Source organism: Limnobacter thiooxidans (assembly GCF_036323495.1).
Taxonomy (GTDB): Bacteria; Pseudomonadota; Gammaproteobacteria; order Burkholderiales; family Burkholderiaceae_B; genus Limnobacter; species Limnobacter thiooxidans.
In genome coordinates this window covers 285101-342771 of sequence record NZ_AP028947.1, presented here as the reverse complement: position 1 = coordinate 342771, position 57671 = coordinate 285101, and the positions used below count along the sequence as shown (strand labels likewise).

Genomic DNA, 57671 nt, shown 5'->3' with positions numbered 1-57671 from the left:
GCGCCATCCAGATAGAAAAGTGAGGGACCGCGACCCGTCATGTCATAACTGGCACCGGCCTGCAAGGCAACTTTCTGGTTTTGAACCAGTTCACGGTTCAAACGCGCACCGGAATAACCATCCAGTACGGCGGACAGCACAGCCAAAGAATAGGCATCGCGGTCTTTCAGCACGTCATTCAACTTGGGCACCTTGAAGCCCATGATCAAGTAAGGGTTCTCGGCGGGTGCTTTCACCTGCACGCGGCGTATGCCTTCCTGCTTCGGTTCTTCCTGCGGCTTTCTTTCTTCAAGCTGTTTCGGCTTGACCTTGCCATAAGTTTTCTCGGCCATGGTTTTGACCTGCGCGGGCTGAACATCGCCCACCACAACCAGCACGGCATTTTGTGGGGCATACCAAGTGTCGTACCACTTGCGGGCGTCTTTGTAGGTCATGGCCTGAAGGTCGCTCATCCAGCCAATCACAGGGTATCGCGTGGGGTTGGCCTGAAAAGCTGTAGCCATAAAGGCTTCGTACAGCTTGCCTTGGGCCTGGTCGTCAGTGCGGTAACGGCGTTCTTCCATCACCACCTGAATTTCTTTCTTGAACTCGCTTTCGCTCAGCACCAGGTTGGCCATGCGGTCAGCTTCAAGCGCCATGACCTTGCCCAAATCCTTGGCCTGCAGTTGCTGGAAATAAGCAGTGTAGTCGCGGCTGGTAAAAGCGTTGTCACGTCCGCCCAAGGCAGCGACTGTTTGGGAAAACTCGCCCACCTTCAAGTTCTTGGTGCCCTTGAACATCATGTGTTCAAGCACGTGCGCCACGCCCGTGGTGCCATTGTATTCGTCGATTGACCCGGCCTTGTACCACACCATGTGCGCCACGGTCGGCGAACGGTGATCCTCTTTGACCACAATGCGCAAGCCGTTGTTCAGCTTGTATTCGGTCACATCCCCATCTGCGGCCTGGGCCGTTGGCATCAGCATGCTCATCGACAATGCCACACTACCCACAAACGCCACACAGTGGCGGCGCAGTTTAAAACCAGCTTTTATCATTCAGACACCTTTCACATCAAACGTCGGTTTTAACGCCAATGGTAGAATAAGTCATTCAACATGTGCGTGTGTGACAGTGGATCGCGCCGCTTAGTTTCCTTCCTTGGAGTTTTAGATGCAGATTCCTGGTCAAAGACAGGACTGGCTTGGCCGCTTGAAGTCGGGGTTGACCAAAACCCGCTCGGGCCTCACCTCCATGTTCACCGGCGAAAAGGTGGACGAGGCTTTTTTCGAAGAAATGGAAGAACGCCTGCTGCTGGCCGATTGCGGCTTGCCAGCCACTGAATTGCTGATGCAGAAAGTGCGCGACACCGTGTACCAGAAAAGCCTGACCAGGCCCGAAGACGTGCGCCTTGTGCTGCGCGACGCGGTGTTTGACCTGCTTCGTCCACTCGAAACCAGCATGGGTGTTGACCGGGCCCGCCCCCTGGTCATGATGGTAGTCGGTGTGAATGGTGCCGGCAAAACCACCAGCATTGGCAAACTGGCCAACCACTACGCAGAAATTGGTTATTCCGTTCTGTTGGCAGCCGGCGACACCTTCCGAGCAGCAGCGCGCGAGCAACTGGATGTGTGGGCCCAACGCAGCAATGTGGATGTCATTTCTGCAGAAGGAAGCGACCCGGGCGCAGTAGCCTTCGATTCCGTTCAGGCTGGCATGTCGCGCAACAAGCACATCGTGATTTGTGACACCGCAGGCCGCTTGCCTACCCAGCTTCACTTGATGGAGGAACTTAAAAAAATCAAGAAAGTCCTGGGCAAAGCCAAAATGGACGCACCCCATGAAATAGTGCTGGTGGTCGATGCCACCAACGGCCAAAACGCCTTGCAGCAAATCAAGGCCTTCAATGATGCACTGACATTGACTGCACTGGTGGTTACCAAACTGGACGGCACAGCCAAGGGCGGTATTCTGGCAGCGATGAGCATGAGTACACGTGTGCCGGTGGCGTTCATCGGCGTGGGCGAAAAGCTGGGAGACCTGCGCCCGTTCAGCCCCCGCGAGTTTGCCAACGCCTTGGTGGGCATTGATACGGACGGAAACCAGAACCCATGATCCAGTTCAAAAACGTCAGCTTGAAATACGGCACCCACGCGGCCTTGAAGGGCGTGAACTTTCAGCTGCCTCGGGGTTCGTTCACCCTGCTGGAAGGGCATTCCGGTGCTGGCAAAAGCTCCATTCTTCGCCTGTTGGCAACCTTCGAGCAACCCAGCAGTGGAGATATTCTGCTGGGAAAAAGCTCGATTGCACGGCTGAACCGCCGCGAGCGTGCCCACTACCGGCGCAGCGTCGGCTACACCGGCATGGACGTTCAACTGCTCCAGAACAGCACCTGCTTTGACAACGTGGCACTGCCACTGCGCGTGGTGGGCCTGAGCGAGAGCGACATTCAAAGCCGCGTGAAAGCTGCCCTGGCCCGCGTGGGCTTAAGCCACACCGACCGCATGCTGCCCAGCGAACTGTCGGGCGGGCAACAACTGCGTTTGCAGATTGCCCGCGCAGTGGTGAACCGCCCTGCTCTGGTGCTGGCCGATGAACCAACAGCACAGCTGGACGATGAATCAGCCGCACGCGTGGTCGGCCTGCTGGAGGAATTCAACCAGGCAGGCGTCACAGTGATTGTGGCCACCCACGAAGCGCATCGGTTCAACCGCATTACCCATCGACTGAAGCTGGGCGAAGGTGCGGTGCTGCCCGCGCCTGCCGACCTGACGCATGGCGGCGAACGGGAAACCGGTGTGCAAACCTTTTCCAAAGACTTTCTGAACAAGGCCTACGGGGCTTGATCCATTTTTAAGAGATAACACATGCGTTGGTTACGTTTGCAGTGGTTTTCCATTTCTGCGGGTTTGAAGCTTTGGCTGGACGAGCCGTTTGGGCATTTGTTCAACGCACTGGTTCTGGCCATTGCGCTGGCCATGCCCTGGACCATTGCTCAGGGCTTAAACGCGATTGTGCCCAGCATGGACCGCTGGGTCGGTGACCCCGAAATCAGCCTGTACTTCAAGCCCGACGCCACACTGGATTCCGTCAAAAGTGCAGCCGCGCAATTAAAGCGCGACTTCGACCTGGACAGCGTGAATATCGTCACCCCGGAACAGGCCATGGAACGCCTGCGCGCACAAAGCCAAACACCCGACCTGGCTGGCGCACTGCCTGAAAACCCCCTGCCCTACACCGTTGTGGTGGTGCTGGAAGTGGATGCAACAACCAACACACAAGCCATCGAACAAAAAATTGCCCAATGGAAACAATTCACCGGCGTTGAGCATGTGCAATACGATGCTCAATGGGTTCGGCGACTTCAATCAGTATTGAATGGCACGCAGATCATCGCCATTGCACTGGCGGTCTTGATCGCTGGCATGGTGTTGGTCGTCACCTTCAACACCGTGCGCTTGCAGCTGATTCGCAACCAGGCCGAGGTGCATGTGCTGAAGTCACTCGGCGCAACCGACACCGAGGTAGGCCGCCCCACGTTGTGGTGGGCTGTCAGCCTGGCACTAGTCGCTTTTGGGTTGGCTTATGCCGTGGTCAGCGGCGCCATGGGCTTGGCCGATGACGCGGCGGGGCAATTCATTCGTGAATTCGACAGCGATTTCCGCTTTGAACAACCCAGCGGCATTACCGCGCTGGGCCTGGTCCTGGTGTGGGTGGTGCTGGTGATGCTGGGGGCCTGGGCTTCAGTGAAAAGTACGGTGTTAAGGATTCACTGAACTCAATAATTCAACACAAAATTGCGCACACCCTTGGTCCATTCCGGGGGGTTAACGCGGAAAGTATCGATCAGCTTTTTGTTGTTCAAAACTGAATATGATGGCCGCTGCGCCGCAAAATTCATGTCGGCAGTCTTGGCCCGCTCAATGTTGGGCATGCGCTGAACAAGCCCTTGCTTGTGGGCATGCTCAATGGCCAAACAGGCGTAGTCGAACCAAGTGGTCACACCGGCTGCACTGGCGTGAAAAATTTCGCCGCTTGGAATTTCTGATGGAAAATCGGGCAGAAAGGAAGGTGCCAATTTGCCCTGAATTTTGTAGCGGTGCATCGCAACCACGCCAGCCACACTCAAACCCAGCTCAGCCAACCAATTGGCGGGTGTCGGGGCACTGGTTTGGTCGTCCACCACCTTCAAGGTGTCACGCTCTTGGGCCAGTTTGATCATGGTTCTGCAAAAATTGCCGCCCCGCTGCCCATACACCCAGCTGGTACGGAAAACCACCCAGTTACCACCCACTTCCTTCAGATACTTCTCGCCCTCAAGTTTCGACTTGCCGTAAACGCTCAAGGGGTTGGTCGGATCGCTTTCTGAATAAGGCTGGGTGGCTTTGCCGTCAAACACGTAATCGGTACTGTAATGCACCAGGGCAACACCCTGTTTTTTGCATTGCTCGGCCAACACGCCCACTGCCTTGGCATTGATGGCATGGGCCAGCTCAGGTTCAGTTTCAGCTTTTTCAACGTTGGTGTAAGCGGCAGCATTGATGACCACATCGGGCCGAACGTCTTTCAGCGCGTTCACCAGTGTATCGGGCTTGCTAAGGTCTGCTTTGTCGCGGCCGTAACTGACCAGTGCATCCATGGTTTCCATCAAAGCCGGTTTGGCATGTTGACCAATCGTGTGGCCAAGCTGGCCTTGTGCGCCAAGCACGAGTACGCGAATTCCCAAAGCGAAGTTCTCCTGAACACTGATGCAATAGTTTAACTGAAGCGCGATGAGCGCAAGGGTTGTGCAGTCACTGCCTGTGCTACTGGCTGGATCGGTATCTGTGCTGCCGGCCGAATCGGCGCGAATCCCAATCGATCGCCAGAAAACCTGAATTTCCCTTATTGAATACACACTGACTCACCTCGCTTGGCAAAAAAGAAGGCCAAGACTCGGTGTCGGCTTGTCGCCGACCATGGCGTGTGTACTCAAACGGGCAGGTTTTCTTAAAGGCGAAGCGATTGGGACAGCGCCACCGATTGGGCCTTGAGCCCTGCGCTGAACAAGTGTGACAGTGGCGGGTTGGTAGCAACTCTCGGGCTCCGACTCAAGCCAATGCAGCAATGGGTTTGTCCATACCGCACATTCAGGAAAACCGCCTCTTTTTGTCTCAGCCCACTGCGTGTGCCACTGGGCACCACAAAGCCTCGGCCATCTTTTTTGCCGAGGCTTTGTGAGTGGTGGATGGGATCAAAAAGGGATCAGCGGTTTTCAGTGCGGAATTGGGCAACCCTGCTGCATTGGCTACATCAGCCGAGTCGATCCACATTCAACGCCCTGCTGTCACCTCAGCCACCCATGCCTGATTGGCCAAATACCACTGCACGGTTTTCCGAATACCGGTCTCGAATGTTTCTGCTGGCTTCCAGCCTAATTCACGCTCAATTTTTCGCGCGTCAATTGCATAGCGTCTGTCGTGCCCGGGGCGGTCGGTGACAAAGGCAATCTGGGTGGCGTACGACACACCATCCGCGCGCGGGCGCAACTCGTCCAGCAACTTGCAAATCAGGTTTACCACGTCAAGATTGGCTTTCTCATTCCAGCCACCAATGTTGTAGGTTTCACCGATGGCGCCATTTTCAAGGACGCTGCGGATTCCGCGGGTGTGATCCTCGACGAACAACCAGTCACGAATTTGCTGGCCATCGCCATAAACAGGCAAAGGCTTTCCCGCCAGCGCATTCATGATGCACAAGGGAATCAGCTTTTCCGGAAAGTGGTAAGGGCCGTAATTGTTGCTGCAATTGGTCGTCAGTACAGGCATTCCGTAGGTGTGGTGCCACGCTCGAACCAGGTGATCACTTGCTGCTTTGCTGGCTGAATAGGGGCTGTTGGGCTCGTACCGGTTGGTTTCTGAAAAAGGAGCATCCCCCGCCGCCAGCGTGCCGTAAACTTCGTCCGTGCTGACATGCAAAAAACGAAAACCAGCTTTCTCGGTCCCTTGCAGCTTGTTCCAGAATTCGCGAGCACATTCCAGCAAGCGATAGGTACCGACCACATTGGTTTCAATGAATGCACTCGGTCCAAGAATTGAACGGTCTACATGGCTTTCTGCGGCGAAATTCAAAATTGCCCGGGGGGTGTGCGTCTCCAGAATTGCTCGAACCTGATCCACGTCGCCGATTGAGGCATGCACGAATGTGTGATTCGGGTTTTGCAGAACGTTGCCCAGCGTACTCAAATGGCCGGCGTAGGTCAGCGCATCCAGGCTGACAACGGGTTCATCGCTGTGTTCAAAGTGCTGCCGTACAAAGCACGAACCAATAAAACCCGCTGACCCGGTAACCAATAAAGTCATAATTGCCCTGTCAATTGCTTAGAATAAAATCTGGAAAAAAGAAAACGCAGTTCCATTTACAATGGCGTATCCAAAACTGGATACCCGACATCCAATTATTGCAGGCTTGAACTCATACTCATTTAATAAGGACAGAACATGATTGAAATCGCAAGCAAATTTAGTCGACTCACCTTGATCACGATTGCTTCAGTACTTGCAACAGCCTGCGTGGCCATCGTTCCAACACCCAGTAAAACAGAGGGGGACGGGTCACAGAACATACCCCCTGCCACATTGTGCAATATTGAAGGCAAACAGGTTCAAGACCTTTCCGATGGCACCACCAAAGCCACCATTACCCAGTCTTGCGAAGAAACAGTGGTGCTCATTCAAAACCTGCATGACAAACACCCCAAGCGCTGCAGAGTATCCACAGGAAAAAATATTACCGAGCTGTACATCATGCCCGGTGAAAGCCGAACACTGACACAGACAGGGCCAGTTGAACGTGACGCCGTGCAGCTGGGTTGTGTCAACGACTGGAACCGTACCAAGTAAGCCATCCATTTGGTGTAACCCGAACTAGGGGGAATTTACCCCCTTGTCTCGGAGTTTCCGATACGCAAATTTACTCCAGAATCGAAATCATTCAATGAATGTATTCAGGAGCTATTCCCCATGCGGCTGTTCGGAAATTCCAGTCAGAACCAGATTCTCGACCAAACCATTGACGCGGTTGTCAGCATTGACGAGAAAAACCGGGTGACTTATTACAATGCCGCCGCCGAAAAACTGTGGGGCTACACTGCTGATGAGGTCATCGGCCAGAACGTCAAAATGCTGGTCCCTCATGCCATTCAGGGCAGGCACGACGACTACGTCAACAACAATCGAAGCACCGGGCAAGACAAAATCGTGGGCACGTTTCGCGAGGTTCAGCTTGAGCGCAAGTCTGGCGAAACAATCTGGGCGTCTTTAAGCCTTTCTCGGGTCAAAACCGGTAACAAGATTTGCTACACCGCATTCGTGCGCGACATTTCAGCCGAGCGCAATGCGCGCGAGCAAATCAACCAGACACTTGAACAAACCATTGACGCGGTCGTCACCATCGACGCACGCAACAATGTCACCTTCTTCAACAAGGCCGCAGAACAGCTTTGGGGCTACAGTCGCGACGAGGTGCTGGGCAAGAACGTCAAGATGCTGGTTCCGGTTCAGCTTCAATCCAACCACGACAACCTGGTGAATGCAAACCGCACCACCGGCATGGACAAAATTGTAGGCACCAGCCGCGAGGTTCGCATTGAACGCAAAGACGGCCGCGTGGTGTGGGGTGGTTTATCGTTGTCCAAACTGCGTGTGGGCGACGACATCATGTACACCGCTTTTGTGAAAGACGTAACTGCCGAAGTGGCGCAACGGGAGCAATTCCGCCTGCTGTCACTGGTCGCCAACGAAACGGACAACTCGGTGGTGATTACCAACGCAGAGGGTTTGATTGAGTACGTCAACCCTGGGTTTGTGGCTTTGACAGGCTACAAACTTGACGAAGTTCGCGGTAAAAAGCCAGGTCACATTTTGCAGGGCAAGGAAACCTCGCCTGAAACCGTTCAAAAAATTCGGGACAAACTTCGCAGCCGCGAAGCCTTTTATGACGAAATCCTGAATTACGACCGGCACGGAAAACCCTACTGGATTTCACTCGCCATCAACCCGGTGTTTGATGCAAAAGGCGTGTTGTGCCAATTCATCTCGATCCAGGCCAACATCACCGAAACGAAAACCCGATCCGTTGAATTTGACATTCGGCTAGAGGCCATTCAGCGTTCCAACCTTGTGCTGGAATGGAATGCCAACGGTGATATTGAAATTGCGAACACCCTGCTCAGAAACTTGTTGGAAGCCAAATCGAACAACGATTTGCTTTTGCCAGAAAACAAGCTGGACAAGGCAGTCAGCACAACCGAGCTGGCAAAGCTGCGCAAAGGCGAAGCGGTCAGCACAGAACTTGCCTTCAAAACAGCAAGTGGCAGCGCAGTGTTCGTGGCCGCCACCTTGACACCCATTGCAGGCTTTGATGGCAGCATCAAGCGCATCGTGATGTATGGCGGCGACATTACCGCACGCCGCCGCACCATTGAAGAAACCAATCAAGCCATGCGGGATGTATTGAAAGTCAGTGATCAGATTGGATCCATTGTGGGAACCATTGATGGCATTGCATCGCAAACCAACTTGCTGGCCTTGAACGCAGCCATTGAGGCCGCACGTGCTGGCGAAGCTGGCCGCGGCTTCGCTGTGGTGGCCGATGAAGTGCGGGGCCTGGCACAACGAAGTGCATCCGCAGCGTATGAAATTTCCAACCTGGTGGGTGAAACTAAAAAGAAGGTGGAAGGCCTGGCCAAATCACTTTCCGAACTGGACGCCAGACAAGCCGACGAAGGTTAAACCCCGTGGGGGTCACGCTTGGTCCAACTGGTCTTTTCTCAGTTCGACGTTGCGTTCGGCCCCCATGATGTTCAACAACACAATCACGCGGTGGTCACTTTTTGCCAAAGCAATGGTGCCCATGAATCCCTCCAGTGGTCCTTCAGCCACCCTCACTTTGCCACCCACCTGCAATTCATTTGCACGCTGTAAATCAATGACATAGTCGGCGTCGGCCCGTGCATGAATAAAGTCAATCAAGTCATCGGGCACAGTGGACGCTTTTCCACCAAACTTCACCAGATCAACACAACCTTTGGTTGAACGCAATTTGGAAAAGTCATCCACACCAGTTTTCAGACGCACAAACATGTACCTTGGAAACAATGGCTCAACCACGGCAACACTGCCCTGCCCGGCTTTTCGTTTCTGAAGGCGCGCGCGTGGATACAGCACTGTGTAATTCTGCCGCTGCAAATTTTCAAGGGCCACCGCCTCCTGCCGTGGCTTGGTGTAAATCACATACCACTGAGCCATTGCTATAGCTCCGTAAATGCGATGCCATCCGCATCTTTGGCAGACACAACCGGGGCTGAAATTCCCAATTTTTTCAAAGGCCAGTCAATATTCAGAACAGGGTCATTCCAGGCCAGGCAACGCTCGTGTTCGGGGCTGTGAAAGTCGGTGACCTGGTAGTTGAGAATGGCTTGATCAGACAAGGTTAAAAAACCATGCGCAAAGCCCGCAGGTATCCACAACTGCTTCTGATTCACTGCATTCAGCTCACAGCCAAACCACTGCCCGAAGGTTTCCGAATTTGATCTCAAATCCACAACCACATCAAATACGGCCCCCGTCACCAACCGCACAAGCTTGCCCTGTGCTTTGGGCGATTCTTGCCAGTGCAATCCGCGAAGTACACCTTTTGTAGAAAGTGATTCATTGGTTTGCACGAATTCTGGCTGCAAGCCAGTCAATTGCTTGAACGTTTTCGAATTAAAACTTTCCAGAAAGTAACCGCGTGCGTCCCTGTGGACATTCGGGGTCAACACCAACAGGCCTTGCAATGGAGTTGTTTGAAGATTCATTTCAGACCCAGCCATCCATCAAACCCAAAAGGTATTCACCATAACCGCTCTTGCTCAAAGGCATGGCCAAAGCCGACAACTCCGCATTGGAAATCCATTTGTTGCGCCATGCGATCTCCTCCGGGCAAGATACCTTCAAGCCCTGCCTGCGCTCAATGGTTTGAATAAAATTGGCGGCGTCCAACAGGCTATCCGCCGTTCCGGTATCAAGCCAGGCCTGCCCTCGCCCCATATGTTCCACAGCCAATTGACCCGCTTCCAGATAAGTACGAATCACGTCTGTAATTTCCAGCTCCCCACGGGCTGAAGGTTTCAACTCCTTCGCAATTTGAGGCGCCTGTTCATCAAAAAAATACAAGCCTGTCACTGCCTTTTTACTTTTGGGTTTCAGAGGTTTTTCTTCAATACCCACCACCAGCCCTTGCCCATCAATTTCCAACACGCCATAGGCCTCTGGTTTTGCCACTGAATAGGCAAAAATAGTGGCCCCACGTTTTTGTCCGTAGGCGTATTGCATTTGGCGCACCAGGTTTTGTCCATAAAACAGGTTGTCACCCAACACCAAGGCACAGGGAAGCCCCTGAAGAAACGGCTCGGCTACCAACAGGGCCTGGGCAACTCCACCTGGTTGATCCTGAACAGCGTATTCAATTCGCATACCCCAGCGAGAACCATCGCCCAGCAACTGCTCGAAACGAGGGGTGTCATGCGGGGTGGAAATGATCAATACCTCGCGAACACCAGCAAGCATCAATGTACTTAGAGGGTAATAAATCATGGGTTTGTCATAAACCGGCAGCAATTGTTTGCTGACAGCCGAGGTGGCTGGATAAAGTCGGGTGGCTTGACCACCCGCCAAAACAATGCCTTTGCGGTTCATGGGTTGCGTCGCTGTGGTTGATTCAAGCCACAATATTGAGGCTTTCTGCAACTTGCATCAAGCCAAACTACAACAGTTGCGCAAGCCTGCCAAAAGCCGAAAGCTCTTTGGCCACTGCTTCCAGCTTTTCATACGGTGTGGGTAACCCTGAAACTTCATGTTGCAATCGTTGCACATTCAAGGCCAAAGGAATTAACTGGGTTTTTGCATCTTCAGTCAATTGGCCCAGTGTCGAATGCTCGGCATTCACCAAAGCCAGGTAGGCTGCAGAAAGCGATCTCTGGTGCAGCTTGCGCTGATCTGCATTCAAAGTGGAGATATCAATCAAATACAGGTCTGCGAACACACGTTCAATGTTTGTCCGCATGTCATTGAACTCTTGGTCATTCATGGTTGGGTGGCCGCTTGAAGGTTGGAAGCGATCTGATCCAGGCTTGCACGCATGTGCTCAAACCCGCCCTGACCCCGCAATACATCCAGCCAAGCCTGTTGCATGATCAGGCTGACCTGCCTTGCCTGTTCCAGCAATGCAATGGTGGGCGGGCGTTTGATATCGGCAATCCAGGCTTTCTTCCACGTCTCGGACAACTTCTTGTCGTCTACAAAAGGCTTCTCAACTTTCTCTCGGTACTCCACTTGCCGGGCCAGCGCCTCCCGGCGGGTAACCCATTGAATTTGCTCTTCCAAAGAAAGTTGGTTTAACAAAAGCGCCTGCGACACCGTGTCGGCATCGCGAATCAACACGGCTTTAACCTCTGCGCTGTGCTTCCAGTCCGCCACATGCCCAGCCAAACCGGCCATGGCCTCCTTGCTAACGCGGGTTATTCCACCCAGGTCGGGTGACTTGTTCAAGGCCTCGACCAGTTTCTTCAAAGACCTTGATGTGCCTGCGCTGGTGTCGCCTTTTGCCAAGGCCTCAAGTTCTGCAAAATACCGGGCCTGCGTGTCCAGGTAGCTTGCAAGTTCGCTCAGCATTTGCGCGCGCTTGCGCATGACCTCGGTTTGAGCCTGCAAAGTGTCATGTTCTCGGGGTAATTCGGGAAGCAGATCAGCCGTAAATTCCAGGGAATGATCCAGCGCAAATGAATTGACCTTCTTCAAGGTCTCAGTGTACTGCCCGCCTGTTTTGGCCACGCCCTCTAACTGCGAAAGCGTTTTGCTTGCGCAGGCTGTTGTCGTCAATACAACCAGGCAAAGTACAAGGTAGTGAAATGGTCGGTGCAAGAAAACCTCCGGATTGAGAACTCAATTTACCGGAGGTTGAAAGATGGTGAGAAGCGCTTGGATGGGTGGCTTTCGTCAAGCCCGGCCATACACATCGTCAAACCGAACGATGTCATCCTCTTCGAGGTAATCCCCGCTTTGCACTTCAATCATCACCAGGTTCAACACACCGGGGTTGACCAATCGGTGCCTGTTACCCGCAGGGATATAGGTCGATTCATTCTTGCGTACCAAAAATACATTTTCACCATTGGTTACTTCTGCCGTGCCGCTGACCACAATCCAGTGCTCGCTGCGATGGTGGTGCATTTGCAAACTGAGGGCGGCACCAGGCTTTACTTCAATACGCTTTATCTTGTATCCGCTTGAATCCTCAAGCACGGTGTAGGTACCCCAGGGGCGGTGCACAGTGGGATGAAAATTCACCAACTCACTGCCTTGTGCCTTCAGGGTTTCCACCACTTTTTTTACATCCTGGTGACGGCTTTTATCGGCCACCAACAGTGCGTCCGGTGTATCAACAATCAACAAATTCTCCACGCCCAGCATCGCCACTGCCCGGTTTCCCAAGCGAACATGGGTATTGCTGCTGTCGATCGAGATCAGTTGACCCGTCCCTTCTTGCTGAAGGGAATTGCCTTTTGAATCGGCACTGAACTGCTCAGAAAGTGCCGCCCAGCTTCCAATGTCGCTCCACTGAAAACTGGCTGCCACCACCGCTACATTGCTGGCCTTTTCCATCACCGCGTAGTCAATGCTGATGTCGGGCAGTTTTGCAAATTCGTCTTTATTGAAAGCGAATGCGCTGCCGGTTGATTTTGCGTTTTTGGTTTCCTTTGCCCCCGCCCACACGGTTTGCGCTTGCAACGCAACAGCGGGTTCATTCTGTGTCAAGGCTTGCAGTACGTCACCTGTACGCAGGGCAAACATACCGCCATTCCAAACATACTGACCACTGGCCAGATACTCCATGGCCAACTCCAGCTTGGGTTTTTCCACAAAACGCTGAACGGCGAAAGCGCCATTGAGCTCATCGACAGGCGCACCCTGCTGAATGTAGCCAAACCCCGTTTCGGGTGCTGTAGGGGCAATACCAAAGCAAGTCAGCCAACCCTTGCGCGCAGCAGCTACCGCATTTTGTGCCACTTGAACAAACGTGGGTACAGGGTTTATCAAATGGTCTGCGGGGAGAACCAGCAACACAGGGTCTTCATTCGGATATTTCGTTTGTGCCCAAAGCGCTGCCAAGGCAATAGCGGGGGCAGTATTACGGCCTTGAGGCTCGAGAAGTTGGTGAAGGGCAATATTGCCGCCCTCGCTGTTCAGCACAGGGGTGCATTCATCTTGCAGCAAGAATTGGTAGCTTTCATTGCTGACCAACAATATGTCTTCCGAGCCCACCGCCTTCACTACAGCCGCAGCACGGCGTACGGTCTGCGCAATCAGGCTTTCCGCCCCAAGTTTCAGAAATGGCTTGGGGAAGTTTTTGCGCGACAACGGCCACAAGCGCGTTCCAGCTCCACCGCACAAGATTACCGGGATGACTCGATTGTTGTTACTCATGATTGTCTTCATTCCTGAAAATAAGCTTTCGTATTCGGGTGCACCTGTGGGTCAAGTAGCAACGCATCCACAGACATCCACAAATAATTACTGTGCTGGGCTTTGGGCAATGTGGCCAAACTGGAAAAAACGGGCAGGTGCTTTGCTGAATTCAAGCGGTGGGCCAACACCACATAATGGGTACCCAAGCCTTCGACACCAGCAAAATTGTCAGTGTAGTGGTGTTCATACACCCCATCAAACAAGTCCTTGCCTCTCACCTGAATGGACTCACCCAGTTCATCAAACACCACACGTTCAAAAGCTTTTTGCAAAGTTTCACCTTTGCGCACCACGCCGCCGGGGACAAACCAGTAATGCTGCGCGGGCCTGTTGTTACGCCACCCCACCAACACTTCTTCCTGTGCATTGGTGATGATCAAGTCAATTGAAACAAGCGGTGCGCGTTGAACGACCTCAGTCCATTCCTGAGTGCTGTACCAAGTACCCACAATCTCAAACCTGCCTTAGTCCTTCAACATTGTTCAAAAACCAGGCATAAGTCTTTTTCAAACCAGTTTCAAGATCAATGCTGTATTCCCAACCCAACTTCTTCAGGCGATCCACATTCATCAGCTTGCGCGGTGTGCCATCGGGTTTGGTCGTATCGAATACCAACTTTCCTTCAAAGCCCACCACGCGTTGCATGGTTTCTGCCAGTTCACGAATGGTGCAATCCACGCCCGTACCCACATTGATGTGGCTCAGCATGGGTTGCGTGTTGGTCTGGTAAGTGTCGTCATCGAGCAGCAACACATGCACACTGGCAGCCGCCATGTCGTCGACATACAAGAATTCCCGCATGGGTGTACCTGTGCCCCACACCACAACTTCAGAATCACCCCGCACCTTGGCTTCATGAAAACGACGCATCATCGCCGGTATCACATGGCTGTTCTCGGGATGAAAGTTGTCATTTTCACCGTACAGGTTTGTGGGCATTACGCTGCGGTAATTGCGGCCGTACTGGCGGTTGTAACTTTCACACAACTTGATTCCCGCAATTTTTGCCACCGCATAGGGTTCGTTGGTGCATTCCAGCGTTCCAGTCAAGAGTGCAGTTTCCGTCATGGGCTGCTCAGCCAGTTTGGGATAGATGCAGCTTGAACCCAGAAACAGCAAATGCTGGCAATTGTTGGCGTGCGCGGCTTGCACCACATTGCACTCCATCATCAGGTTCTGGAAAATGAATTCGGCGGGGTAGGTGTTGTTGGCGTGAATACCGCCCACCTTCGCTGCAGCCAACACCACGGCATCAGGTTTCTCGTCTGCAAAAAAACCGTTCACGGCGGCCTGGTTACATAGGTCGAGTTCAGCGTGGGTACGGACCACAATGTTGAGGTAACCCAAGGCATTCAAACGGCGCACAATTGCGCTACCGACCATGCCGCGGTGGCCCGCTACATAAATCTTTGCGCTCTTGTTCATTCGCGGCTCACTGCGATGCTGTATCCATGCTGCTTCAACAACGCATGCTGGCGCGCGGCATCCAAATCAACCTGCACCATTTCCTGCACCATTTCCTGAAGGGTAATCTTAGGTGTCCAACCCAGCTTCTGTTTCGCCTTGCTTGGATCACCCAGCAGCGTTTCCACCTCCGCAGGGCGGAAATAACGGGGGTCCACCTGCACTACAACACTGCCTTCTTTCAAGGCTGGGGCCTTGTCGCCTTCCACCTTCACGACGATCCCTTTCTCATCCACGCCCGTTCCTTCCCAGCGCAGTGTTACACCCAACTCACCCGCCGTCATTTCGATGAACTGGCGAACGCTGTATTGCACCCCGGTGGCAATTACAAAATCGTCTGGTGTGTCTTGCTGCAGCATCAGCCACTGCATCTCGACGTAGTCTTTTGCATGCCCCCAATCACGCAGCGCGTCCATATTGCCCATGTACAGGCATTGCTCCAAGCCCACGGCAATGTTGCTCATTCCGCGTGTAATTTTTCGGGTTACGAAGGTTTCGCCACGGCGCGGGCTTTCATGGTTGAACAAGATACCGTTGCAGGCATACATGCCATAGCTTTCGCGGTAGTTCACCGTAATCCAGTAGGCGTACATTTTTGCCACGGCATAGGGGCTGCGCGGGTAAAAAGGTGTCGTTTCCTTTTGCGGAATTTCCTGAACCAAGCCGTACAACTCGGAAGTACTGGCCTGGTAAAAACGGGTTTTCTTTTCCAACCCCAGAAAGCGGATGGCCTCCAACAGGCGCAATGTACCCATCGCATCCACATCGGCTGTGTATTCCGGACTTTCGAAGCTCACTGCAACGTGGCTTTGTGCCCCCAGGTTGTAGACCTCATCAGGCTGAACCTGCTGAATAATTCGGGTCAAGTTGGAGCTGTCGGTCAAGTCACCATAGTGCAATTTGAAACGGGCGTTTTCAACATGCGGGTCTTCGTAAATGTGGTCCACGCGCTGGGTATTGAACAGGGAAGCACGGCGCTTAATGCCATGTACTTCGTAACCCTTGCTCAACAGGAACTCAGCCAGATACGAACCATCCTGCCCGGTTACACCGGTAATTAACGCCACTTTGCTCATTCTTTGGTGCCTTGCAATAAATTGATTCAAAGCGAAAGCATAAAGCGCTCAAGTGAAATCACAAAGTAAGCACACTCATTTTTTAGTATGATTTAAACATTACTTTTTATATTTTTAATTTTTTGATGAATATAGACGGCGCTTCAAACGAAAACCTTCTACTGAAAAATCAACTCGATCTGGCCGCACTGGTTCGCAGGCAACGTCTTCAAGCGGGTCCCAAGGGCGGAAAAATGACAGCCCAAATGCTTGCAGAACAGGCGGGGGTCAGCCGCGACACCATTTTTCGAATTGAACGCGGGGAAGATGTGTCGTTTTCTACCGCCATGGCTGTGCTGCGCGTGTTTGGCCTTGGGCTAAGCGCAGCACCCGTTCATTGGCCCACATTAAACACAGCGCAGCAATACTTCAAAACAGTGTGAATACTTCAGCCCCCATTCAGCTACTTCAAGTATTCAACGGCGGAAAGCCCTGCGGTTGGCTGGGGCAAACGCCCACCAGCTACTGGTTTCATTACAGCAGCAACAACCCACAACAACACTGGGTCAGTTTGCTGATGCCACCCACAAGCAACTTCTACCAGCAATCCGAGTTGTTTCCGGTATTTGGACAACACACGGACCGGCTGAATCAGCTACACCTGCTAAATGGCACACAGCTGGGCGCACTCAGCTTTGCCAACCCCGATAACCCTGTGGTTACTCCGCCGTTGCGCACGCCGCCCTTGCTTCGCGCCGGGCAAACCGCACTTATCGCAAATCCCGGTGGCTTTCAGGTCAGGCGGCCTTTTGCAGATACCCTTGTGCACCACCCAAGCTGCTGGCCCATGGTGCAACACCTGCAACTGTCAAAAAAACAGATTGACCCCAGCAACCGTCTTCATGCCTTGCGGTGGACACAACATGTTCAGCACACTAATGACTGGGTGCAACACCCGCGACCCGACCTGCAACCCCACCAACACCAGTTATACGGATTCGAAGCGATACATTCCGTGTTGAATATCAACCTTACACAATTCAATACCCTTGCAAAAAATAGAAGCAAATTTGCACAGGTATTGCAGGAAGTGGTGCGCACCTTCTGCAAGAACCCAAGCGCGGAAATGGCATTGCTTGCTTTGCTGCTGCGCCACCTTCAGTTGGGGTACCTAAATGCTTACCTGGTGTATGAACAAGCTACGACACAAACGGCAAAGCAACAGCCCAGGGTGCTTGGGCTAGAGTACTTGCCAGGCACTCCACTGCCTTAAAGTGTAGGGAGCAATCTGGCTTTTTGCTGTGGCATGGCAAGCCCAACTCAGGTCAGATAGCCCTGTTTTTTTTACAACTCACAATTAGTAAAAATTTTTGCGCCGCTAAAACATCTAAAAGTTCAATTAAACAACCACGATTTAGTAAACAACTCTAAAAATCTACTTCATAATAAGAGAGAGAGGGTAAGAATATACCTGACAACATAATTACACAGTTTTTAACATTCCTAAACCGGGTTATAGCCATGACTATTTTCGCGATCGCAGCGGGGCTGATCGTCGCTTTTTTTGTTGGCCGACACATCTTGCAAGGTGGCCTACTGTTAAGCAATGGTGAAAAATTTGTTACGCATAATTTGCGCTTTCAAAAACTTGCAGATGGCAATCTTCATCTAAAAGCCAAGGGTGGTTTACTTACAGACAAGTTTGACATTAAGTTGCATTGCAACGATATTGACATGCTTGCTTTTGCAGTTGGCCATAGACCCATGAACAAAAACCTGGACAAAGCCGGCTACAAAGTCTACCGCTTGGTGCACATACAACGTAAAGCCAACCCAGAACTTTTACGCACCACAATCGGTGACTTCACACTCAAACCGAGTGCACAAAACAAATTCAAGAATTTCACCAGTCAATACATTGAAACCTGAGAATCAGTGATTAAAAATGTTTAAGTTCAAACACATATAGTAAAAAGGCCCCATCTTAGTGGGGCCTTTTTCATTTATTTCTAAAAAATTATTGAGTCATTCATAAAAAGCTACTTCAAGGTTTTCTCTGCAAAATTCACCAAACTAAAATAGCAAGGATCAGGAATCCTCTTTTGGGGCTAACCAAGTTATTTGTTCTCCCAAACAGCGTTCCGGGCAATATAACGCCCAAGCAACTGGTAGGAAATTACGTAAAGCAGCGCAGTGCATACAAAACCTAAAGCATGCAAGCCGAGTTGATCAAAATACAAAGCCAGCGCCACAGATAACAAGGTGAACAACCACAAAAATGGTGAGGCTTGAGAATTCACGCAAATACCCACGGCTCCGCCACGTTTGCGGGCCACTATTTGCAGGCTGCGTTGAAAGTACTGGTGAAAATGTGAACAATCGGGCTGCCCGGGATCGGCATTCACCAATTTGCGACGCAAAATTGAATACAGCACTTCGATCACTGGGTATGCCAATACCGACAACACCGACCAAGCATTAATTTCGTTGTAATTGGCTTGCAACAGCACGGCCAGCACAGCTAGGGCGAAACCCAGAAAATACGCCCCACCATCACCAAGAAACAAGCGCCCCACAGGGAAGTTGAACACCCAAAAACCCAATACTGCCGCAGTCAGCAAAATTGCATACAAAGCCATGTCCATGGCTTGATGCTGCAAGCCTAGTAACCCAAGGCCAAGGGCCAGGATGCACACCACTCCACTGGCCAAGCCATTCAACCCGTCAATCAGGTTAATGGCATTGCTGTAACCACTCATGGCAAAAGCAGTGAAACACCAAGCCACCGGTGCAAAGGCGAGTAATTTATCGAGAGGCGCCCAACTCACAGAGGTAACTACTGCACCCAATGCGCCACAAGCCAAAAAGCCACCCAGAAAAGTGGCTTGCAAACGCAGCTTCACTGAAATTTTCTTGGTAATGTCTTCAGCAAAACCAATCATGAAAACAGGAAATCCGCACACCAACAGCAGCAAGTTAAGCTCAAACAAAGGGTGGTCGCGGAGTCCCATCCAAACCACACCAGCAGCCACCGCGATAAAAATTGGCAGCCCACCAATTCGAGGTACTGCAACTCGATGCAACTTTTGTACCCCGTTCAGGTCATTGTCAAGACTGAAGCGCGCATGCCATTGTTGTGTCAGCAGAACGGAGGCACAAGCAAAAACACTGACCCCAAACAAACCACCAAACAATAGAATGGGACTTGTCGCGGAACCGGTCAGTTTGATCTGTGATGTCATGTGAACAGTGCCATAAAGCACCAAGGCCACAAAAGCGACGAATGTGCTCCATACCCATACACGGGAAGTAAGCACTAAGCTGAGTCTGCCACGAAAACCTGGTGACTTTATTTTTATTGGGGTACTCATCGTTAAGCACCTGCCCCTGTTAATTTAGATAGATACCGCACAATCAGGGAATAAAAGTACCTCTATTCCCGGTATTGAAATTTTTATAAACCGGTAAGCTGCAACTGGATCAAAACCAATTTGCAGGAGTAAAAAATCATGCTGCTGACAGGACTACTTAATTCGCGCAAGTTTAATCTTGAGTATCTTCGCGCAAAACTTGCTCGCTGGGTTCAACCCGCTTAAGCCTAAACTTTAATAGTAAATTGGTTTTTACCACACCCCGTAAACTGGGGGTACTTACTCTATTTATCGAGTAAGCGTACCGTGAAACCTATTGCGAGAACAGAGCTTAGAGTAAATACTCCATAAAAATATTGCAATGCAGCATAAACACTCTGAATTTTTATTGGGCAGCTGGGTTTGCATATCTCAACAGGCGTGGGTCACGTGCTTGCGTGAAATCATACAGTTCAACGCTACGGCTTAATTTCGCCCCCCCATCACGCGTCAATGGGTTGAATACCAAATTGGCTGTTCCAGCCACACTTTGCGTGAAAAAGGCATCGAACGGCAATGTGACATACACACCCTTGTCGAAACTACCTTCACCAAACTGCGCTGCACTTACGTTTGTACGCGTAAAAAAGGCGCCCATCTTGACACCGTTTTCGAACACCCGACTTAAATCCATGGTGGCGCCTTTGTCACCAGCCAAATACTGACCCACACTGGTTTTCACTAATATATCTTCGAACCCGGTATCCCAATAAAGCGTGGCATGTCCGGTATTGACCTGGTAATCACGCAGGCCAAAATCTTGCTCAAAACTTCGCTGCCTCACGCTATTTACGTCTACTCCAAACGCAACTGGACTGTTCATTGGCCGGTACAGCACCTCCCCTCCCACACCAGCAAACATGTCTTCAAGCAAGCCGCCATATGTGGTGTAAAACACTTCGCTACCCAGTTTGCCGTAATGGGTTAACTGCAAGTTCGGAATTGTGAAGTCCGAGGTTGTGGCGTATTCACGCTGAAAAGTACGTACCCTCGGCAGGTTACTTGGCGCGGTGTAGGTAAACTTGTCGAAATTGTCCAAGAGTGCTGCCCGCACCCGGCCGCTGGCCACAGTGTTCTCGGTAAGCTCGTAACTGACGTTACCCAAAGCCGAGATCTGATAGAGAATAAAACCATCAGGCCCACCCAGAATTTGCCGGTAACCCGCGCTTACACTGGTTTTCCAGGGGCTTTGCGGGTTGTCAAACAGTGTTTGGTAAGGGTATTTGATTCGTTCACGCTGCTTGGTGGCAGGCATGTCGCGCCAGGCATTGGGCAACAAAGTGGTGCGCTGGCGCACCCACAAATTGCGGTCAACAATGTGCTGGCTGATTTTCTGGCCATTGGCCTGGTACTCGTAGTTAAACCAGGCGTATTCGGCAGGCGCATGCTTGTGCAGCACTGCAGTTGCACGGTCTACGGTGTATTGCCAGTAACCTGCGTCGGCTTCATCAATGAGCAGTTTCAGTTCACCGTCGTCGCCCTGCACCTTTGTGGCGACCCAACCAGTTTGCAGCTTCAGTTCCTCAAGTACAGCCGACCAACTTACCGGGCCAACGGGTGGTGCTTCATTTACTTTTGGGCTGGGTGCGTCGCTTAGTTTGGGTGTACCGAAAGTATCCAGCTTTTCATGAAAGCTTAAGGCCACCATGACCTCGGTGCCGCGTTCATAGCCCAGAGTAAAGTCCATGTAGTCATTGACACGGTGTAGCAAGCCCACGTTCACATTGGTACTTTGCTCCAGATTGTTGCCAAAGGGCTCACTTTGGTAATCATTGCCCTCTACTTCAAGCTTGAGCACCCAATCTTCCCACGGTAGTTGCACCTGGGCACCACCAAACAGAGCGGCGGGGCCCTTGAAAAAGGTGTTGGAATCTACAGTACCACCCAAGCCAAAGCTGGCATTTGGTCTTCTATCGAAGGAGTCCCCGATAACCTTGAATGGGTTGCTTATTCCACCCCCCACGCCCAAACTGCCCCAGCCGATACCCAAACTAAAGTCGACAGCACCTACGCGTTTGCTGCCAACCAAATATTCACCACTAAACAGACCCGTACCCGCCACATCCCGAAAACCTACAGACAACTCGGGCAAATAGGCGTTTTCCCGTAGCAGGCGAAATTTCACGTCAAAGTTTTTGTCTTTGAAACTTTGGTCCGGATTGGTGGCTGAGACCCCGAATTTCCTGTTGGTCAAGTTGTTATACCTGAAACCAGCCTCCATCCAGTCAAATGGTTGCAACATGAAACTGTAGCGGCTGTATGGGCTGGTTCGGCTGAATGTGGCGCTGTAGCTACCCGCTGGGCGCATGCGCGCAGTTGGCGTTTGCAACAGGCCGACCACACCCCAGTCGCTGCTGCTCAAATACCATGGCTCGCTGGATTCCAGTGTCTTGGGTTCAGCCACTTCAAACTCAGGCAACAGCGCCTTTTGTTTTAAAGGCTTGGCTGTGTTGTGATTACTATTAGTTGGGGGTACAAACTCGCCCTGGGTGGCCAGAAAACTGGCAATGGCCTCATGCTGCCACTGCTCACCTGCCACCTGGCGGCTTGGCGCCCACAGCCAACTCCCGGGTGCAGGGGCACCCTGGGGCTGCTCGTTCCAACCATTCACGGCTAGCCTTTCTACACGACCATTCGGGTTTGCAACCCAGGTCCAATCTACCTGTGTGTCTACACCCAACCAGCCTTTCCATGCGCTTTGCTGGCCAAGACATGCTTCTATGTATGCCTGTGCCGCAGCCACTGGCTGGTGCGGTACCACACAGGTTCCCAAGTCGCTAAGCACTGTTACCGTGTTGGTGCCCTGCGGCAACACCACCGTGTAGGCGCTATTCAGTACAGGATCATACTCGGGGCGTGCTTGCAAGTAGTTTGCATCGGTACTTTCCAACTGCAAGCGCCCATTTACGGGCATTGCACCCACACGCTGCAACACCTGCTGCAATGCCGTATTGTTACGGTTTGCCGTGCGCAAGGCTTGAACAGCCCTGTCCCGGATCATTTGTTGCTCAATGGCATCGGCGCTTTTGGGGGCCAGTACCAACAGGCTACTCAAGCGATATTCAGGCTCAATCAGCCCGGGCAACCATCCCTGACGCGCCAACAGCGCCGATAAACGTTCAGTGCCTTCTGGCTGAACAGTTAAAGCGGCTGCTAACAAATGGCCCGGCGCAATAGTCGCACCTATCAGTGCCGCCAAGGCGGTCAGTTTAAAAGGGGTACGAATTTTATTCATTGGCGGTGCCATTCCAGGCAATAAGTGGGGGCCAGGCATTGTTTGCCATATACAGCAAGGGGCAGCTCGCTTGCCGGGGTGCCTTCGGGCAAGGCTTGCGCAAAACCATACACTGCGGGCGGCAAACCCTTCAATGCGGCAGGCACTGTGTTGCCTGTAAATCTGTCAAATGTTTCGCTATACCAATACAAACCTTTTGCGGCACTGGCCTGTTTGGCCAAATTACTTTTAGGCGGTGCGGTAGGCTGCAATTGCAAAGTGGCCTGTACATTGAACAGGCCCAACTCAGGAACATCAAAACGCATAACGGTTTGCTGCGCTTGTGAGCCACGTGTGTACTGCACATTGGCCAGGTTCACATTCAACCCCGTTGTATCCAACAGGCGGTTGCCCTGCAAGCGAACTACTTCGCCCTTGGCGGCGTACCACACCTGTAAACTGGGGTACTGGTAACCCAATACGGTCAACGAAGCCGCCCCGGGTACCTCCACCTGCATGTACTGGTAAGCCGAGTTGCGCGGCACTGCATCAAAGTTCCGGTTCGGCCCCTGATAAGCTGCCTTCAAACTGCTAAATGCGGCCTGGTTCAGACCGGTACAAGCAGTTGTAAAAGTTGCAACTGCACACAAAATCAACGGCAAAAAAAGCCGTTGGTCGGGCCAGTACCTAAGCCAATTCCACATTCGGGTGTAGTCCAGAAAAATAAATCTTTGAAGGTGTATACGTTATCTGTGCAAACAGCACGAATAAAAAAGCCCCTTACAAGTAAGGGGCCTTCAGTACAATCAACTTCAATTAAGGAGTAACTGTACCTGTTGTACCAGTTGTGTTGTCGTCGTTAGAAATGGCAACAACAGTACCAACTGCGGCGGCAAGGCCTACAGCACCAGCCACACTCAAGCCACCAGCGGCTGCACCTGCTGCGGCACCAGCACCGGCGCCTACACCAGCACCAGCACCGGCGCCTACACCTGCACCAGCACCCGCACCACCTGCTGCGCCGCCAGAAGCAGCTGCACCAGTTTCAGACTGAGCGATCGCAACGCTCGAAAAAGCCACCATGGCCACCAATGCCAAGAAATTTTTCATAACCAATACCCCCAAGGAAAAAAAACGCTCTCGATAACTTTATAACAAAAAACTGCGCCTACGTCACCCTTTTCGGGTGAAGATCGAAAAATACATATAAAAACAAGGACTTTGTCAACAATTCTTACAACAGAGCGCGCAATTTGGGCAACCACAAATCAATATCGCCCTCCAAAACTTTCAAACATGCATCAAACTCGTTTGGACCTTTGCCAATGGGGTCAGCCACCTCGCTTTGCTGGTTCCAGTGCCCCATCAGCCACACCTTGCCAGAATAGGCTGGGTAGTTTTGTACAACCCATTGCTTGTGGCGGCTCTCCATGACCAGCATCAATTGGGTCGCGTTGGCCTGTGGCATCAGCAGTTGTTCGGCACGCTTTTCTTCCCCAATTGAATACCCAGCCCGCTCCAGGGCGCCCAAGGCTTGTTTGTCAGGCCGCTTGCCAGTCAAGGCTTGCACACCACAAGAATTTACGTTGATTTTCAGGCCAGCGGCATCTGCCTTGGCTTGCAATATGGCTTGGCCCATCGGGCTTCGGCAAATATTGGCAGTACAAATCACGGTTACTAAAGGGGTCGCCATCGCCAATTTTCCTGTCAAGCCTTCTTGTCACTGGCCTGCCCAGTTACCGGGTCACCATAAGTACCGTAGGCATTTTTGTAGCCATAACCATAGCCATAGCCGTAATAATAGCCTGAGCGGTTGGCAATAAAGCCGTTGAATATAAGGCCGTTCACACGTACACCTGCCTGGGCCAAACGCTTTTGGGAATCGCTTACCTGGCGTACATTGCTGGCACCATAACGAGCCACAATAAATGTGGCCGAGCAGTGCTGCCCCATGACCGATGCATCGCTAACCAACAATACAGGCGGGCTGTCGATGATTACATAGTCGTACTCAATGTCAGCTTTTTCAAGCAAAGCTATAAAGTTGGGGTGCAACAACAATTCGCTGGGGTTAGGCGGTACTGAACCGGAAACAAGCACGTGCAAACCTTCCAGTTCAGTTTTTACCAAGGCAGTGTCAAAGGTGACGGTGCCGGCGACAACGTCACTTAGGCCCGGGTGCTTGATGTCGCCACGCTCTTCCTGAATGAAGTAACGGCTCAGCGTGCCCTTGCGCATGTCGCCATCAATCAAAAGTACACGCTTGCCAGCCTGAGCCATAATCGCTGCAAAGTTTGCCGAAACGAATGACTTTCCAATTTCAGGTACAGGGCCAGTAATCAACACCCGCTTGTTCGGTGAATCAATGGTGGCAAACTGCAACCCAGTTCGGAAACTTCTCAAGGCCTCGATGGACGGATCATTGGGTGCAGCAACAGCAAGCAAACCAACCTTGTCGGAACGACGGCGCAACCCTTTCTCAGCCGCTGACTGCTGCTGGCTCAAAGGCACAATCGAGTACACGGACAAACCTGTGGCCTGTTCCAGCTTGCTGGGGTCGCGCACCGCACTGCGCAGCATTGCTAGGGCTTGCGCAGACAATACACCCAAAAAAACCCCCGCCAACATTGCCAAGGCAAGAAGCTGTCCCTTTTTGGGTTTGAATGGGCGTTTGGGTTGTTGGGCATAATCCACAATAGCAACATTGCCAACTGTCCCAGCTTTCGCAACCTTCAACTGTTGCGCACCATTTAAAAGAGAGGTGTAGAGGGCTTGGTTTACCTCAACATCACGCCTCAAACGCAAGTATTCCTGCTGCACTTCGGGCAACGCTTGCGCCTGACTAGCCACTCCGCCCCGAACACTGCGTAGTTGTGTAAGCTGATCGTCAATTGCTTGAATCAACGGATGCCCAGGCTGAAAACGCTGCAAAAGTTTTTCCCGCTCCAAGCCCAACTCAACCCGCTTAGTTTCCAGCTCAACGTCTTGCCCTAAAATACGTTGGGTATCCAGTGTGGGATCGATCGTTCCTTTGCTTTGAACAAAGGTATTCAAGGCATCTTCCGCCCGGCGTAACTGCTCTTTTATGCTTGGCAGTTGCTGATCCAAAAACACCAGTTGTTGTTCTGCTTCTTGGCCTTTTCGCTCTACATTCTGTCGAACATAAGCATTTGCCAATTCATTCAAAAACCGCACTGCAAACGCTGGATTTGGACTCTCATAGCTCACCCTTATCATGCTGCTGTTCCGACCAACCTCACCGGCCGATAGAGGAGCGACTAAACCATTGTGCAAACTCAACGGATGCCTACGCACTACATTGGCTCTCATTCCTGAATGCGCATCAAACTGGGATATCGTGATAGTGCCAATGCCGTAGCCGATTTTAAATGTCAACGGCTCTCCGATTACCCCTTGCCCCAACGATTCTTCGGCAGGACTTAATAAGCTAAAAGAACGTCCCTCCCCCTTCACTGCAATAAACGCTTGATCCGTAAACTCAGGAGGTACAGAAAATTGCGTCAACTTAAGCTGTTCACCACCCCAAGCATAGCCTGTTAGACCCAAAAACGGTGCTGCCAAACCAAGAGCTTCCTCATGGCGATTAGCCAACCACTGACCAATAAATGGAAAATATTGAGGTGTAATTGACTGCGCTAAACCTAAGGTCTCAGCGACACTTTCAACAACGGTGCGACTTTTAATAATCTCCAACTCACCAGTTACGTTGCTACCGCCGGCTGCCAAGACACCACTAACATCTTCAAGCGCGGCTAATCCGCCTGTTTGTTTTGTCTCAACCTGCAATAAAACATCAGCAGAGTAAATAGGAGTTGCTACTGTAGAGTACAAAAGGCCGATCACGGTAGATACCACCAAGATCGCAACCGCAACCCATTTGAAATCCACCAAGTTGTACCAGAGATCAATCAAATTGATCTCTGTGTTATTGCTGCTCTGCTCCACAGGTTGCCCCATACCAGTAAAACCTTGGGGATTAGTGCTGCGCTCGTAAGGCATATTCATTTGATTCACGCTATCGTTCCGGTTTATTCGCCTTCCAGCACGCGGATATTTGACCGCACAGCAGGCAACACTTGCAAGCTAGGTAGTATGGTACCCAACAACCTGTTAATTCGTACCAAGCGCACTGGGTCTACATACACCACGTCACGCGGGAACATCTCAAACTGGTCCGCGTAAAGCACACTGGTCGGACTCGTAGAGTCGAGATGGTAAATGTTCAGAGTGGGCGAACCTTTTGGGGACTCTGCAGACTGGCGGATTACGTACACCTGTTGAGCGTTGGCAGTGTTTTGATTGATCCCGCCAACATCACTGAGAATTTCAGCGAGAGTTAACTTACCAACAGGCATGACGAAGGATGAGGGTCTCACCACCTCTCCCATCAAAAACACCTTACGCAACCTTCTGTCCGGAATATTCAGAACATCACCATCTTGAAGTAGGATGTTTTGGCTTAAATCCCCCTCATAAAGCAAGCGATAGGCATCTAGCACAAGAGTCTGACGATCACGCTGAAGCGTAACCCCGCTTAGGTCAGCTTCCTTGCTCAACCCACCAGCCTGTGCAATAGCATCACTGAGCCGCAAAGGCACGTCGGTAATTGGAAAAAATCCGGGCTCTTCTACTTCGCCGCTAATGTAAATTTTCTGGGAGCGAAACCCGTTAGGCTGGATATATACGTCAACCTGCGGACTGCGGATAAACTTCTCAAGGTTTCGTGTCATTTCGACCCGAATGTCGTCTGTTGTTCTGCCTGCAGCCTGTACTTTATTTAAAAACGGAAAGTAAAAAGTACCATCCGGCAACACAACCTGCCCTTGAAGCTGACCGGTGGTGTTGCCTGCCGGATTTGTCAACTCTGGGTGATCCCACACTGTGATTCGGACCAAATCACCCACCCCAATTCGATATTGATAGGCAACCTTCTCGTCTTGTTGAAACAAACCGCTTCGGGGCTTATTTTCTTGCTTCCTGCTTTCCAGGGCTCCAAGTGAAACCGCATCAATAGGAGTGAGTCGGTAGTCGACACCAGTCGATTCGTGGCCGCCCTCTTTGCCTGCAGGGTCCACACCAAAATACTGCCCAGGGAAGGCGCAGGCCCCAACCAGTGAAAAAGAACATATCGCGAGTAAGCGCCACATTTTAAAAAATCTCATCAGGATGGAAGTAGGTAAGTAAAAATTTTAAACGCAGCGATTGGATGTCTTCGTGGAAAGCTACACGATGGCTGACACTATACCACTAACCAGAAACGCTGTTACTAGATGCAATCTTCGGAATTATTTCGTTCAAGATGGCAAGAGCTCAAGGAGTTGAGTCGACCACCTCAAACTTCGATTCCCAAGACTTCCCGAATCGCCACTTTGACATCACAATTGTGACGAAGAACATATTGCTTGACCTCATATACCTTGCAATCCGCTAAGTATCGGTACCAAAAGCCTTGCAGAAAGTGAAACATTGAGCCCTCCCTACCGTCCAAAAAACCTAAACGTACAAAGTATCGGTAAATAAAATAAAGTAGAGCTCTAGTACCCATAGGCAGTCTCGAATACAAAACCTCCTTAACCCACCTTTTTAGGCTAGCTTCCGAAGAGTTACTCAAAGACCCGACGGAATCTCGAGACATAAATTCGAACTCGAGGTTCAAAAGATCAACAGCCTCCCTTGAAGAATACTTGTTATGTTTTTCAATCCACCAAGTGAGGGAGTTCAAGTTATCATCAACTAACTCACCATCCAAAACAACGGTCTTACCTTCGACTTTAATATGCTCATCCATCCATCGATCTTCAATTCGACCAAACCCATTCCTGAAAAGTCTGAGCATCTCTGCTGGGAAGATGCCACCATGCTTGATCATCCTACCCAAAAAAGCCATCCGCCTAGGAAAATAAGCCCCCCTAGTATCATCGCAGCGTGAACTTAGTAAACGAACAACAGACTCTTGAAGTGCCGGGGTTAAATACTCATCTGCATCAAGTCTCATAACCCACTTACAGCTTGGATTCACCTGTGAGAGTCCAAAACCAAACTGAGAACTATAATTACGCCAAGTATTGAACTCGACGCGAGCTTTGAAATTGTTCGCAATCTCGATTGTTTTATCCGTTGAACCGCAATCTACAATCAAGATTTCATCAGCCAAGGCGCGCACACTCGACAAACATCTTTCTAAATGGATTTCCTCATTTTTTGTCAAAATAATTACAGTCAAATTCATTCGTACCCCTCTTTCATGACCCTTTTCTTGTATGACACCGCCGGATATCCTTTTGCAACAGTCCATGGATCGACGTCATTGAAGACAGTCGATCTTGCATTCACGACAGCACCCCTACCAACAGTTACACCAGGCCCAACAAAGACATCAGCAGTGATCCAAGCATAATCCTCAATGCGAATTGCTGCGGAAATCAAAGGCATTGAAGGGTATGTATAGTCATGAGACGCAGTACAGAGGTGACTATACTGACTGATAGTGACAAATCTTCCCAAGTAAACTGGGGATACGTTGTAACAAATTACGCCATGACTTAAACAGGAATGTTCTCGCATTGTTAAATTCCAGGGCGCCCAGATCTTAGAAGAAGGATAAGGATGTGCACCCTTCTCTATCACCGCGCCAAAGCAACGCAAAAGACATCGACGCCAACCATGAAACACCACGGGGCTTGGACGATAAAATATTAGCCATACCAAGCCCCACAATCCACGCAATGCTTTGTTACGAAAAGTTAGAGTTTGCTTAGTCAAACTCAAAGTACCATTTGATGCATTCATTTTGTCTTTTCATGCCCATGCTGGAGCACCGAGTTATAAAATCCCAAAGTCTGATCGGCAATAAAATTCCAGTTAAAGCTAGATGCCAAATTTTTAGCGCGTCTACCCATCTCAACGCGCTCATCATCAGAAAGAGATAGAGCCAAAGGCAACACATCAACCAAACTTTGCTCACCAACGTCCACCCACCAGCCACACTTGTGCTGAGCCAAGGCTTCCCAGGGCGCTCCTTTTGTAGTGATGACAGGTATCCCATAGGACAAAGCCTCAGCGACCACTAAACCGAAATTCTCTGAATAAGTAGGCAATACGAAGACATCCGCATTCAAATATTCGGACACACGCTCACGATCGTATCTTGGCCCTACCAGCTCAACAGACTCTGAAACCCCCAACTCCCGGATTAACTCCGATACTTCATGTGAATGTCCGCCTTCATCTGGCCCAACAATTCTCAGAACATGAGTTAGCGAAGATACCTTAGACCACGCACGTACAAGCTCAACAACTCCCTTCTTGGGATGTACCCTAGACATAAACAACAGAACTTTCTTTGACGAAAATGCAGACGGTAAGACATCGAAGTTAGGAAACTCAACACCGTTCGGGATCACAACAACATTGGTGTAACCAAGATCTCGTAAATTATTCGCCTCTTGAATAGAAGTCGCTACAAATCCAGAACAAAGGTCTAAATCTTTCTTCTGATATAGCAACAAAGCCAATCGCTTACGCCACCTTTTGTAACTAAGAGCCCATGGTTCCAGCATACCCCTTGGATGTATTACATACTTAACACCAGATCTACGAGCGGCGATAGCAGCAACATGAGTCAAAGGATGCCAAACGCCATGAAGATGGACTATGTCGGCATTGGAATCGCGCAAAAGACGAGAAAAAACGCGGTAGGCAAGAAATAAACCGAATACCCCTGAAAATTTTTCCCTGCTCAGAAACGTCACATCTATATTCTGGTTAAATTCCAATCGTGAGTCCTGATCTAGGTAAGAACAAAAATACACCTTAATACCAGATATCTCAGCAAGAGAATTCGCCAGCGATACAGCCGTACGTGAGGGACCACCGTACTGTAGAGATACGCTTGGAATGATATTTACTATTTTCAACATTATTTGACTAGCGAAGGGAAACCAAAATAAACAAATAAGTCAATTAGACCTACTGCCAAAAAGAAGACCGGATATCCTATCAGCGCCGTGAACTGAAAGATGATTTGAATCAAAAAATAGCGCTTTATCACCTTCATAACCATAGCAAAACTTTTCATCACAGAAAGCATCTGCAAGAGAGACTCTTACAAATGGAAATTTCTGTGAAAGATTTACAAATATACGATCAACTGAACGATAATCGACTAGAAAATCATCTTTTAACACCTTAGCTGAATCCAGGCCTTTAACGAGACCTATTTTCGGCACGTCAAATCCGAACTCAGGAGGTTGATCTACAACTACAACATTTAGTTTGGAGAGCTTCGATAGAACGATAGATAAAGAATTTTCTACGTTTTTTGTATGAAAATGAGAATCGGACTCTACCGAGTTTAGATTCAAATAGAAATCGGTCTCCCGAACATAGGAGACATCTTTAACATTCTGAAAGGTATTAAAGAAAGCGGAGCGATTAATAAAAGCTCTCCAGCGGCTCACGAGATAAATATCCCCGGACTCGATAGAGGACAGATAACTCAAGATAAAATCATTTTTCTCAAAACACGCTCGATCAGGCCTGACGAAACCCGGAAGCGGAGGACAACCCAAATTGGCAAAATAATGAAGCCTGTAACCATGCTGAACAGCATCATTAAGAAAATTAGTTCCCAAAGCGGCTGCATGACTGTCACCCCATAAAACTACGTCCCGAACAAGCTCACCCTTAATCTGAGCCGTTTGAAAGATACAACCAACCATCGATCCTTCACTTAACACCGGTTGAGCAACGATAGAGATCGAACTGACACATTGAACAAATCTCTTTTCTGGATTGAAATCCGTTGAATTGATATCATGAACAGATTCGACTATAGCACCACTCTTAAAATGGAGGGAAAAACCAATTAGAGCAAGTACAAACATGCCCAACAGTGAGGTAGAAAAGACAGAACGCCGATCAGCTTTGATATTTCTTAAAGGCTCTTCGACAAATAACCAAGTTAAATATGCTAAACAAAAAGAGCTAACCAGACAGATAGATAACAGAAATACACTAGGATTTCCTAGTGAAAAAATCCTTGCAGATGAAAAGACAAGGTGATGCCACAAATAAAAACTGTATGAAATAAGACCCACTAACGACAGCGGCTTATAAGTCAAAATCTTATAAACAAAAGATCCTTGCTCAGCAAAAATGATAACGAAGAATGTACCAAAAACAGGAAGCAAAGTAACGTAGCTGGGATAGGGGGTATTCTTATTCAAAACAAATATCGAGGCGATAATACACACCAAACCAAACAGGCAACCTATATCCTTCCAACGAGTTCCAATTTTACACAAAACCCTCTCAAACAAACCTACTGCTATTAAAGAGCCAAGAAGCAACTCCCACGCCCTGAAAGGTAACAAATAAAATTTGAATTTTTGTTCGATACCTAAAGGAAAATATAGTGATCCGAATGAAAATAGAGCTAAAAGAAAGATAACAGCACCAAGAAATCTTTTCGAATAATTATACAAAAAAACCAATAGAAACGGAAAGAACAGGTAAAACTGCTCTTCTAATGACAGACTCCATGTGTGGAGCAATAAAAGGCTTTCAGAATTTGGTGAAAAATAATCAACCGCAGTTGAGAAGTAAATATTAGAGGCGAAAAATATCGAAGCAACAATACTCTTACCGAAATTACTTAAGTCGTGGTCAAGCATTCCAAATAGGGAAATTGGGATCGCACAAAGCACAACAAAAGCAAAAGCCGGAAGCAATCGACGAAACCTACGTTCATAAAATCTGGAAAAACTGAAAGATCCAGACTCTAAATCTACAAGGATCAAAGAGGTAATCAAATAACCAGAAATGACAAAAAATACGTCCACTCCTGCAAAACCGCCTGGCAGGATATTCGGAAATGCATGGTAAACAACTACAGACATGACTGCAATTGCTCTTAATCCGTTAATTTCAGGCCTGTAGCGCATTTAAAAAAATAAAATTCCAATTAAATTTAAATATTCAGCAACGAATATCGGAATGTACTAATTTTTACAGAATCAGTTAAATAGCGTAGGGGGGAGGGGCATTAATCTTATGTTTGCAACATATAAATATTCATTTAAGTATAAATAAATTCATCTTACTTCACTATAACGGACTACCGGACGTCTTAGTTATAGATGCCGCAAAAATCGTGCTGGAGAACCCGCATAGACCCCTGGCTGGGTAATGTCTTTAGTCACAACTGAACAGGCACCAATCACAACATTCTGCGCTATGAAATTACATGTCGGCATAACAACAACCCGAACACCAATCCATACGTTATCACCAATTGATAAGGGGGAAAATGTAGGATGCGACCTTGGATCTAAACCGTGGGAATGTGTATATACCATTGCAGACTCAGAGATGGTCACACCATCACCAATATCGACCCCCCCACTAAAATCTATGAAAACATTACGATTTATTTGAGTATTAGAACCAATCCTCAAATACCCTTCATTAGACTCGGATGAAATAGAGACACCCACATCAATAAGACTGTTGTTTTTTATAAATACATTAGAACAGTTATTGATATGCACACCGCAATTAATTTTAACAGAATTAGCCACAGAGCCTAATATCAATCTGTACACCATAGTAATTGAATGACTACAAAGATACCTAAGGACGCGCACTGGAAAAAATACAATCTTTTCAACTAATTTTTTTATTGTTTGATGCATAAGAAGACCTTATTGCTGATGACAGTACATGGGCAATAATGTACACAATTAGCACACGTACCAGGTAAAAGGTGAAACTAAATAATCCGAAATTAACAACATAGGGTATAGACATGAAAAAACTTACATAAATTAAATTACTATAAATTGATTTAGATGCATAACATTTAAATAAAATAAAACATAAAAATATAAGAAACAATGGCGAGATAATTGAGACAGATGCAAACAACTCGCCAGTAAAGTAAGAGCTTAGACCGTTAGACGAATAAAACCCAATTGCACTAGAAGGAATAACACCGTCATCTAAAAATAGACTGGCTTTCAACTCATCACCAACAAACTGGGAAGGCACGAGAATCTGCACGGTAGAATTCCACACCCTAGACAAATTGAATACATTTTCCCCATACAGATAGTTAGCATGCTGCAAATAAGCAGCATAAGTCATCTCTGGTATTGGACCAATATATTTATCAGAACCCGCAACAATTTCATTAATTTCCTCAGTTGACAATTGATTCTTGGTGTAAAGTCTATATTCCTTAACAAACATAGAAAAAACGAAAAGCAAACAAATCGAAATTATTATGTTTGTATAAAATGTTTTTCTGCTACGCGCAGCGGAATATCCATAAAGAAAATACAGGCTCAATAAATCATATATCCCGGTTCTTTTTCCGAGGTAGAATATAAAATCAAAGTAGTAGTATGCCGGAATCAACAGCATCAGATAATCCGATCTGTTTAATTTCTCTTTTTTCGCGTAGCGAAATACAAATAGGATTGCCGCTAACTTACTAAACGAGGATAGGAAGTAAAATATTGTGATGAGACCGGTTGATTTTCCATCGACACGTAATTCGATTGGAGTTAAAGCAGTCCCCAATACACCGATGGATGCAAGACCAACAGATATGATATACGCCACCCGGAGTTGATCAGCATTTGAAAACCGAACCCCGCCAAGGGTCGCCAACCCATAGCCTGGCAATTTAATTATTGAAAGTGGTAGTAAACCAATCTGTACATAGGAAGAATAGATTGCATAGTTTCTCAATATCTCTTCTTCTACGTACGGATCAACCTGCCAATAAAATAGAATATTGGCCGAAAGTATAAATAGATTCAGACATAATGCTGGGGCAGCAAGTGATTTTTGTATGGCCAGAGATATTGATATATTCGTAACAATCAACAAAAACAATAATCCAAACCAAAACTCCATCAGGCGCCACCGATAACATTAAGGTATGTATCAATTAACTCATCTTTATAGCGGGATATAAACGGGGATTTATACGCTCGACATTGAGCTGAATGGGACTCTAGCAATGATCTGTCACCTAAATAAATGTTAATCGCATCAATTATTGAATCCACATTAGATTCATCTACAATTTGGCCCGTCACCATATGCTCAACTATTGAACCACTATTTTTTGTAGTAATCACTGGCAAACCATGCGCTAATGCTTCATAGGTAGATACTGATGAACCTTCAATCAAACTTGGCAAAATAAAGACATCAGCACTCTCATAGATCTTTGAGACTTCCGATCTAGGAATTGAACCTGTAAATGTTACATTTGAACGAAACTTGTCAAGAATTGTGTTTTCTACTGAAATCTTCCCGACACAAGTCAGAACAACATCAGACTTTTGAAATGTAGACACGGCATGCAGTAAATAGGGCACTCCTTTTCTAAGCCCGACCTCCCCAACAAACAACAACCGCAAAGGCTGCCGGCCGGAGCTGAACTTTTTAACTTTTGCAGGAAACTCATTAACTCCGTATGGAACAACTCTGATTTTCTGACGAGAAACACCACATTCGATTAATGCATCTCGCACAAAAGTAGACCCAGTAAATATATAATCACTTAAATCCCATTCAGATTGTTCTCTCTTCAGAATTCCAGAATCGAATTCAAAGCTTTCATTCCCTTGACGCCAGGCCGGCCACTTCAGTCCTTGATCCATGAGAACTTTAGAATGCATTCTCCTAGGTAAAATAGTTTGTTCGAGAATCAGAATAGCCCTGTGATTCTTTCTCCGAATTTGACTGAAAGTGTGGAAAGAATCACCATCTATACCCCAGTATACATCCCTTGAATACCCAACCTTAAATCTGACCACAAATGAAATTGCAACAGACATGAGCAAATAAAGCTTATGTTTCGCTCTTTCCGTGTTTATCAATCGTCGTGCTAATGCATAGCACAAACCAATCACATTAATTGAAGACACTAAGTCATCATTCAAATCTTCGCTTCGGCGCGTTTTTAATCGCCTGAACCAGTCTCTATTACCAAAAAAGATATCAATAATACGAATAAAGAAGCCGACTCTCTTTTTGATATAAAAATCGGTAACCAAGGAATCCAACAAACCATTTGAACTCAATATACGTGAAACCGCATAATTTCTTCTGGAACCTATCATTATCAGGTTTACTTTTTTCGCTTTCACTTTGATATTTTCTCTTTGAAATTGTAAAGTATATCGATAAACGAATCTACCGATCGCATTAAGGCACATTTCAAATATTTAAGGATTTTTGATTTTGATTTAATATTGTGATAATCACTTTGAGCAAACTGTACCACCCTGATCCACTCTTCAGTAATTACTGTATCACTGTATGCTGAAGATCTAAGAACACCGTTTCTAACAATTCGCTCATAAAACTCCTTATCGTTCAGAAGTCGATCAACAGAGGATATTAACTGATCAACCCCATCGCAAGCCAGATAATCTGCACCGTGAATTCCTAAATCTCTATATGCTATGTCCATACCAGCAATCAAAGGTACTTCCGATAGCCAAGCGTTAATCAACTTACTAGGTGGTTTGTTGATAGAATGCCTCGACGCTCGGTTTCTGTACGCCAAATATATATCTATGTCACTAGCATCATGCCAAAGTTCATTAGGGATTATTCGAAATTCTATTAATTTTCCGAACTGTTCATTAAGATAATTGACCACTTTTTCGTCTAAATTATTGGGACCAAGTCTACCCGCATATCCAATTACCCTTGGCGGCCATCTATTTACACGCTTTATTATCCTAGGCAGCGCCCAGTAGGTGATATAAAAACGTTTACGCGAATAATTGGCCTGACGGATGTTTTGAACAATTTCTACATCACAGTCATATAGACGCCTGTAGTCCGCGCGTATGACGACACAATAACAACCCTTTTTCCCGCCCAACTCACGTAACGTACGAACATGAATAATATTGATCGAACTCTCGCAAAGACTATATGACACCGTTGAATTAGGGTAGTTTTCCTTTAGGTTAACATAAGCTCTCAAAACCCAGTTGACAGCACCACCTAGCCAATACGGAAAGTCATTGAGTGAAAACTCATCCACAGACAAATCGCTAAGATGCGGATGCCTAGGTATAACAAAATTAAGATTCACAGTTGACATTTAATGACTCACCATCTGCTGAATAAATTGAATTGCATTTTCATTGGTGGCTATAAATTCGGCACCGTCTCGAGTTAAGTGCACGCGATCTACCATTAGTGGATTACCTTCCTGGTTAAATAGCCGTACAACACCGTTAACATCCGGTGGCGCCAGTAAATCTAACATTGAAATATAAGCGAAAGTAGGCAAACCTTCTTTAAATACTTGATCGGCGTTTTTTGATGTGTGAGACGGAGTCGCATAAGCAGTTCTTCTTTCAGAAATATCGGAATGCACATATGCATCAACGCTGTAACCAAAATGTTTAGGCCCCACGACATACATTTTTTCAATACCGACTTCACGAAGAGCGTTCACATCACGCTCATAGCAGTCGATTCGATAATTGTGTGAACCATAAACAAAGGTACTGACATCAAAAGAAAGTTGTAACTCCTGAATGATCTTTTTTTGTTTATCATCAATACAAGATCCAAGCCCCTTCTCCAGATAGAAGATCGAGTTTTTTGCCACACCAGCTTCTAACAGCACATTCGCGAAGTCCCTTGCAAATGAATTTCCATAAATCAACACTACAGCTTCATCAAAGGACCTATCTTTAATCTTAGAGAGCTCACGTATGCGCTCATTGTACTTTATTCCTTCTTCAGCATTCTCGTAACCATTAAATCGTCCAGGCACTCCGCCACTAAAATGAAAAAACATACCGATACAGACAAGAATTAAAGAAACAATACATAATACAAGACCAGTTTTTAGCTTTTTAAAGTTATCTTTATTCCTAAGGGGCGTTTCAATGAATTTGTAAGTTATTACAGAAACAATCACGGCAAAAACAATCAGGAAAAAATACTCAAGAGGCTTAGGCTCATCTACAGAAGCTGCTCTGTAGAAAGCAAAAATTGGTTGATGCCATAAATACAATCCATAGCTGATTAACCCTACATAAGCTAAAATACGACCAACTCTTGAATCGTTAAAATAATCATCATTACAATTTAAATATATTATTAGTGAAGTAATAATTACGATCAATGGCGTCGAAACCCATTCGTAATAACTATCAGGATTTCGGTCGAAGCTAATCACCACTACCAGCACACTAACAAGAAGAACTCTATAAATAAATAATTTCAAGACAGGATTGAATTCAAGCTTTGTCCTTCGCTCGACAAGCGCTACTAATGCTCCTGATAACAACTCCCAGAATCTGAATTGAGGAAGATAGAAACTTTTGCTGTCCAAATATGAACCAGTCAAACCTATATAAACAACAGAACATAGTACTACCGCGGTAATGAAGTACACTGCTTGCTTCAATAACCTATATTTTTTAAAAAATATTAGTAATAACGGTAGTAAAAGATAAAATTGCTCCTCAACCCCTAGGCTCCAAGTATGAACCAAAGGCTTAAAATCACTATCTAAATCCCAATATCCAGACGTCAATGCCAGTAAAATATTATTCGATAGAAGTACTGTTGCTACAAGACTTTGCCCATAGCTTTTCAACGAATTAGGACCTAACAGGTACCATGCTATTGGTGTGCAAACTATTAATACGAAAAGAAGAAGCGGTACAATCCTTCTCACTCGTCGCTGATAAAAATCCAATACTATAAATTTGTCTGATTCCATGCTTTTCAATATCATTTGAGACATTAAATAACCAGAAATCACAAAAAATATATCGACTCCCAAGAATCCAGCATCAACACCTGCAACTCCCGTGTGAAAAAGAACTACCGACACGACGGATATTGCTCTTAAAACATCAAGGTCTTTTCTGTGTTGCATAAACTGACTCATACACGACTTCCTATTTGCTTTGCTGGTGTACCGCCGTATATACAGTACGACGCATAACATCCACTTGTCACAGTACTACCAGCAGCAATCACAACTCCTTTTTCTATCGTGGTGTTATCTAGCAAATTAACACCACAACCCAACCAAACGTCCTCTCCAATTGTTATACCAAATGCTGTAGATCCTTGACCTCTAATCGGACGATCAGCTGCAAAGCGGTGATTTGCAGGGATTAGTATACAATTTGCAGCGATTAATACTCCATCTCCTATAGTCACTCCCCCTTGTCCATATATGATAGTATTGTGGTTTACTGTTACATTATTTCCTATTTTTATTTCTCCGCCATAGGTAATTAATTTCGCTCCCTTCCTCAACACAGTGTTATTCCCCAGAATTACCTTACCACCACAGCTGTCTATATAAACACCGAACTCAATGACCACATTCCGACCGACGATTACATTCTTAAAGCTAGAATAATAAAACAACCATAATTTATTAAGTATTTTTCTATTAACTTTCACAAGAAAACCAAATAAGCCATCCTGCTCAAAACGTCTATTAATCCGCGTCCACATAGTACCCGTTTTCCATTAGTTTGTTTCGATCGAAATATCCGCGAGCAACAAGCCTTTCACACTCTTCATAATAAGCATGCTGAACAGCATTTGATTCTTCTTTAGTCAGCATCCGTATATTTTTCTCTTTAAACATCAGGGAGTAAATTTTTCGAGCATGTTTCTCTATTCCCAATATGTAAAAAATCTTTTTTAACATGTGGCCTAAATATTTGTTTACCATCTCTAATATTGGAGACCAGGTTCGGATAATCATTTCATCACCCTTCTTTGTCTTGACATTTTCATAAGGAATATGATTTCGACAAGCCAACTGCCGACTATCCGGAATACCTGCAAATCTTAATATATCAAGAATAATGGCCTCTGGATTTTTTTGAAAATCTTCAAACATGTAGAAATATGTCCCTACACAGCTTAACTCTGCAATGTAGGAAGAAATCGTTTTCTCATAATCGTACATCCTGCCGATAAAACTAGACTTAATGTTAGCAGCATGAGTTCTGACATCCTCATATTTTTTCGAATTCGGATTCCCCGATCGACCAATCGATTCATAATAGAAAGATTCGATTAAACTTGACTGCCTCCTTACACAACAAATCAATTTAATTTTGTAACCCTTCAACATCTCTTTCATTAGCAGAATCGTTTTATCAACATCCACGTACTTGCCAGGCCATAAAGTAGACCAGTTAGATATAGATAAATTTTCATATGAAAATATAATCAACTTGCGTTCATCTATCGAGTTAATTAGATTGTCAAACAATATTTTTAGCTCAGACACTGAATCAGAATTATTTTCATGCGTTTGATACATCAACTTTTTCATCAGATCAAAGTATTTTCTCTTCTCATTTTCCAGCGGGCCGCAAAGTCCATAGAGACCGATCGCCTCTGCTATCCCAAGCTCCATTAGTTCAAAGAACACCGATTTTTGTAATGTCGTTGTAGCAGTTTTAGGGAGACCTATATGCAATATTATCTCTCTCATTTACGTCCTCTTATTATTTGCCGTATACCCATGTACACAATTGTCAATGAGAAAAACAATGATCCAACACCAATCCATTTTTCCCCAAGCAGATAAGGCATCACTATGCCAGTAAGTAGATATAAAACCAAACCCACTGTTGTTGCTTTTATTATCGCGGCTGAACCATATTTTAGCTGCACGAAAGAATTCATATAAAATGAAGCAAGATTTACTAACATCGCAGCAGTCAGCACGATAGTCATGGTTGAAGCACTAAGGAACTCCTCTCCAAATAAGCTAACCATTATTAATTCTATGCTGAAAATCGAAAGTACTAGTATTAGCGCGCCAAGCCCTAAAGTTACATATGTAGCTTTTAGCAGGCTTTCAATCATACGATGCTCGTCCTTCTGTTTTATTTTTACTGCAATCATTGGGTAAATAGCTTGTCGCGCGCTTTCAACTACTTTATTTCCCATGGCTGCTATTCGATATGCAACTGCATACAATCCAGCATATGAACTCCCGAACATCATTCCAACTATTATCGTCTCTCCCTTTTGCTTGATTGCACCAACCGTGGAGTTATAAGTACCTCCTATTGAAAACTTATACCACTCTTTCAATTCCTTGACGGTCAAATCGCCTGAAACTCCATTATCCTTACCGATCAAATCTTTGATAATTATTTTTACGTAGATCAAATACATTAAAAATACATTCAATAGTACAAACTTAAAGTATTCCTCTAAGCTTAGGTCAAAATAATAAGCACATATAGCTATTATTGCAGTGGCTCCGACTTGGATGATTTGTAACCCGTTTGCAAGTACAAATCTTTCTTGGAGACGCATGTAACCTTCAAAAACACCCTTTGCTGAGAACACAGTTATGATCAGACATATATACACCCAACTGTAATCCTTAACATCAAGATCAATTTTTTCCAATACAAGATTCAGTATGAGCACAGAAAATACAGCGGAGATAATCGATGTAATCCAATCCGTCAATAAGAATACTCTTAGCAGAACTGAAAACTTTGCTTTGTTGTGCTCATATTCGTTTCCGAATTTTATTATTACTTGCCAACTTTGAAATGACATTATTTTATTAATCATTTCAAATAACGCTTGGACCAAAACCATTTTACCGAACAACCCAAGTCCAAATGTTTTTGTGTTGAAAAGTACAACTAGATATCCAAGCACTGCCATCATCAAGCTTGAACCGAAGCCCACCGCAAACAATCTCAGAAATTTGTTTTTTCCCGTTTTATTATTCATTTATTACATACTTCTAAGATATATTTAGCTTATTTTCTCAAAAATTCTCATAATCCATAATATTTCTTATACCACTCCACAAATTTTTTTATTCCCTCTTCTATTTGAACCTTCGGCTCAAACCCAGTATCGCTTATTAGCTCATCAATATCGGCATAGGTCGTTTCTACATCACCAGGCTGCATCGGCATATTTATTTTGATTGCCTTTCGCCCACACTCTTTTTCTATCACCTCAATAAACCTGCCAAGACTTACTGGTTTATTATTCCCGATGTTGTATATCTTATATGGCGCATGTGTATATGCATCTTTATTTGAAATAGAACCGGGTATCTTGTGAATGACTCTTATTATTCCATCCACTATATCATCTATATATGTAAAGTCTCTTTTCATTTCCCCGTGGTTGTATACCTCGATAGGCTCACCACTTAATATGGATTTTGTGAATTTATAATATGCCATATCAGGTCGTCCGTACGGCCCATATACTGTAAAGAACCTAAGCCCTGTTGTTGGCAATGAGAAAAGATGGCTATACGTGTGCGCCATCAATTCATTTGATTTTTTTGTAGCGGCATACAAACTTATTGGATAATCTACATTTTGATTTACATTGAATGGCTGTTTTTCACTCAACCCATAAACTGAACTCGAACTCGCATACACTAAATGTTTAATTTTATTTCCTCTGCACTCTTCCAGTATATTTACGAATCCTACTAAATTGCTTTCTACATAGGCACTTGGATTTTCAATTGAATAACGTACCCCAGCCTGCGCAGCGAGATTGATTACTACATCATACTCAGACTCTTGAAATATTTTTCCTAAACTTTCTTTGTGCGCAATATCTACTTCTTTGAACTGAAAATTTCCCCCAATTGCCCTGATATCTTCTATCCGGGCCAACTTTATTCTTTGATCGTAATAATTGTTTAAATTGTCAATTCCATCTACATCATATTCACTAGCAATCAATTTCTTTGCCAAGTGATAACCTATAAATCCTGCAACCCCGGTAATTAGTACTTTCATTTTTCGCACCGTTTATTTTTAAAATGTAATCAAAAAGTTGTAATTTAAATGCCTTCCAGTTTTTTCAATCGACACCAAATATATCTCTTGTATATACCTTTTCAATTACATCATCCAACTCTTCAACGTGTCGGTTACACAGAATTAAATCCGCCTCTTGCTTGAACTGTTCGATATCTTTAATAACTCTACTTCTGTAAAATTCTTGTTCCCTCAAAACCGGCTCATACACAATTACTTCTATGCCTTTGGCTTTTATTCTTTTCATAATGCCTTGGATTGCAGAAGATCTGAAGTTATCGCTTCCTGCCTTCATTACCAACCGATATATCCCAACCACTTTGGGATTTTTAGCAACAACATCGGATGCAATGAAATCTTTCCGGGTTGAATTCGCTTCCACAATCGCTTGAATCATGTTCTGTGGAACATCGTTGTAATTAGCAAGAAGCTGCTTTGTGTCTTTGGGCAAACAATATCCGCCGTATCCAAAACTAGGATTGTTGTAATGATTACCAATACGAGGATCTAGTGCCACGCCCTCGATGATTTGACGTGAATTTAGTCCGTGTCGAGCAGCGTAAGTATCTAGCTCATTAAAGTAGGCCACCCGCATGGCTAGGTAAGTGTTGGCAAATAACTTGATAGCTTCAGCCTCTGTGCTTCCGGTGAACAATACTGGGATGTCCTTTTTCACGGCGCCTTGTTGCAATAACTGCGCAAACACCTGCGCGCGTCCGCTTTGCTCACCTACAACGATGCGACTGGGGTACAGATTATCGTAAAGGGCTTTTCCTTCTCGTAAAAACTCGGGACTGAACATGATTTGTGTAGTGTTCAGCTTTGTTCGCAGTTGTTCTGTGTATCCCACAGGTATTGTACTTTTGATCACCATTGTTGCCTTTGGATTGATCGTTAGAACATCAGCTACAACTGCCTCGATCGATTGGGTATTGAAGTGGTTGGTTTCAGGATCGTAGTCAGTGGGTGTTGCAATAATGATAAAGCTTGCTTCTGTGTAGGCTTCTTCCTTATTTGTAGTCGCCTTGAAATTAAGCTGTTTGTGGGTCAAGAAGTGCTCAATTTCTGCGTCATGAATTGGAGATTTTTTTTGATTTAATAAATCAACTTTGTCTTGAACTATATCAAGCGCTACCACTTCGTTGTGCTGGGCCAAAAGTATGGCATTGCTTAATCCAACGTAACCTGTTCCTGCAATTGCAATTTTCATGATTTATTAAACTCTCTTTCAAGTTCTTCAAGTTCGGCTTTCATTAATTCGAATTCTTGTCTCTTACGCGCCATAAATAATTTTGTTATAGCTAGTTTGTCAGCTACCCCTTTAGGAGTTAACAAATAAATATATGCAAGTTTGTTGTCACTGCGCAGGAAATTACCCACTTTTATCAGACCCCGCTCTTTGAGCGCCTTTAACTGGTAGTTGACCTGGCCCAAACTAATTCCAAGTTCATCAGCCAACTCTCGCTGAGAAATTTCTGGCTTATTTTCAATCAAGCGAAGAACGCGAAAGCGTATCTCTTCACGCTGCTGTTCCAATCGATCTGACACGGGCTGGTTGTTTCCTTAGGCGCGCTACCGCCGTGTTGTACGCCGATCAACAAGCGGGAAACGACATTGGCAGGGGCAAGTAAAATTGTGCGTTCAACTTTGAACACAACAGATATTAAAGGGTTGAACGTTACATGTCTATGAAATTGCTGCACCGCACATACCTTAAACATGGGACAAACCCTAACCCCCCACATTTTTGGGGAGGTCAGGATCAGAAATCAGAATTCAATGCGTGATTTAATCTGAATCAGCAAATCATCAAGTGCAGCATCGGGGTTTTCATGGTCAGCAAAATCAATCACCGTGAAGCTTTCTTCACCCAGCAAGTCTGGCTTGGTGACTGTGGCAGCCACCGCGACACAACCCGCTTCCATCAACAACTTGGCCAACGACACCATGCGACGCACATGCTCGGCTTTGTCGGAATCCTTGAAACCAAGGTCCATGCTCATGTCGCTGCGTACCTTGCTGCCGGTGATCAGCATGGTGCTGATACGTTCGTGGTGCAACATGAGTTCAAACCTGGCGGCCAACTCGGTTTTATTGCTTTCTGCTGGTCCTACAAACCAGACGGTGTGGCCTTTATGCCCATGTAGCTTGGCCCTGTCTTCAACCGTCACGCCCGCTTGGGTTGCGTGGATCATTTCATTGCGCTTTAACGCAAAGTGAATAACACCAGCCCCCACGGTACGGTTGCTGTAACGGTCCACCAAAATGAAACTGCCCAGTTGCTTGTTTTCTGCAAACGGCAAAGCCACCACCTTGCGGTCAAGGTGAATATTCACCTCGGCGATGTCGTTGGTTTCCAGGTGCTCTGCCGCTTCATGCGCCAAGGTGTTTACATTCACCTTGTGCTTGATTTTGGTAATGGTGCAGCCCAATTGCTGGGTGTGGAGCTGAATCAGATAGTTCTTCGCGGGCAAACCTTGTTCAGGATCCATCCACACTAGGCTTGCACAGAACTGGTCAGCTGCTTTCAAACCAAGTGCGGGATGGCAAAGCACATCGCCACGGCTTACATCAACTTCGTCGCCAAGTGTCAATGTAATGGAATCACCTGCGCGTGCCTGCGCCCAATCGCCTTCAAACTGAACAATGCTGCTCACGCTACTTTGCGTGTTCTTTCCGGCCACTTCAATTGGCATGCCGGGCGTAACTGAACCCGAAGCGACCAAACCGGCAAACCCACGGAAGTCAAGGTTGGGACGGTTTACCCACTGAATGGGCATGGCGAATTGCTCGGGTACAGGTTCATTTATTTTTCCAAGCACATCCACTGTTTCAAGATAACCCATCAGCGTGGGACCATGGTACCAAGTGGTATTCTTTGAACGCTCTCGCAGGTTGTCACCACCAATTGCAGAAAGCGGAATGGCTTGCACCGATTCGATGCTCAAGGCCTTGGCGTATTCGCCAAAATCAGCAACAATCTGGTCATACACTTCTTCTTTGAAATCAACCAAATCCATTTTATTCACTGCCAACACCAAGTGGCGAATACCCACCAACTGCGTCAAGAACGCATGGCGGCGTGTCTGGGTCAGCACGCCTCTGCGCGCATCAATCAATAGCACCGCCAAGTGGGCCGTTGAAGCCCCTGTAACCATGTTGCGGGTGTATTGCTCGTGCCCAGGTGTGTCAGCCACAATGAATTTTCTGGCATCGGTCTGGAAGTAACGGTAAGCCACATCGATGGTGATACCTTGCTCTCGTTCAGCAGAAAGCCCATCCACCAACAAGGCGAAATCGATGTTGTCGCCCTGTGTACCGTAGCGTTTGCTTTCATTGCGCAAAGCAGCCACCTGGTCCTCAAACAGCTGCTGACTTTCCCACAACATGCGACCAATCAAGGTGCTTTTGCCATCGTCAACGCTGCCACACGTGATAAAACGCAAAGTGTCCAGGCTTTGCTGCTGGTCAAGGTAAGCTTGTACTTTTTCTGCGGCATTCATCTTAGAAATACCCCTCTTGTTTTTTCTTTTCCATGGATGCGAGCGAGTCTTTGTCAATTGCCCGCCCTTCGCGTTCTGACACATTCGATTCCAGCAGTTCAAGAATCATTTCTTCAAGTGTGTCGGCAGTGGATTCCACAGCGCCAGTGAGCGGGTAACAACCCAAGGTACGGAAACGCACTGACTTGATTTCAACTTCATCGCCTTCCTGCATGGGCAGGCGATCATCGTCCACCATCATCAAGATGCCATCTTTTTTGACAACGGGCCGGGGCTGTGCGAAGTACAAAGGAACAATCGGTATGCCCTCTCTGTAGATGTACTGCCAAATGTCCAACTCGGTCCAGTTACTCAGCGGGAACACACGCATGCTTTCCCCGCGGTTCTTGCGCGCGTTGTACAAGCTCCATAGTTCAGGTCGCTGATTTTTTGGGTCCCATTGGTGGGTTGTCGTGCGGAAGCTGAAAATACGTTCTTTCGCGCGACTTTTCTCTTCATCCCGACGTGCGCCACCAAATGCGGCATCAAATTTGTATTTGTCCAAGGCCTGCTTCAGGCCGACAGTTTTGGTAATGTCGGTGTGAATGCTGCTGCCATGGTCGAAGGGATTGATGTTTTTTTCAATGGCATCCGGGTTGACATGTACCAACAACTCCATGCCACTGTGTTTGGCCATCAGGTCGCGAAACTGGTACATCGTCTGGAATTTCCACTGAGTGTCCACGTGCAACAAGGGAAACGGTGGTGGGGCCGGGTAGAAAGCCTTGCGCGCCAAGTGCAGCATCACCGCACTGTCTTTACCAATGGAATAAAGCATGACGGGGTTTTCAGCCTGAGCCACGACCTCTCGCATGATGTGCATGCTTTCGGCCTCAAGGGCATCCAAGTGGGAACGATCGCCTTTGCTGAGCAAGTTTGTCGCGCGCGGCTTCAAATTCAGTGCGTCATCCTGCAAATGAGTTTGGTAAGCCGGCAGACACAATTCAAAATCCGCATTTTTCCAATTGCGTGCGTGTATACCGCGCACCTGCGCAACCAGCGCACCGCTCGGCCAAAGCTGGCAGGGCTTACCCACAGCCGCGGCAAGATTGGCGAACGCTTTCAACAAGACTTCTTGGCCAACCCCAGCTTTACCGGCCTTGACAGGCAGCCAATAACGCAACCCTTTTTGATTGTTTGCTGCCAGCAAAGTGAGCTTGTCGAAGTTGTGCACCTGGATATTGATCACTGCCAGACGCTTTCTTTTGGCTTCTGCCTGGTAGGTATTCAATACCACTTGTTTGACCGGCCCACCTTTTTCATCGGTCGTTTGCTCCACCATGACAGGCTCTGGCAAAAGGCCACTGTCATGCAAAGCCCTTTCGGCAGTGCGTTGGCTGACACCGCATGCGGACAGCATCGACTCGACCATATCAACACTGTTGAATACCGAACCGACGCCATGGCTGTTGGCTTCGGCGGCCAGATTGGCCACATGCAAATCGATGTAATTTGACGTATTTTGCAAAATCTTTATTCCTGTAGTGTAAATTTTGCTTGAACAAGTTTATATCGTTAGGTAATTTATATATAACTGCAATTTACGTCAAATATTTAATCCATGCTTATTGATCAGTTTGAAGGCGAAATCGCCTGGAAGTATCGCCAACCCATGATCGTGGGGCGAGTTTACAAGGCAAAAGCCGGAACAAAACCAACCCTCTTTCAATGCACCATCACCGAACTGAAGTACCTGGAAGGACAGGATGGAACAACCCGACTGGCTGCAAAAACCTTGCTTGACGGTCAAAAAGGCGTGGTAAACCTTCAGCTGGAACCCGGCTTCGAATCAAATCTGGATGTCGTGGGTTTACCTATTGAACTGCTGGAAATGGACAGTGAGGAATCACTTGCATCTTGCACACTGCACTTTCCGCTCAGAAGATCGAGCAACATTCGATGGCAGGCGATGTCGATCAATCGCGAAGCCCGCGAAACGATGATGCAACAAAAGGGCAAATGCATTTGGTTCACCGGTCTTTCCGGTTCAGGTAAAAGCACCATCGCCAGCGCATTTGAACAGCACCTTTTTCAACAAGGCCGCTTCACGATGACGTTGGATGGTGACAATGTGCGCCACGGCTTGAACAAGGACTTGGGCTTTACTGAAACCGACCGGGTTGAAAACATTCGCAGGGTGGCTGAGGTTTCCAAATTGATGGTAGAAGCCGGGTTGGTTGTTCTGGTGAGCTTTATTTCACCATTCAGGGCCGAAAGAAAGATGGCCCGCGACCTCTTCGCTCCTGGCGATTTCCTTGAAGTATTTGTAGACACACCGCTTGAAGAATGTGAGCGCCGCGATGTGAAAGGCTTGTATGCCAAAGCACGCAGGGGCGAAATTAAAAACTTTACGGGCATCGACAGCGCGTACGAGCCACCTCTTGAACCGGAAATTCGCCTGCCAACCTTAGAACTTTCGACTGAGGATTGCTGCAAACATTTAAGCCTGCTGCTGAGCAAAGGCCAAGCATGATCACTAGCGGCTTGGTGCTGACCAGCGTCTTTGTGCTGCTGGTTTTGCTGGTTCGTGGCGTGGCTCAACCAGCGACCCTATTCGGCTTGTTTTCGATCGGATTTTTCTTTGCCGGCTTGATCGAGCAAACGGAATTTCTGTCTTCCTACACAAACCCAGCGATGATTTGTGTATTACTGCTGATCCTGACAGGGCTTGTACTGGAACGCAGTGCCTTGATCACCCAAATGTCGAAAGTCTTTTTAAGTGGCTCGACAAAGGCATCCGTGTTCAAGTTATCGATCATGACTTCGCTGTTTTCGGCTTTTGTAAGCAATACAGCGGTGGTAGCAGCGTTGCTGCCGGCAGTTTCGAAGCAAAGCAAAATCGATCCGTCAAAACTGCTGATTCCGCTTTCTTATGCATCCATCCTCGGCGGCGTAACCACCCTGATTGGGACCAGCACAAACCTGCTTGTTTATTCACTGGCTGAAAGCCAAGGTATCACTGGAATCAACCTTTTCACATTCACAGGCGTGGGTTTGATTTTGGTAGTGGCCGGTTGCGCGTTAATGAGCCTGACGACAACAGAAGACAATACCGGCACCCATGCTGCAGACAAACCAATCGAAGTTGATGGCAATCCGCAAGGTTACTTTCTGGAATCCAAGGTAAAAGCTGGCTCAAGCCTTGTGGGCAAATCAGTGATTGACAACGGTTTGCGTGGGCTTGAAGGTTTGTTTCTGCTTGAAATTGTTCGAGAAGATCGCCTGATCAGCCCAGTACGCCCCGACGAGATTGTGCAGACCAACGACCGATTGATTTTCGTGGGCGAAACACACCGAATTCAGACCCTTCAACATTTCGACGGCCTTGAAGTTTTTGGATCTTCAGCGGGTGAGTTGCTGGAGAGTAATCTGGTGGAAGTGGTGATTGCCAACCAAAGTGAATTGGTGAACAAGACCCCCCGCGAGGTTGATTTCCGCACCTTGTTTGATGCTGCGGTAGTGGGCATTCGGCGGGGCGACAAAAAACTTACAGGGCAGCTGGGTCGTATTGAGCTGCGGGTTGGCGACAGCCTTATTCTGGCTGTGGGTGCCGACTTTAAAAACCACAAAAACCTGGAACGCAACTTTCACTTGCTGACCGACGAACCACTTCAACCCAAGTTATCCAGAAAAGACAACTGGTTGACGTTGGGTGGATTGGCCCTTGCAATCGGATTGGCCAGCACAGGAGTGATCAGTCTTTTGCAAGGGCTAATGGCTTTTGTTTTGTTTCTCGTGGGTATGAAATTATTGCCTGCAGGGCAGATGCGCCGCAGATTTCCATTCGACCTTTGGATACTGATTGGTTCAGCTTTGGTAATCGCGGATGTGATGACCAGCTCTGGGGCTGCAAAACTGATTGCAGATTACACCTCATCAGTACTTAGTCCATTTGGCGTCATGGGCGCTTTTGTTTCAGTTTATTTGATGACCTGGCTGTTAACCGAATTGGTCACCAATTCGGCAGCGGCTGCACTTGCATTTCCTATCGCGGTAAGCAGCGCTGCGCAATACGATGCCGCAGCCCTGCCCTTTGTATTGGCTGTGGCTTTTGCTGCAAGTTCAGGTTTTCTAATACCCACGGGCTACCAAACACACATGATGGTGATGTCACCTGGCCGGTATCGGACGATGGACTTCATCAGAAAGGGAACGCCCATGGCGATCCTGTACGGCCTGATCTGTGTTGTTTTTATACCGCTGTTTTTTCCTTTTTAATATTTATCCTGGGTATTTAGCATGACTGTATCTGTTGATGATTTGGTGGTGATTGCAAAACAGGCTGGCGAAGCAATCATGAAAATTTATGACGGCGAAATCGCAGTGTCGCAGAAAGAAGATGAATCACCTTTAACCCTTGCTGATCTTGAAGCGGACAGAATCATTTGTAGTGGTTTGAAAAAGCTGTACCCAGAGATTTTTATTCTCTCTGAAGAATCTGCATCTGGTGAATTGGCCGACTACGACAATTTTTTTCTCGTCGACCCGCTGGACGGCACCAAAGAGTTTTTGAAACGCAACGGTGAATTCACAGTAAACATTGCATGGATAAAAAATGGTGTTGCGGAAGTGGCCGTGGTGTATGTGCCAGCACTGGAGGAGTGTTACAAGGCCGATGCTTCCGGGGCTTTTGAAGAGCAGGATGACGGCACATGGAAAAAACTGGAAAGCAAAAAATCAGCTGGTGACAAACTTCAAATTGTAGGTAGTCGATCGCACGGTGCGGAAGAGATGGAAAAGTGGTTGGCCACGCTCACGGTACCTTACGAGTTTTTGGCTGTTGGTAGCTCACTGAAGTTTTGCCGGGTTGCGCAAGGTGTAGCTGACGTTTACCCACGCTTTGGCCCCACTTGCCAATGGGATACCGCGGCAGCGCAGTGCATTGTTGAAAAGGCGGGCGGCACCGTAACCGATTTGAACGGTGTCCGATTGCACTATGGGGTTTTACGGGAGAAACTGAACCCTTACTTCATTTGTAAAAATTAAATGATCCAGCCAACCCAGCGAGCGGCCAGTTTTTTGATCCGCTCGTTGTTGTGCACATCGGCACGATTCAGGCCCATGACCCACACGTCAAAGAATTGGCCAGGCGGCAAATAAAAGTGATCGCGAAGGGTTCCCTCCAGTTCAAAACCAAACTTTTCAAGAACCCGCCTGACCGGTGCATTGTCTGTATAAATATAAACATACAAGCGATTTAACTGAATTTGTTGAAATGCAAACTGCATGATCCAGAAAAGTGCTTTGGCTGTTTCAACTTCACTGTGAGAATCGAGCAAGCCCAAAGACAATTCAGCTTTCTGATTTTTTTGATCAATGCTTGTTAGCGAGGCGAGACCTATTGACCTGCCACCCGGCCTTTCAATAACCCAAAAAAGACTTCCGCTTTGCAAAGGGGACTGTTGGCCTGTACGTTCAAGTGCCTTTTCAAGATTACCGCGCCAGGGTTTCTGGCGATTGTACCGCCTAGCCCAATCTTCGTTTGAAAATATTTCTTTGTAAAAAGCTGCATCGCTGGCGCGGGTTCGCCTTAAACACAACGAACTGTTGCCCAGATCTTGCCACCACAGTGGATGCAATTCAGCAAGTTTGCGACCGAGTACCAATCGATCGACTTTTCGAACACTGTCTGGATCGGACTCTGTCGACTGAAACGTGGTTTTGACAAGTTGAAAAGCAAGGTCACGTCGACCGTTTTCAATCAGCTTTTCAGATTGCAGCAAAATATCCTTTATCGCAGGGGAAACATTAAACACACAACAATTCCTAAAATGATTAACAAAAAAGCGGGCTTGTGGCCCGCTTTCCTTTTCTTCTACCGGGCAACCTCGCTTGGTCGATTGCCCGGTTTGTTCCCCCACCGCTTGTTTACAGAATGATGTTGCCGTTGTTGATCGCAACCTGCAGGTTCGCCGCACTCACCCCAATGAACTGGATGCTCATGTCCACTACCGCGTCATCATCAATGTACAGGTTGATTGTTCCCGTCGTCCCTGTCGTGCCACCAGACAATCTCAGTGTCCCGGCGTTACCCGATGCGGGTACTCCGGTTAGATTGAACAATGAATTGCTCGCGTTAACAAAGGCATTGTCACCCGACAGGATGCTGTTTGCATCTATACGGCTTAAGTCGACACTCTCACCTGACACAAAGTCCGTGATGATATCCATCGCAGCACGATAGGAGTTGCCACCCGGCACAAGGTTAAACAAAGAGGAGAGCTGGTAATCACCGTTCTCGAATACAAACGTGTCCTGACCCGCACTACCCTCAAGACGATCGTTGCCCGAGCCTCCATACAACACGTCATTGCCGGCCGCTCCGAGCAAAGTATCCGCACCGTCCAGCCCGCGCAACGTGTTGTTATTCGCATTTCCAACCACCCTGTTTGCAATGTCGTTGCCTGTACCATCAATTGCATTGGCGGAATTAATCAATGTCAGTCTGTCCACATGGGCTGACAAGGTGTAACTGACTGTCGCATTAACCGTGTCAACACCCTCGTTCGAGGACTCAATAACAATGTCACTCTGTGAGTCAACACGATAGGTGTCGTCACCTCGACCACCACTCATTGTGTCTGCACCGGCATCTCCAGTTAAGGAGTCATTGCCGTTGCCGCCAAACAGGGTGTCATCACCGTTACCACCACTGATAGTGTCATCTCCGTCATCACCATGGAGCATGTCTGCTCCGTCTCCACCGGACACGAAGTCTGTGCCTTCACCACCGTAAATGGTGTCGTCACCTGCCAGGCCCAACAGCTGGTTGTCGCCAGCATTGCCGGTAATCACGTTGTTGCCGCTGTTACCCACAGCCGTGAAGCTGTTGTCTTCGCCTTCTTCAACATCCAGCAAGGTCAGGTTTTCAAAGCTTGCACCCAGGGTGTACGTGGCTGCAATTTCAATGGTGTCCACATCGCCCATCAGACCAGCCCCTTCAACAATCATGTCGTCAAGGTCGATGCGGTAGGTGTCGGAACCGTCGCCACCGTTCAGGGTGTCGATTTCGCCGTCGTTGCCAATCAAGGTGTCGTTGCCTGCGCCACCCAGCAAGGTGTCCACACCGGCACCACCGGTCAGGGTGTCGTTACCCACACCGCCCACCAGGAAGTCTGCTCCACCTTGTGCAGTCACCGTGTCGTCGCCGGCACCGCTGTTGATGTACACATTCGGTGCAATGACCATGCCTTCTGGTGCAGCAATGGTGATGGTGTCACCTGCACTGGAGCCCAAGGTCACGCGGTTGAACTGGTTGCCACGCTGTGTGCCTGCAACCAAATCGCGAACATCAAATGTGGTGCCTGCCTCAGTCAGGAACGTGATGCCTTCGTCGTCGGTGCGAGCAATCGAACCCACCAGGTTGCCTTCTGCGTCTTCGGCCTGCAGGCGAACTGCCAGATCGCCGTCTTGGTTGGCCAATGGCATGGCTGACTTGGAGTCGGTTGAATCAAAGGCACTACCATTACCCACTTCGGCGCTGGTGAATGTCACACGAATTTGTGAAGCCTGTGTTTTAACAGGCGTGTCACCCAAGGTCATCGTGACTGAAGAAGTCACGTTGACCACGTCGTCGCCTGTGCCCAGGTTAATTTCATCTTCACCATCACTGACCAGGTTGTAGGCCACTACCGTGTCGTTGCCGCCAGCAATGTCGTTGATAACATCGTCACCAGTTCCTGCAATGTAGCTGTCGTTGCCAGTAGCACCGTCCAGGAAGTCATTACCAGCACCACCTACCAAAAAGTCGTTACCGCTACCAGTTACAACTTCGTCAGCATCTCGGCCAGCATTCACGTAGTAGTTGACGGTTGCGTCGCTTTCATCGATTTGATCGCTTTCGTCGGTGCCCAGTACGGCCACTTTGAATTCATCACCACGGGAAACACCGCTGACCAGGTCGCGAATGTCAAAGGTTGTTGTGCCCCCCGCCACGAAGGTTGTGCCTTCGTCGTCGAAGCGGCCAATTCCAGACATGGCATCCAGATTACCCATGGTGTCTTCGGCCTGCGCACGCACTGCCAAACCACCATCTTGGTTAAGCAAGCCACCATCGGCAACCACACCGTCGGTGCTGTCTTTGGCTCTGTCATTGCCCACTTCACCGCTGGTAAAAGTCAGGCGGATTTGATCTGCGTGATTGCCCATGGCGTCAGTGGCTGAAATGTTCACAACGTCATCGCCGTCGCCCAGATCAACCTGGTCTGAACCATCGGTAAGCAGGTTGTAGGCCACTACGATGTCGTCAGCAAAATCTTCCTCGGAAATGATGTCGTCGCCGGTGCCGCCGATGTAGCGGTCGTTGCCTTTGCCACCCATCAATTCGTCATCGCCACTGCCGCCGACCAGGAAGTCTTCACCCTCGGAGCCGTTGACGATGTCGTCGCCAGCGCCTGCGTTGATGTAGTAGTTTTCTTCAGGTACGTTGATGGAATCACCGCCTACTTCGCCAACCAGGTTATCGCTCAGGTTGTACACAGGTCCGACGTCTGCCTCTCGCAGTACGAACGAAAAGGCAGGCGGAGTTTGCTGCTCAAGGTTGGGTAGGTTAGAAGTCAGGAAGAATGTAATCTCAAACGTTTCAGGCTCGTCGGTTACGATGACAAGCTGCTGTACTTCCCCACCCATCTCGCTTTGATTCAAGGAAGTAGTCTCAAAGCGGGCGCTCGACTCCAAATCGACCGTCAGTTGGTAACCCGTGGCCACAGCAAACTGAAAGAGGTAGGTGGTTCCGCCGTCCAATTCAGGCAACTTTCGGGTGAAGGTATAAACCTCAGCCGGGTTCACGTTCTGTGCAGCCACACTACTCAAGTATTCCGTTGGGATAACGCCATTTAGCCGTAACGTCTCGTTCAGTTGCCCGTCCGTTCCATACAGAATGTTTGAAGGGGCCAGATGAAGATCTTCAGCAAGTACGCTGGGGGACAATACAATCGATTCTTCACCCGGTGCCTCGAATACATCGTTGCCTTCCGTACCCAATTCAACCACTGAGAAGTGGTCGCCACGCGGGGCACCGCTGACCAAGTCACGTACGTCGAACTTTGTGCCTTCTTCGGCTACGAAGCGAATGCCTTCGTCGTCAGTGCGGGTTACATCGCCCATTGGGTCAAGGTTACCCAAGAGATTTTCTGCTTGCACACGCACTGCCAGGCCACCGTCTTGGTTGGTCAGGGGCGTTGAAGAACTCGAATCTGTCTTGTCAGTGGCTGAGCCATTGCCCACTTCTGCGCTGGTGAATGTGATGCGAATTTCGTCTGCACCACCCAATACCACGGTGTCGCGACCTGCGCCCATGTTAATGCTGTCGCTGCCGTCTGTGGAGATATCCAGCACGGTAACGTCGTCACCGTCACCAGCCGTGATGGTGTCGTTGCCCGCACCGCCAATCAGAATGTCGTCACCAGCCAAACCTTCCAGGGTGTCGTCGTCGCTCAAACCGTTGAAGAAATCATCTTCAGCGGTGCCTACGAACATGTCTTTCACATTGTCTTCGCCAATGTCGGCTACGTTCAAAGTGACTTGCTGTTCTGTCATGTTGTCTGCGGCGTCTGTCGCAACCACGGTGAACTTGTACTGCTTCTTCAGTGATTCGAAATTGGGTACTACGTCAATGAAGCTGACCTCACCTGTTTTGGAATCAATCGTGAACAAGGCGCTGTCGTCTGCCGTCACGTCGCCTTCTTCGAATTCCTTCAAAGCGTAGGTAACCACACCCAGGTTATCCGTGTCGGGGTCGGGCGTTTCCATGGTGGGTTCTTCATCCATTGGCAACGTGCCCAGTGGCATGATTTCTACTTCCATTTCTGGAATAGTGTCGTCATCGGCCTTTGCTGTATACACAGTGGTGCCAGCAACTGTGTTTTCTACCACAGTGGCTGTGGTAGCAGACACAAACAGCGGTGCACTTTCGTCCAGGTCAGTTACATTCACAGTCACGATTTGGAACGTCGCGTTGCCTGCTTCGTCTACTGCACGCACCTGGAATGTATAAACAGGCTTTGTTTCATGGTCCAGCAACAGCGGCTCGGCTTCTTCTGCTTCGCCCTCGCCTTCCATCATGCCTTCCTCTTGAATGGTCACCAACTCTTCACGCTTCAGGGTGACTACACCGGTTTTTTCATCAATCTCCAACAACGCAAAGTCGTTGATGAGTTTTGTGCCTTCGCTAGTTTCGTTAAATGCATCTTGAGCTTGCTCAACAGCGAAAATGAACCCATTCAAAATTCCGCTGGAAGCAAAATCTTGATTGCTGAAATAGAGGCTTTGTAGCGCATTGATCTTCGCTGACTCTTCTGTGGCAGTACCAGTTGGAATTGCTTCCGCGTACTCGAGGTTCACATAAGCGGTCAGCTTAGACTTCGCTTGGGTCAACTCAAGCTGCGCTGCTGCCACATCTTCGGCATCGGGTGCAATAAAGATGTCTTCACTCACCAGGCTGTACTTGACAAAACCTTCAATGCCGGCGGCTTCTTCATCGGTTTCTGTGTTGTACAGTTCTTCGGTGTTTTCATCAGGTGTAGCCGTTGCTGCAGACTGAATTTCAGGTGCAACAGTGTCCAGCGTGTAGTTGGTCACTTCGACTTCGCTGGTGGTGTTCAGCACTGTGTCGATGCGCGTTGCAAACTGATACTCGCCATCGGCAGGCACTGGCATCATTTCTGGAGTAGTGGGCTCGCACACCACAACCATGTCTTCTGCAGGCTCTTCTTCTGCCAGCAGCTCCAGGTCCAGTTCAACAAAACCGGCTTCAACATCATCGGCAGTCAAAACGTGCTCAATGGTACGAATCACCACGAACTCGGTTACTGCGGGTTCTGTATCTGTGGCGGGTGTGGTTTCCTGCTCTTGCTTGACTTCAACTACAACAGTGTCGCCCACGAAACGGGCGAATTCACCGAAAGTTACTTTCAGTGTGGGTGTGCGGTCGTTGCTCAAACCATCCAGTGAGCTTTCACCAGTGTCTGAACCCATGGCCAACGCAACTTCGGGTGTATCGGGCGTGGCCAGTACATCGCCAGTTGCGAAAGAGAATACTTCGATGTCGCTGTTTGCAGTGGTGCCATCTTCCGCATCCACATAACCGAAGTTGTCCGTCCCGTCGGCTTGTGCTTCGGCAGAAGCCATTTCGGTGGCGGAAATTTCGAACTGGAAACCACCAACCATCAGGTCGGCGACAGAAGCCTTTGCGTCGTCGAAGCTGTCTTTGGCGAAAACGAGCGATGAATCTTCTTCTTCGTCCAGGAATTCTTCAGCAAATGCTTTGGTGTCTGGGTCAAATTGGCTGTCGGTAGATTCGACGATGGAAGTAAGCCCAAGAACCAAGCTATCGTAATAATCTTCCAAACCCATTTCATCGATGCTGTTAAAGAATCCTTCTACCGTTGCGTCGGGATTACCGTCAAGCTGCGCCTGAAGAAATTTGTAGGCGTCAAACATTTCGTTGAGCAGGTCAAACTGGGCACCGACATAGGAAGCGAGTACTTGCCCTGTGGCATTCAACTCATCAGATTCACCGTCTCGGTAGTCGATAAAGATATTATCCAGTGCTTCTTCACTCGTGAAGAACGCGCCAAGGCGGGC

Annotated in this window: 49 protein-coding genes (2 of these 49 running past the window's edge); 11 read left to right on the top strand and 38 right to left on the bottom strand. The window is 47.9% G+C overall.

Going from position 1 to position 57671, the window contains the following annotated elements; all coding sequences use genetic code 11:
* Positions 1-1037, bottom strand: the 5' portion of a protein-coding gene (locus tag RGQ30_RS01500; protein ID WP_130558657.1) for a M16 family metallopeptidase. It extends 367 nt beyond the left edge of the window; 1037 of the gene's 1404 nt are visible here — the first part of the coding sequence; the start codon lies at positions 1035-1037; the stop codon falls past the left edge of the window.
* Between the two features lie 115 nt (positions 1038-1152).
* Between RGQ30_RS01500 and ftsY the strand changes: the two genes are divergently transcribed.
* The 3 genes from ftsY to RGQ30_RS01485 are packed head-to-tail and all read left to right on the top strand — an operon-like array spanning position 1153 to position 3755.
* Positions 1153-2094 (top strand): signal recognition particle-docking protein FtsY, encoded by a 942-nt coding sequence (ftsY, locus tag RGQ30_RS01495; protein WP_130558658.1) that lies wholly within the window; start codon positions 1153-1155, stop codon positions 2092-2094.
* Entirely contained in the window at positions 2091-2825 is a 735-nt protein-coding gene (locus RGQ30_RS01490) for a cell division ATP-binding protein FtsE (RefSeq protein WP_130558659.1), read from the top strand. Before ftsY ends, RGQ30_RS01490 begins: the two co-directional genes overlap by 4 nt.
* 21 nt (positions 2826-2846) lie before the next feature.
* Positions 2847-3755 carry a cell division protein FtsX gene (locus RGQ30_RS01485; protein ID WP_130558660.1) on the top strand — a complete coding sequence of 303 codons (909 nt, stop codon included), beginning with the start codon at positions 2847-2849 and terminating at the stop codon, positions 3753-3755.
* A gap of 2 nt (positions 3756-3757) precedes the next feature.
* Here the strand turns inward: RGQ30_RS01485 and rfbD are convergent, their stop codons facing one another.
* The 3 genes from rfbD to rfbB form a co-directional block, all read right to left on the bottom strand.
* Positions 3758-4705, bottom strand: coding sequence for a dTDP-4-dehydrorhamnose reductase (gene rfbD, locus RGQ30_RS01480; protein ID WP_338284646.1), 948 nt, complete (start codon positions 4703-4705; stop codon positions 3758-3760).
* A 427-nt stretch (positions 4706-5132) separates the two neighbouring features.
* Entirely contained in the window at positions 5133-5291 is a 159-nt protein-coding gene (locus RGQ30_RS01475; RefSeq protein WP_298219407.1) for a hypothetical protein, read from the bottom strand.
* Complete coding sequence (gene rfbB / locus RGQ30_RS01470) at positions 5292-6320, bottom strand: dTDP-glucose 4,6-dehydratase (RefSeq protein WP_130558662.1); 1029 nt, start codon at positions 6318-6320, stop codon at positions 5292-5294.
* 138 nt (positions 6321-6458) lie between these two features.
* On the opposite strand from rfbB, the gene RGQ30_RS01465 reads away from it, so the two are divergent.
* Together RGQ30_RS01465 and RGQ30_RS01460 are read left to right on the top strand one after the other, a co-directional pair.
* Positions 6459-6860 (top strand): hypothetical protein, encoded by a 402-nt coding sequence (locus RGQ30_RS01465; protein WP_130558663.1) that lies wholly within the window; start codon positions 6459-6461, stop codon positions 6858-6860.
* A gap of 120 nt (positions 6861-6980) precedes the next feature.
* The gene (locus RGQ30_RS01460; protein WP_130558664.1) at positions 6981-8750 is read left to right on the top strand and encodes a PAS domain S-box protein; all 1770 of its coding nucleotides are present in this window, start codon (positions 6981-6983) and stop codon (positions 8748-8750) included.
* A 12-nt stretch (positions 8751-8762) separates the two neighbouring features.
* On the opposite strand, the gene RGQ30_RS01455 is transcribed toward RGQ30_RS01460, so the two are convergent.
* The 9 genes from RGQ30_RS01455 to gmd form a co-directional block, all read right to left on the bottom strand.
* The gene (locus RGQ30_RS01455; protein WP_130558665.1) at positions 8763-9266 is read right to left on the bottom strand and encodes a transcriptional activator RfaH; all 504 of its coding nucleotides are present in this window, start codon (positions 9264-9266) and stop codon (positions 8763-8765) included.
* A gap of 2 nt (positions 9267-9268) precedes the next feature.
* Positions 9269-9817, bottom strand: coding sequence for a dTDP-4-dehydrorhamnose 3,5-epimerase (gene rfbC, locus RGQ30_RS01450; protein WP_130558666.1), 549 nt, complete (start codon positions 9815-9817; stop codon positions 9269-9271).
* A 1-nt stretch (position 9818) separates the two neighbouring features.
* Positions 9819-10697, bottom strand: coding sequence for a glucose-1-phosphate thymidylyltransferase RfbA (gene rfbA, locus RGQ30_RS01445; protein WP_130558667.1), 879 nt, complete (start codon positions 10695-10697; stop codon positions 9819-9821).
* Between the two features lie 67 nt (positions 10698-10764).
* On the bottom strand, positions 10765-11088 hold the full coding sequence (locus tag RGQ30_RS01440) for a hypothetical protein (protein WP_130558668.1): 324 nt from the start codon (positions 11086-11088) through the stop codon (positions 10765-10767).
* A complete protein-coding gene (locus RGQ30_RS01435; protein ID WP_130558669.1) occupies positions 11085-11921 on the bottom strand; it encodes a hypothetical protein in 837 nt (278 codons plus the stop codon). Before RGQ30_RS01435 ends, RGQ30_RS01440 begins: the two co-directional genes overlap by 4 nt.
* A 75-nt stretch (positions 11922-11996) precedes the next feature.
* Entirely contained in the window at positions 11997-13484 is a 1488-nt protein-coding gene (locus RGQ30_RS01430; RefSeq protein WP_130558670.1) for a mannose-1-phosphate guanylyltransferase/mannose-6-phosphate isomerase, read from the bottom strand.
* A gap of 8 nt (positions 13485-13492) precedes the next feature.
* Positions 13493-13975, bottom strand: coding sequence for a GDP-mannose mannosyl hydrolase (locus RGQ30_RS01425; RefSeq protein WP_130558671.1), 483 nt, complete (start codon positions 13973-13975; stop codon positions 13493-13495).
* Positions 13976-13979: 4 nt separating this feature from the next.
* Positions 13980-14951 (bottom strand): GDP-L-fucose synthase, encoded by a 972-nt coding sequence (gene fcl, locus RGQ30_RS01420; RefSeq protein ID WP_130558672.1) that lies wholly within the window; start codon positions 14949-14951, stop codon positions 13980-13982.
* The gene (gmd, locus tag RGQ30_RS01415; protein WP_130558673.1) at positions 14948-16066 is read right to left on the bottom strand and encodes a GDP-mannose 4,6-dehydratase; all 1119 of its coding nucleotides are present in this window, start codon (positions 16064-16066) and stop codon (positions 14948-14950) included. Before gmd ends, fcl begins: the two co-directional genes overlap by 4 nt.
* 125 nt (positions 16067-16191) lie before the next feature.
* Between gmd and RGQ30_RS01410 the strand changes: the two genes are divergently transcribed.
* The 3 genes from RGQ30_RS01410 (at position 16192) to RGQ30_RS01400 (ending at position 17974) form a co-directional block, all read left to right on the top strand.
* Positions 16192-16488: a helix-turn-helix domain-containing protein gene (locus RGQ30_RS01410; protein WP_130558674.1), complete on the top strand. Its 297-nt coding sequence runs from the start codon at positions 16192-16194 to the stop codon at positions 16486-16488.
* Complete coding sequence (locus RGQ30_RS01405) at positions 16485-17318, top strand: hypothetical protein (RefSeq protein WP_130558675.1); 834 nt, start codon at positions 16485-16487, stop codon at positions 17316-17318. Before RGQ30_RS01410 ends, RGQ30_RS01405 begins: the two co-directional genes overlap by 4 nt.
* A 248-nt stretch (positions 17319-17566) precedes the next feature.
* Positions 17567-17974, top strand: a complete 408-nt coding sequence (locus RGQ30_RS01400) for a hypothetical protein (RefSeq protein WP_130558676.1) — start codon at positions 17567-17569, stop codon at positions 17972-17974.
* A gap of 188 nt (positions 17975-18162) precedes the next feature.
* On the opposite strand, the gene RGQ30_RS01395 is transcribed toward RGQ30_RS01400, so the two are convergent.
* The 23 genes from RGQ30_RS01395 to cysD form a co-directional block, all read right to left on the bottom strand.
* A complete protein-coding gene (locus tag RGQ30_RS01395; RefSeq protein WP_338284645.1) occupies positions 18163-19287 on the bottom strand; it encodes an MraY family glycosyltransferase in 1125 nt (374 codons plus the stop codon).
* Positions 19288-19801: 514 nt separating this feature from the next.
* Positions 19802-22690, bottom strand: coding sequence for a YjbH domain-containing protein (locus RGQ30_RS01390; RefSeq protein ID WP_338284644.1), 2889 nt, complete (start codon positions 22688-22690; stop codon positions 19802-19804).
* On the bottom strand, positions 22687-23256 hold the full coding sequence (locus RGQ30_RS01385) for a hypothetical protein (RefSeq protein WP_338284643.1): 570 nt from the start codon (positions 23254-23256) through the stop codon (positions 22687-22689). The genes RGQ30_RS01390 and RGQ30_RS01385 overlap by 4 nt, the downstream gene beginning before the upstream one ends.
* Positions 23257-23485: 229 nt before the next feature.
* On the bottom strand, positions 23486-23779 hold the full coding sequence (locus RGQ30_RS01380) for a hypothetical protein (RefSeq protein ID WP_130558681.1): 294 nt from the start codon (positions 23777-23779) through the stop codon (positions 23486-23488).
* A gap of 124 nt (positions 23780-23903) precedes the next feature.
* Positions 23904-24362, bottom strand: a complete 459-nt coding sequence (locus tag RGQ30_RS01375; RefSeq protein WP_130558682.1) for an arsenate reductase/protein-tyrosine-phosphatase family protein — start codon at positions 24360-24362, stop codon at positions 23904-23906.
* Between the two features lie 14 nt (positions 24363-24376).
* Entirely contained in the window at positions 24377-26695 is a 2319-nt protein-coding gene (locus RGQ30_RS01370) for a polysaccharide biosynthesis tyrosine autokinase (protein ID WP_338284894.1), read from the bottom strand.
* A 23-nt stretch (positions 26696-26718) separates the two neighbouring features.
* Entirely contained in the window at positions 26719-27837 is a 1119-nt protein-coding gene (locus RGQ30_RS01365) for a polysaccharide biosynthesis/export family protein (RefSeq protein ID WP_338284642.1), read from the bottom strand.
* Between the two features lie 185 nt (positions 27838-28022).
* Positions 28023-28919: a glycosyltransferase family 2 protein gene (locus tag RGQ30_RS01360; protein ID WP_130558685.1), complete on the bottom strand. Its 897-nt coding sequence runs from the start codon at positions 28917-28919 to the stop codon at positions 28023-28025.
* A 556-nt stretch (positions 28920-29475) separates the two neighbouring features.
* Positions 29476-30609, bottom strand: coding sequence for a glycosyltransferase (locus RGQ30_RS01355; RefSeq protein WP_130558687.1), 1134 nt, complete (start codon positions 30607-30609; stop codon positions 29476-29478).
* 39 nt (positions 30610-30648) lie between these two features.
* Positions 30649-32634, bottom strand: a complete 1986-nt coding sequence (locus RGQ30_RS01350) for an acyltransferase family protein (protein ID WP_130558688.1) — start codon at positions 32632-32634, stop codon at positions 30649-30651.
* 189 nt (positions 32635-32823) lie between these two features.
* Positions 32824-33384, bottom strand: a complete 561-nt coding sequence (locus RGQ30_RS01345; protein ID WP_298219450.1) for an acyltransferase — start codon at positions 33382-33384, stop codon at positions 32824-32826.
* Positions 33356-34585, bottom strand: a complete 1230-nt coding sequence (locus RGQ30_RS01340) for a hypothetical protein (RefSeq protein WP_130558690.1) — start codon at positions 34583-34585, stop codon at positions 33356-33358. The genes RGQ30_RS01345 and RGQ30_RS01340 overlap by 29 nt, the downstream gene beginning before the upstream one ends.
* A gap of 26 nt (positions 34586-34611) precedes the next feature.
* On the bottom strand, positions 34612-35856 hold the full coding sequence (locus tag RGQ30_RS01335) for a glycosyltransferase family 4 protein (RefSeq protein ID WP_298219454.1): 1245 nt from the start codon (positions 35854-35856) through the stop codon (positions 34612-34614).
* Positions 35853-36827, bottom strand: coding sequence for a glycosyltransferase (locus tag RGQ30_RS01330; protein WP_130558692.1), 975 nt, complete (start codon positions 36825-36827; stop codon positions 35853-35855). Before RGQ30_RS01330 ends, RGQ30_RS01335 begins: the two co-directional genes overlap by 4 nt.
* The gene (locus tag RGQ30_RS01325; protein ID WP_338284641.1) at positions 36828-38639 is read right to left on the bottom strand and encodes an acyltransferase family protein; all 1812 of its coding nucleotides are present in this window, start codon (positions 38637-38639) and stop codon (positions 36828-36830) included.
* Positions 38636-39220 carry an acyltransferase gene (locus tag RGQ30_RS01320; RefSeq protein ID WP_130558694.1) on the bottom strand — a complete coding sequence of 195 codons (585 nt, stop codon included), beginning with the start codon at positions 39218-39220 and terminating at the stop codon, positions 38636-38638. Before RGQ30_RS01320 ends, RGQ30_RS01325 begins: the two co-directional genes overlap by 4 nt.
* On the bottom strand, positions 39204-40217 hold the full coding sequence (locus tag RGQ30_RS01315; protein WP_130558695.1) for a sulfotransferase domain-containing protein: 1014 nt from the start codon (positions 40215-40217) through the stop codon (positions 39204-39206). Before RGQ30_RS01315 ends, RGQ30_RS01320 begins: the two co-directional genes overlap by 17 nt.
* Entirely contained in the window at positions 40214-41485 is a 1272-nt protein-coding gene (locus tag RGQ30_RS01310; protein WP_130558696.1) for a lipopolysaccharide biosynthesis protein, read from the bottom strand. Before RGQ30_RS01310 ends, RGQ30_RS01315 begins: the two co-directional genes overlap by 4 nt.
* Before the next feature lie 47 nt (positions 41486-41532).
* The gene (locus tag RGQ30_RS01305; RefSeq protein WP_298219461.1) at positions 41533-42525 is read right to left on the bottom strand and encodes an NAD-dependent epimerase; all 993 of its coding nucleotides are present in this window, start codon (positions 42523-42525) and stop codon (positions 41533-41535) included.
* Positions 42526-42589: 64 nt separating this feature from the next.
* The gene (locus RGQ30_RS01300; RefSeq protein WP_130558698.1) at positions 42590-43756 is read right to left on the bottom strand and encodes a nucleotide sugar dehydrogenase; all 1167 of its coding nucleotides are present in this window, start codon (positions 43754-43756) and stop codon (positions 42590-42592) included.
* Positions 43753-44094: a MarR family EPS-associated transcriptional regulator gene (locus RGQ30_RS01295; protein WP_130558699.1), complete on the bottom strand. Its 342-nt coding sequence runs from the start codon at positions 44092-44094 to the stop codon at positions 43753-43755. The genes RGQ30_RS01300 and RGQ30_RS01295 overlap by 4 nt, the downstream gene beginning before the upstream one ends.
* A 221-nt stretch (positions 44095-44315) precedes the next feature.
* Positions 44316-46049, bottom strand: a complete 1734-nt coding sequence (gene cysN / locus RGQ30_RS01290; RefSeq protein ID WP_130558700.1) for a sulfate adenylyltransferase subunit CysN — start codon at positions 46047-46049, stop codon at positions 44316-44318.
* Position 46050: 1 nt separating this feature from the next.
* The gene (cysD, locus tag RGQ30_RS01285; RefSeq protein ID WP_420915186.1) at positions 46051-47370 is read right to left on the bottom strand and encodes a sulfate adenylyltransferase subunit CysD; all 1320 of its coding nucleotides are present in this window, start codon (positions 47368-47370) and stop codon (positions 46051-46053) included.
* A 279-nt stretch (positions 47371-47649) separates the two neighbouring features.
* Between cysD and cysC the strand changes: the two genes are divergently transcribed.
* From cysC to cysQ, 3 genes are read left to right on the top strand one after another with little or no spacing between them, the layout of a single operon-like run.
* The gene (gene cysC / locus RGQ30_RS01280) at positions 47650-48561 is read left to right on the top strand and encodes an adenylyl-sulfate kinase (protein ID WP_130558702.1); all 912 of its coding nucleotides are present in this window, start codon (positions 47650-47652) and stop codon (positions 48559-48561) included.
* On the top strand, positions 48558-50306 hold the full coding sequence (locus tag RGQ30_RS01275) for an SLC13 family permease (RefSeq protein WP_338284639.1): 1749 nt from the start codon (positions 48558-48560) through the stop codon (positions 50304-50306). The genes cysC and RGQ30_RS01275 overlap by 4 nt, the downstream gene beginning before the upstream one ends.
* Before the next feature lie 21 nt (positions 50307-50327).
* Positions 50328-51074, top strand: coding sequence for a 3'(2'),5'-bisphosphate nucleotidase CysQ (cysQ, locus tag RGQ30_RS01270; RefSeq protein WP_130558703.1), 747 nt, complete (start codon positions 50328-50330; stop codon positions 51072-51074).
* On the opposite strand, the gene RGQ30_RS01265 is transcribed toward cysQ, so the two are convergent.
* Together RGQ30_RS01265 and RGQ30_RS01260 are read right to left on the bottom strand one after the other, a co-directional pair.
* A complete protein-coding gene (locus RGQ30_RS01265; protein WP_338284637.1) occupies positions 51071-51844 on the bottom strand; it encodes a GNAT family N-acetyltransferase in 774 nt (257 codons plus the stop codon). The genes cysQ and RGQ30_RS01265 overlap by 4 nt on opposite strands.
* Positions 51845-51956: 112 nt before the next feature.
* A protein-coding gene (locus tag RGQ30_RS01260; RefSeq protein ID WP_338284635.1) for a hypothetical protein crosses the window boundary here: on the bottom strand, positions 51957-57671 show its 3' portion. It continues 1566 nt past the right edge of the window; only the last 5715 of its 7281 coding nucleotides appear in the window; the start codon falls outside the window, past its right edge; its stop codon occupies positions 51957-51959.

Coding starts and splice junctions, on each gene's coding strand:
- ftsY (WP_130558658.1), top strand. CDS start 1,153: ATGCAGATTCCTGGTCAAAGACAGGACTGGCTTGGCCGCTTGAAGTCG.
- RGQ30_RS01490 (WP_130558659.1), top strand. CDS start 2,091: ATGATCCAGTTCAAAAACGTCAGCTTGAAATACGGCACCCACGCGGCC.
- RGQ30_RS01485 (WP_130558660.1), top strand. CDS start 2,847: ATGCGTTGGTTACGTTTGCAGTGGTTTTCCATTTCTGCGGGTTTGAAG.
- RGQ30_RS01475 (WP_298219407.1), bottom strand. CDS start 5,291: ATGTGGATCGACTCGGCTGATGTAGCCAATGCAGCAGGGTTGCCCAAT.
- rfbB (WP_130558662.1), bottom strand. CDS start 6,320: ATGACTTTATTGGTTACCGGGTCAGCGGGTTTTATTGGTTCGTGCTTT.
- RGQ30_RS01465 (WP_130558663.1), top strand. CDS start 6,459: ATGATTGAAATCGCAAGCAAATTTAGTCGACTCACCTTGATCACGATT.
- RGQ30_RS01460 (WP_130558664.1), top strand. CDS start 6,981: ATGCGGCTGTTCGGAAATTCCAGTCAGAACCAGATTCTCGACCAAACC.
- RGQ30_RS01455 (WP_130558665.1), bottom strand. CDS start 9,266: ATGGCTCAGTGGTATGTGATTTACACCAAGCCACGGCAGGAGGCGGTG.
- rfbC (WP_130558666.1), bottom strand. CDS start 9,817: ATGAATCTTCAAACAACTCCATTGCAAGGCCTGTTGGTGTTGACCCCG.
- rfbA (WP_130558667.1), bottom strand. CDS start 10,697: ATGAACCGCAAAGGCATTGTTTTGGCGGGTGGTCAAGCCACCCGACTT.
- RGQ30_RS01440 (WP_130558668.1), bottom strand. CDS start 11,088: ATGAATGACCAAGAGTTCAATGACATGCGGACAAACATTGAACGTGTG.
- RGQ30_RS01430 (WP_130558670.1), bottom strand. CDS start 13,484: ATGAGTAACAACAATCGAGTCATCCCGGTAATCTTGTGCGGTGGAGCT.
- fcl (WP_130558672.1), bottom strand. CDS start 14,951: ATGAACAAGAGCGCAAAGATTTATGTAGCGGGCCACCGCGGCATGGTC.
- gmd (WP_130558673.1), bottom strand. CDS start 16,066: ATGAGCAAAGTGGCGTTAATTACCGGTGTAACCGGGCAGGATGGTTCG.
- RGQ30_RS01410 (WP_130558674.1), top strand. CDS start 16,192: ATGAATATAGACGGCGCTTCAAACGAAAACCTTCTACTGAAAAATCAA.
- RGQ30_RS01400 (WP_130558676.1), top strand. CDS start 17,567: ATGACTATTTTCGCGATCGCAGCGGGGCTGATCGTCGCTTTTTTTGTT.
- RGQ30_RS01395 (WP_338284645.1), bottom strand. CDS start 19,287: ATGACATCACAGATCAAACTGACCGGTTCCGCGACAAGTCCCATTCTA.
- RGQ30_RS01390 (WP_338284644.1), bottom strand. CDS start 22,690: ATGAATAAAATTCGTACCCCTTTTAAACTGACCGCCTTGGCGGCACTG.
- RGQ30_RS01380 (WP_130558681.1), bottom strand. CDS start 23,779: ATGAAAAATTTCTTGGCATTGGTGGCCATGGTGGCTTTTTCGAGCGTT.
- RGQ30_RS01375 (WP_130558682.1), bottom strand. CDS start 24,362: ATGGCGACCCCTTTAGTAACCGTGATTTGTACTGCCAATATTTGCCGA.
- RGQ30_RS01370 (WP_338284894.1), bottom strand. CDS start 26,695: ATGAATATGCCTTACGAGCGCAGCACTAATCCCCAAGGTTTTACTGGT.
- RGQ30_RS01365 (WP_338284642.1), bottom strand. CDS start 27,837: ATGTGGCGCTTACTCGCGATATGTTCTTTTTCACTGGTTGGGGCCTGC.
- RGQ30_RS01360 (WP_130558685.1), bottom strand. CDS start 28,919: ATGAATTTGACTGTAATTATTTTGACAAAAAATGAGGAAATCCATTTA.
- RGQ30_RS01355 (WP_130558687.1), bottom strand. CDS start 30,609: ATGTTGAAAATAGTAAATATCATTCCAAGCGTATCTCTACAGTACGGT.
- RGQ30_RS01350 (WP_130558688.1), bottom strand. CDS start 32,634: ATGCGCTACAGGCCTGAAATTAACGGATTAAGAGCAATTGCAGTCATG.
- RGQ30_RS01345 (WP_298219450.1), bottom strand. CDS start 33,384: ATGCATCAAACAATAAAAAAATTAGTTGAAAAGATTGTATTTTTTCCA.
- RGQ30_RS01330 (WP_130558692.1), bottom strand. CDS start 36,827: ATGTCAACTGTGAATCTTAATTTTGTTATACCTAGGCATCCGCATCTT.
- RGQ30_RS01325 (WP_338284641.1), bottom strand. CDS start 38,639: ATGAGTCAGTTTATGCAACACAGAAAAGACCTTGATGTTTTAAGAGCA.
- RGQ30_RS01320 (WP_130558694.1), bottom strand. CDS start 39,220: ATGTGGACGCGGATTAATAGACGTTTTGAGCAGGATGGCTTATTTGGT.
- RGQ30_RS01315 (WP_130558695.1), bottom strand. CDS start 40,217: ATGAGAGAGATAATATTGCATATAGGTCTCCCTAAAACTGCTACAACG.
- RGQ30_RS01310 (WP_130558696.1), bottom strand. CDS start 41,485: ATGAATAATAAAACGGGAAAAAACAAATTTCTGAGATTGTTTGCGGTG.
- RGQ30_RS01305 (WP_298219461.1), bottom strand. CDS start 42,525: ATGAAAGTACTAATTACCGGGGTTGCAGGATTTATAGGTTATCACTTG.
- RGQ30_RS01300 (WP_130558698.1), bottom strand. CDS start 43,756: ATGAAAATTGCAATTGCAGGAACAGGTTACGTTGGATTAAGCAATGCC.
- cysN (WP_130558700.1), bottom strand. CDS start 46,049: ATGAATGCCGCAGAAAAAGTACAAGCTTACCTTGACCAGCAGCAAAGC.
- cysD (WP_420915186.1), bottom strand. CDS start 47,370: ATGGTGGAGCAAACGACCGATGAAAAAGGTGGGCCGGTCAAACAAGTG.
- cysC (WP_130558702.1), top strand. CDS start 47,650: ATGCTTATTGATCAGTTTGAAGGCGAAATCGCCTGGAAGTATCGCCAA.
- RGQ30_RS01275 (WP_338284639.1), top strand. CDS start 48,558: ATGATCACTAGCGGCTTGGTGCTGACCAGCGTCTTTGTGCTGCTGGTT.
- cysQ (WP_130558703.1), top strand. CDS start 50,328: ATGACTGTATCTGTTGATGATTTGGTGGTGATTGCAAAACAGGCTGGC.